The following is a 57,463-nucleotide window of genomic DNA, read 5'->3' as shown; positions in this document are numbered from 1 at the left end:
AGACAGAGTCCAATCCGATCGACCTCGGCACCAGGGCGGCCGATTTCCTGTTGCCCGACGCGCAAGGCGTGCTGCACCGCCTCGCCGATTTCGACGCCAAGCCGGCCCTGCTCGTCGCCTTCATTTCCAACCGTTGCCCGTTCGTCGTGCTGATCCGCGAGCAGCTTGCCGCTTTCGCCAGGGATTATGCGGGCAAGGGGCTGCAAGTGGTGGCGATCAACGCCAACGACCACGAAGCGCATCCGGAAGAAACGCTTGCCCGTATCGGCGAAGAGGCCGAAAAATTTGGCTATTCCTTCCCCTATCTCAAGGATGCGTCGCAGCAGACGGCGAAAGCCTATGGCGCGGCCTGCACGCCCGACTTCTTCCTGTTTGATACCGACCGGCGGCTCGCCTATCACGGCCAGTTCGACGAGGCGCGGCCGGGCAACGGCAAGCCGGTGACGGGTGCCGATCTGCGAGCGGCGGTCGACACGGTGTTGGAGGGCGGCAGGCCCATTGCCAGCCAAGTGCCGTCGATCGGCTGCAACATCAAATGGAGTGCCGGCAACGAGCCGGTCTGGTCTTCCAGCGCGGCGCGCGCGGCCTAGCGCCGGCCTCGACGCATTCGCCAGGTGTCAATGCACAAGCCGCAAAAATCCGCTTCCGACAGCTTGCTGCTCCAGGCAGACGTGCTGGTGCTGGGCGGCGGCCCGTCGGCCGCCTGGGCGGCAGTCGCGGCGGCCGAGGGCGGCGCCAAGGTGGTGCTGGCCGACAAGGGCTATCTCGGCACCAGCGGCGCCACCGCGCCGTCCAACACCGGCACCTGGTGCGTGCCGCCGGGTGACAACAGGCACGCCGTGGTCGAACGACGCTGGCAGCGCACCGGCGAACTCGCCGACCCGCGCTGGATGCTGCGCTGCGTCGACACCGCCTACCGCAACCTGCTCAGGCTGTCCGAATGGGGCTATCCCTTTCCGAGCGAGGATGACGGACGGCTCTACATCGCCAATCTGCGCGGCCCGGACTACATGCGCTTCATGCGCCGCCGGGTGCTTTTGGCCGGCGTCACCGTGCTCGACCATCATCCGGCGCTCGAACTTCTGTCCGACGGCGATGCCATTGTCGGCGCCGCCGGTGTTGCGAGACAGATCGGCCAGGACTGGCGCGTCGACGCCAACGCCGTGGTGCTGGCGACCGGCGGCTGCGCCTTTCGCGAACGCATCCTCGGCGCCACCGGGCTGACTGGCGACGGCTATCTGATGGCGGCCGAAGCCGGCGCCAGCCTGTCGGGCATGGAGTTCACCGGCAAATACACGCTGGCGCCCTATGGCTCATCGCTGAACAAGGGCCTGCCGTTCCGCTGGGCCTCGTTCCATCGCGAAGATGGCTCGCCGATCGTCGGACCGACCGGCGAGCCGTTGCGTAACGGCATCGGCGACCGCGAGGAGGAAGTGGCGCGCGCGCTGATCGACGGCCCGGTCTATGCGCGGCTCGATCAGGCCGAACCGGCGCTGCAAGGCTGGCTGCGCCAGGGCCAGCCGAATTGCTTCGTGCCCTATGGCCGCGTCGGCATCGACCCGTTCAGCGAGTTGTTCCGCATCACCTTGCGCGCCGAAGGCACGGTGCGCGGCACCGGCGGCATCGACATCGTCTCCGACGATTGCGCCACCGGCGTGCCCGGCCTCTACGTCGCCGGTGATGCCGCCAGCCGCGAGATGATGACCGGGGCCGTGTCGGGCGGCGGCGCCGTCAATTCATCCTGGGCGCTGGCCAGCGGCTGGTGGGCCGGCAAGGGCGCCTCGACCCATGCCAAGCGCCGCACCGGCAAGGCGTTCCGCAGTGCGGTGCAGTCGCTCGGCCAAGCCGGGTTGCGTCCGGCATCGTCGGCGAGTGCCGACATCTCGGCGAGCGAAGTTATCGAGGTGGTGCGTAGCGAAGTGACGCCGCTCGGCAAGAATTTCTTCCGCACCGGCGAGGGCCTGGAGAAAAGCGGCGAGCGGCTGGAGAGTGTCTGGCGCGACGTGCGCGACCATCTGCAAGGCGAGGGGCTGGATCGGGTCCGCACGCGCGAGGCGGCATCGATCGCCGCTGCCGGGCGCTGGTCCGTGGCCGCAGCGCTGCACCGCACCGAGAGCCGCGGCATGCATCGCCGCACCGACCTACCGGGCAAGAGCCCGGCCTTCGCGCACCGGCTGGTCATCACCGGTGTGGATGAGTTCCGCATCGCAGGTGCGCCTGAGCGGCTGGCGGAGCTGGCGTCATGATCGAGATCGTCTCGGCCACGCGCTGCGTCGAATGCGACATCTGCGTCAAGGTGTGCCCGGCCAACGTCTTCGACGCGACCGACAATGGCGTGCCGGTGATCGCTCGCCAGGAGGACTGCCAGACCTGCTTTCTCTGCGAGATCTACTGCCCGACCGACGCGCTTTATGTGGCCGAGTTCGCCGAAGGGCCGACCGGCATCACGGAAGCTCAGGCCGACGCCCGACGGCTGTTCGGCTCCTATGCCCGCGCGCTTGGCTGGAAGCGCGGCAAGGCGGGCGGCTCGGAATTCGACCCGACGCACCGCATCCGCGTGGCGCAGTGAACCGATCGGAGACAGATATGGATCGCCCGAACATGGACCGGATCGTCGTCAGCGACATCAGCAAGACGTTCCAGCTCAAGCCGGGGCAGTTCGTCACCGTCGATGGCGAGGCGACCGACCGCGTCACCGTGCTCGACGGCGTTGATCTCTCGATCCGCAAAGGCGAGTTCATCACGCTGGTCGGCCCGAGCGGCTCGGGCAAGTCGGTGCTGCTCGATATCATTGGCGGGCTGACGCAGGCGACCGGCGGCAATGTCCAGCTCGACGGCAGGCGCATCACCAGGCCCGATCCAAAGACCGGCTATGTCTTCCAGCAATATGCGTTGTTTCCCTGGCGCACGGCGCTCGCCAACATCGAATATGCGCTGGAAGTGCGCGGCGTGGCCAAGGCCGAGCGTACCGCCACAGCCCGCCATCTGTTGGCGCTGTTCGGCCTTGCTGGTTTCGAGGACCGTTTTCCCAACCAGCTGTCCGGCGGCATGCAGCAGCGTGTGGCAATCGCGCGTGCGCTGGCCAGCAACCCGGAAGTGCTGCTGATGGATGAGCCGTTCGCGGCGCTCGACCAGCAGACGCGTGAACTGCTGCAAGGCGAGCTGCTGCGGATCTGGGGCAAGATCAACACGACTGTCATTTTCGTCACCCACTCGATCGACGAGGCGATCTTCCTCGCCGATCGCGTGGTGGTGATGACGGCGCGGCCGGGCGCGGTGAAGGAGATCATCGATATCGACCTGCCACGGCCGCGCGACGGCGACATCCGCGCCAGCGCCGAATTCAACGCCTATCGCGCCCGCGTCTGGGACGTGCTGCGCGACGAGGTCAACAAGGCGCAGAAGGACTGGACCCTGTCACCAGCCTTCAGTCACTGAGGAGCTGGACCAATGGCCTATCTGACCGAGAAGTTTGGCTCCGCTGGAGCGCTCCACCTGTTTGCCGGCGCTGGCGAAACGGTCGCCGTCGCTAGGGTCCCGGCCATCAAGGCCAGCGCCAAGAACCGGAGCAAGAAAGCGAGCCACGGCACGTTCCTCTATGGCTTGCCGCTGCTCGGCCTGTTCTTCCTGCTGTGGGAGATCGCGCCCCGGCTCGGCTGGCTGAACCGGATCTTCTTTCCGCCGCTAAGCGAGGTGCTGGTCGCCTGGTGGGCGCTGCTCGCCTCGGGCGTGCTGATCGAGCATATCGGCATAAGCCTGCAGCGCGCTGCGATCGGCTTCGCACTCGGCGTGGTGGTGGCCATCCCGCTCGGTCTGTTGATGGGGCGCTATTGGCTGTTCGAGAAGGTTTCCGACCTTCTGGTGCAGACGCTGCGCAACACATCGCAATTCGCACTGCTGCCGGTGTTCATCCTTTTGCTCGGCATTGGTGAGGAATCGAAGGTGGCGATCACCTTCTACTCCTCGGTTTTCTTTCTCCTCGTCAACACGATCAGCGGCGTCAAGTCGGTGGATCCGCTGCTGATCAAGGCGGCGCGCTCGATGGGCACGTCCGACTTCGATCTGTTCCGGAAAGTCATCCTGCCGGCCAGCATTCCCTCGATCGTCGCCGGCGCGCGGCTGGCGGTGAAATCCTCGCTGTTCGCGGTCATCGGCGCCGAGATGCTGGCGGCCAAATCCGGCCTCGGTTTTCTCATCCAGAACTCACAGCTGATGATGGAAACGGCCGACATGTATGCCGGCATCCTGACGCTGACCGTCATCGGCCTGACCGTCAATTACCTGCTCGTCTGGTTCGAGCGCTGGGCGACAGCCTGGAAAGGCCAGTCCGAGACCTCGCTCATCTGAGCCGTCCATTCATTCCAATCAGGAAGGATTTTTCCCATGCCCAGCATTCCATTCGATGCACATCGCCGACTGCTGCTGAAGGGCGCCATTGCCGTCGTCATCGGCCTTGGCGGCATGCCTGCCTTCGCCCAGGACAAGCCGGAAATCATCCGCATCGGCAGTACCGCGCCGGGGCATCTCAAATTCATCCTCGCCCAGAAGGACGGCTGGTGGGAGAAGGAGTTCGCCAAGGACGGCATCAAGGTCGAACTGGTGACTTTCAATGGGGGTTCGGAGGCGACGACAGCGTTGGCCACCGGTGCGATCGAATTCACCTATACCGGCAACAATCCAGCGCTGCGGGTTGCTGCGTCCGGCGCCGACGTCAAGCTGATCGGCCTGTCGAGCTATGTGAAGGCCGGCGGTTCCTACATCGTCGTCAAGACCGACTCGCCGCTGAGGACACTGCAGGATCTCAAGGGTAAGAAGGTCGCCTATTTGACCGGCACGGTGCGGCATTCGAATTTCAGCAAGGCGCTGAACAGCGTCGGCCTGACCACCAATGATGTCGAAGGTCTGAACCTCCCTTTCGAGGCATCCGGCCCGGCGCTGCTGCGCGGCGACATCGACGCCATTGTCGAAACCGATTCGACGGCGGCCAAGCTGGTCGACACCGGCGAGGCGCGCGTCCTGTTCGACACCAGCACCCATCCGGAATGGAACGTACCGAACGTCATCTCGGTCAATGGGGCCTTCGCGGCGAAGTACCCCGACCTCGTCAAGCGGCTGCTGAAGGTCGACATCAAGATTTCGCGTTGGGCCGACGCCCATCCGGACGAGACGATCAAGACTTTTGTCGAGGCGACCAAGACGTCGGAAAAATCCGTCCGCAAGACCTATGCCGACGGGGTGTTCCATCAGGATCCGAAACTCACCGACGAGGCGATCGCCGCCTTGCGGGGCGAGGAGAAATTCATGGCCAGCGCCGGGCTGCTGAAGGGCTCGATCGACTACGGCAAATGGGTCGACAAGAGCTTTGTCGATGGCGCCGCGGCTGAAGTCGCCGCCGTCCAATAGACTAGAAGTATCGAGCGGGGCGGGCGCTTTACCGCTGCCCCGTTCGTCTGGTCCGTCAAATCTCCGGGATGTTCTCCTTGAAAATCACCTGCAGCCTTGGCTGGTGCAGTTCATAGGGCAGTCCCCGGACCGCATGGATCAGGGTGTTGAGCGCTTCGCGGGCCTCGACGCGCGGGTTCTGGTCGATGACCGCGTCGACCGTGCCGTCGAGCAGAAGGTCCTTGGTGCCGTCCGTCACTTCGTGGCCGAGGAAGACCATGGATTGCGCGCGGCCGCGCTCCTTGAGCGCGCGGGCGATGCCGGTGTTGCCGGCGCCGACATTGTAGATCGCGGCAAGGTCGGGGTGCCGCTCCAGCAGGGCCGATGCCTCCGAATAGGCCTTCTCGCGGTCGTCGAGCATTTCGCGCATCTCGACGATCTGCAGATTGGGTGATTCCTCGGTCAATACGTGGCGGAACCCCATCTCGCGTTCCTCGTGGCCGCGATAAGACAGCGAGCCGGCGAACAGCGCCACCTTGCCCGGACGCCCCGATCCCATGAAGCGGTTGAGCAGATAGCCGGCCAGCCGCCCGGCGGCGCGGTTGTCGATGCCGATATAGGCGACCCTGGGTACATGCAGGATGTCGGAGGCGATGGTCACCACCTTGATGTCGTTGGCCGACAGGGAGCGGATTGCTTCGCGCACCGTCGGATGGTCGAGCGCGATGACGCCGACGCCTTGCGTCTGTCCGCGCAGATCCTGCAACAGGCGAGCGAGCCGGTCAGGATTGAAGCCCTCTATGGTGGCGATACGAACATCGAGGTCGGGCCGCGCCAGAGCCTGTGCCTCGATCTGGCGGTGCAGCATCTTGATGAAGGAATTGGTGCCGGCCGGCAGGGCGAAGTCGAGCCGGATGACGTCGCCGCGCAAATGCCGCGGCGGCGCCCCGTTCGGGCTTTCGGCGATGTAGCCGAGCCGCTGCGCCATTTCGAGCACGATTTCCCGCGTGCGCGCCCGCACGCCGGGTCGGTTGTTGAGCACTCGGTCGACGGTGGCGGCCGAGACGCCGGCTTCCCGGGCTATGTCAGTCAGGGTGGAACGCACCGTCTTTCATCTCCTGCATGCGTCGGATCGGCTGGTGACGGCTTCCCCGCCATCCGCGATTCTGATGGGAAATGATGTATCCGCCCTTGGCCGATGTGCAAGCCGCCGCGCTAAATCAAATGGTCCGGCAGGGCTGCGCGGGGCAGGGAAGGGCCGGGCGCCCTCAAAATGAGGCATCCTGCGTGACGTATGGGTCCCGTTTTTGTGCATTTCCTTGCCCTGTTGCAATATTATGAGGTGTTTTGATTATTTATGATGTTGACAGCCTTGCCATGCTGCCGTCAATATCCCTCATAAGGGTCGTGGAGGAAACGTGGCCCTGAGGGAGGAGTTTCAATGTCTGACTTGATCCGCATCTCGCGGCGCCGGCTGCTGGCATCCGGAGGAAAGGCGGCTGTGATCATGACCGCCGCTGGTATCGCACCCCAATTCATTCGTCCCGGTCGCGCCTATGCGGCCGACGCGCTGGCGCCCGGCATGATCGGCGGCCCGACGGGCTTCGAAGGGGCCGAGCGCTACCAGTATGGCGCCGATACGCCGGAAGGCCGCGCCATCGAAGCGGCCAAGGCGCTGAAGGGCGCCGGCAAGGCGCCGGCCAAGATCGTGCTCGGCCTGTCCGACGGCTCGATCGGCCAGCTCACGCAGCCGTTCCCGGCCGGTGCGCCGTCTATCAAGGAGCTGTGGGAAAAGGAAACCGGCATCGCGATCGAAATCGTCGGTCTGCCGAACGGCCAGGAATTCACCAAGACGATGCAGGACATCTCCACCAAGGGTGGGGCCTACGACATCTACTCGACCGAATGGAACCGTCTTGGCGACCTCGCCGAAACCGGCGGCATCGCCAAGCTCGACGACTTTGTCGCGCAGCATAAGCCTGAGTGGGACGATCCGGTCAGCGGCTATGTCAACGGCGCCAAGGGCGTGTCGCTGCTCAACAAATACCGCGGCTCGAACTATGGCGTGTCGCTGGACGGCGACTTCCAGACCTGGGTCTACCGCGCCGACCTGTTCGGCGACGAAGCCGAGAAGAAGGCCTTCAAGGACAAATACGGCTACGATCTGGCGCCGCCGAAGACCTGGAAGCAGCATGGCGACATAGCCGCCTTCTTCCAGCGACCGGACAAGGGCCTGTTCGGCTCGACCGACCTGCGTAACCAGGGCTGGGGCTACACGAACTGGTACCAGCGCTATGTCTCGATGGCTTCGCCCAACCAGTTCCTGTTTGGCGATGACGGCAAGCCGATGATCAATTCCGAGCAAGGTATTGCCGCCACCAACGAATATGTCGCTTCGCTCGCGCATCATTCGCCGGATGCGATCTCCTGGGGTTGGCCGGAGCAATACGGCAACTTCGCCAAGGGTGGTGCGGCGATGACCTGCGCCTTCTCCAACTTGCCGAAATTCCTCGACAATGCCGGCAACAAGGATTCAGCCGTCACCGGCAAGATCGGCTCGATGCTGCCGCCCGGCCGCGAGATCGGCGGCAAGCTGATCAGCCGTTCCGTGCTGTGGTTCTCGCTGACCGGCATGGTCTCGTCGCAGTCGAAAAACCAGGAGGTCGCCTATCTCCTGCTGCAATGGCTGGGCTCGGCCCGTATCTACGCATGGATGAGCGCCAACCCCGGCGGTTATCTGGACCCGTTCCGGCTTTCGGACTTCTCCGATCCGCTGGTGCGCCAGACCTATCATGCCTACCACATGGACGTCGTGCGCGAGACGGTCGCCCGCACCGTGCCAACCATCAACTATCCCGGCGCGACAGCCTTCCACAATGCGCTCGACGAGAATCTGATGGCGGCGCTGACCAAGGCCAAGACATCGGAGCAGGCGATGGCCGATACCGAGGCAGAGTGGAAAAAGATCGCCCGGCGCACCGGCGAGGACAAACTGCTCGAAGCCATCAAGACCAACAAGGAGGCCTGGCCGACAGTTCTCGATCCAATCGTCTGATCCTTCTCCCTGGATCATATCGAAGGAGGGGAGGAGCTTGCTTCTCCCCTCCGCCCACAACGCCACCAGCAAAGCCGCCAGATGAAGCGTTCCTTTCCTTTCCTGATATTCCGCTATGCCGCGATCTTCGCGGCCATGGCGGTGACGCTGGTGCCGATCCTGTGGATGGTATCGATGGCCTTCAAGCCGATCGCCGAATGGTCGGCGACCGGCGCCGACCTGACCTGGTGGCCGAAGAACCCGACGCTCAGCAATTTCCGTTTCGTCTTCGGCGAGTCGACCAACAATTTGATCGTCGCGCTCGACCGTAACGCGCTGAAGCCGATCCTCGCATCGCTGCTGTCGGCGGTTTTCGGCACGGTGATCGCCATGTCGGCGGGCACTGCCGCGGCTTATGGGCTGTCGCGTTTCGGCTCCGGCCAGAACCTGCCGCTGGCGCTGATCCAGCTCCGGATCTTTCCGCCGATGGCGGTCATGATCCCGGTGATGATCATGTGGGCTTTCCTCAACTTCACCGATAGCTGGTGGGGCCTGGCGCTGATCTACGGCATCGTCACCTTGCCGTTCGCCTTCTGGCTGATGAAGACCTTCTTCGACGACATGCCGCGCGAGATCGAGGAGGCGGCGCTTGTCGAAGGCTGTTCGCGGCTGCGCGTCTTCACGCGCATCACGCTGCCGATGATGCGCGCGCCGCTCGCCAGTGCGGCGCTCTTCGTCTTCATCCTCAACTGGTCGGACTATTTGATCGCGCTGCTTCTGACGACGCGCGAATGGGTGACCATCCCGGTCTACATGGCCTCTCTGTCCTCCTCGATGACCGGGCAGCTCTATGGCGCCAAGGCGGCGCTTGGCCTGATCGCGGCCGTGCCGCCGGTCATCATGGGCATCGCCATCCAACGCCATCTGGTGCGCGGGTTGACGTTCGGGGCGCTCAAGCAATGAGCGCGGTGACTGTCATGACTTCCAAGGATGAGATGAAAGCCGTCGGAGCAAAGCCGGTTTCGCGCGATGAGGGCGCAAGGCTGGGTTTCCGGCTGACATTGCCTGCGCAGATCCTCGTGCTGTTCATCTCGGCCTTCCCGCTGTTGATGCAGCTCTACATCAGCGTCACCGACTGGTCGCCCCTGTCGGGCACCGGCTGGTGGAACGCCTGGTCGATGTGGAACAGCTTTGCCAACTACACCGATCTCGCCGTCGACACGCGCTTCTGGAGCGCGCTGAAGCGTACGGCCATCGTCATGATCGTCTGCGTGCCGGCGGAGTTCCTGCTCGGGCTGGCGCTGGCGACGCTGTTTGCCGACGATTTCCCGGGCAAGCGCGTCTTCTATTCGATCCTGCTGATGCCGATGATGGTGGTGCCTGCGGTGGCCGGCTACATGTTCTTCATGCTGTTCCAGTCGGGCGGCCCGGTGAACGACATCTTGTCGTCGCTGACCGGTTCGCCTGTCACCATCGCCTGGCTGTCGGACCCGACGCTGGCGCTGATCGCGGTGATGGTCGCCGACATCTGGCAATGGACGCCGCTGATGTTCCTCATCCTGCTCGCCGGCCTGGTCGGCGTGCCGGAGGACCAGATCAAGGCGGCGACGCTGCTCGGCGCCAATCCCTGGCAGCGCTTCGTCACCATCGTGCTGCCGAAGATGAAGACGATCATCATCATCGCGCTGGCGATCCGGGTGATCGAGAACTTCAAGATCTTCGACACGCTCTACATCATGACCGGCGGCGGTCCAGGCGTCGCCACCGAAACCATCTCGGTCTACATCTACAAGCTCACCACGCAGGACCTGATCTGGGGCTATGTGGCGGCGATCGCGCTGGCCATTTTGGTCGTGCTGTCGATCGTCGCGGTGTTCGCCATGAAGCGCATGGCGCGGGCACGCGAGGTGGCGGCATGAGCGCCATTCACCTGCAAAACCTGATCAAGAAATTCGGCGACTTCACCGCGCTGAAAACGATGGATTTGGCAATTGCCGATGGCGAGTTCATGGCGCTGCTCGGCCCGTCGGGCTGCGGCAAGTCGACGACGATGAACATGATCGCCGGCATGGAAGAGCCGACCGGCGGCAAGATCCTGTTCGGCGAGCGCGACATGGCCGGCGTACCGATGGGCCGGCGCGGCGTCGGCTTCGTGTTCCAGAACTACGCCATCTTCACGCATATGACGGTGCGCCAGAACCTTGCCTATGGACCAAAAATGCGAGGGGCTGCCAAAGCCGAGATCGATCGCCGTGTCGGCGCCATCGCCGAGATGCTGCAACTGACGCCGCTGCTCGACCGCAAGGCCGACAGGCTGTCGGTCAACATATTGCAGCGGGTGGCGATCGGCCGCTCGGCGATCATGGAGCCGGCGATCTTCCTGCTCGACGAGCCGCTGTCCAATGTCGACGCGGCTTTCCGGGCCGTCATGCGCACCGAACTGAAGCAGCTGCAGCGGCAGTTCCGCCAGACCATGGTCTACGTCACCCACGACCAGCTCGAGGCGATGACCATGGCCGACCGCATCGCGGTCATGGATCATGGCGTGCTGCAGCAGGTCGGCACGCCGCTCGAGGTCTACAACGATCCAGCCAATGTCTTCGTCGCCCGCTTCATCGGCGCGCCGGGCATGAACCTGCTCAAGGGCAGGCCGGCGGAGAGCGATCGCGGGCTGGTCGTCGATCTCGGACCGTTGGGCGTCACGCCGCCGCTGCCGGGCGAACTCGCAGCGGCCATGCGCGGTGCGCGCGGCGAGGTGCTTTACGGATTCCGGCCGGAACAGGCGACGTTGGTGCAGAATGGGCAGGGCCTCGCAATGCCGGTGACCTTTGTCGAACGGATCGGTGCGCGCACCATCGTTCATCTCGGCCAGGGCGAGGGAGCTGTGAAAACGGTGTTCGACAATGATGTCGGACTGGCTATCGGCGACACCGCTGTCATCGCTCCCACTACGTCGTCGGTGCGCGTCTTCGACGCCGCTACCGGCCTTGCGACGAAGGCAGGTTGAGATGGCCGATATCGTCTTCCGTAATGTGACCAAACGCTACGGCAATACACTCGCCGTCGACGACGCCTCGTTCACCGTCAACGACAATGAGTTCTTCTGCTTCTTCGGACCGCCGCTGTCGGGCAAGTCGACCATCCTGCGCCTGGTGCTTGGGCTGGAGACACCTGACTTCGGAGAAATCCTGATCGGCGGCAGGCCGGTCAACGCGATGTCGCCGGCCGAGCGCAACGTGGCGATGGTGTTCCAGAACCTGGCGCTGTTTCCGCATATGAGCGCGCTCGAAAATGTCCGCTTTCCCCTGGTCGAACGCCGGGTGGCCGAGGCCGAGATCAAGCGGCGGGTCACGGACGTCGCGGCGAAGCTGCATATCGGCCATATCCTGCACAAGCCGCCGGGACAGCTTTCGGGCGGCGAGCGGCAGCGCGTGGCGATCGCGCGGGCCCTGGTGCGCGATCCCAATGCCTATCTGATGGACGATCCGATCTCGGCGCTCGACGCCAGGCTGCGCGAAGAAACGCGCGTCGAGCTGAAGCGCATCCAGCGCGAACTCGGCAAGACCCTGATCTACGTCACACATGACCAGGAAGAGGCGATGTCGGTCGCCGACCGCATCGCCATCCTGGAAGACGGCAAGATCAGGCAGATCGGCACGCCGGCAGAGATCTACGACCGCCCGGCCAGCACCTATGTGGCAAGGCTGCTTGGCTCGCCGATGATGAACATCCTCAGATCGGCGCGCAGCGAGGGTGGTGTCGAAGCGGCTGAAGGGACGATCCGCATCGAAGACAAGACAGCGCCCGCCGACGCCGTGGAGATCGGCCTGAGGCCGGAAGACATCAAGGTTAGACCGTGGGCGGATGGGGGCCCGGGCCGCCCGGCGCGAGTGTTCGAGGTCGAGCCGCTTGGCGGCTATACCGTGGTGACGCTCGCTGCCGGGCAGGCGCGGCTGAAGGCATTGCTGCGCGGCCAGCCCGACGTCCGGCCGGATGCCATGGTGGTGATATCCTGCGAGCCGGCCAGAGTGCATTATTTCGAACAGAGCGGCGGAGCGTTGGCACGATGACGGCCGCCGCAAGGAAAGAGTTTCGGGAGGAAGAGATGGCAAGCAAGGGCTTCGAGCCGGACGTGAAGGTCCGCACGAAGGAATACAGGATCGGCTGCGTCGGTGCCGGCATGATCATGGCCGAGTGCCATCTAGCCGCCTACAAGGAAGCTGGATTCCCGGTGGTCGCGATCGCCTCGCGCACCAGGGCCAGCGCCGAGAAGGTGGCGACGCGCTGGAGCATCCCCACAGTCCACGACACGCCGGAAAAACTGATCGAGGACGAGAATGTCGAGATCATCGATCTTGCTTTCCCGCCCGACCTGCAGCCGGCGCTGATCCGTCACGCGCTGAAGCAGAAGCACATCAAGGCAATCTTGGCGCAGAAGCCGTTGGCCTTGTCGGTCGATGAAGCGGTCAAGCTGCGTGACGAGGCGGCCAAGGCCGGCAAGATCCTCTCGGTCAATCAGAACATGCGCTACGACCAGTCGATGCGCGTCTTGAAGCAGATCATCGACAGCGGCGCGCTGGGCGACATCGTCTTCGCGCAGATCGACATGCACGCCATACCGCACTGGCAGAGCTTCCTCGAGGACTATGACCGGCTGACGCTCGCCAATATGAGCGTGCATCATCTCGACGTGCTGCGCTTCCTGTTCGGCGACCCCGACGAGATCACCACGCTGACACGCAAGGACCCGCGCACCACATTCGACCACTCGGACGGCATCACGGTGTCGACGCTGCGCTTCCCGTCCGGCGTGCTCGCCGTGTCGCTGGAGGATGTCTGGTCCGGTCCGCGCCAGGATGGCTACAAGGACGACCAGCACATCAACTGGCGCGTCGACGGCACCAAGGGCGTCGCGAAGGGCACCATCGGCTGGCCGACGGGCGCGGCCTCGACGCTGACCTATGCCTCGACCGAGACGACCGGCGGCGAATGGGTCAGCCCGAGCTGGGAAACGATGTGGTTCCCGCATGCCTTTATCGGCGTGATGGAGCAGCTGCAGCATGCGGTGAAGACCGGCACGCCGCCGGCGCTGTCGGTCGCCGACAACGTCAAGACCATGGCGCTGGTCGAGGCGGGCTATCGCTCGATCGACGAGGGCCGCACGGTCAAGCTTTCCGAAATCGCTATCTGATCACCGCAACTGAAACACCAGACAACTGAATCGCTTACAGGGAGGAATTTCACACCATGATGCAGGCAGGTATTTTCACGGGCTATTTCCCGTACGGCCTCGAAGAGACGGCGAAGAAGATCCGCGGGCTCGATTTCAACACGGTGCAGCTCGACCTGCATTTCAAGGACGTCGACCTGTCGGCGGGGCAGATCACCAAGGACAAGGCCAAGAAGGTGCGCGACGTCTTCCGCGATCATCACCTGCCGGTGTGCTGCATTTCCGGCTACACAAACATCATCCATCCCGACAAGGCCGAGCGCGACAAGCGTGTCGGCTACCTCAAGGAGATCATCCGCAACGCCCGCCATTTCGGCAGCCCGTATGTGATCTCGGAAACCGGTACCTACAACACCGAATCCGACTGGGTGCATCACCCCAAGAACAAGACCGAGGAAGGGTTCGAGGAGTGCCGCAAGGTGGTCGCCGAGCTCGCCCAGACGGCCTATGACCACGGCGCGGTCTTCCTGCTCGAAACCTACGTCAACAACGTCGTCGGCTCGGTCGAGGAGACGGTGAAGATGTTCGCGCAGGTCGACCATCCGGGCCTTGGTCTGCTGATGGACCCGACCAATTATTTCGAGACGCATAACATCGACAGGATGGACCAGATCCTGAACCAGGTGTTCGACACGCTGACCGACAAGATCAGAATAGCTCACGCCAAGGACGTTAAGCGTTCGGGCGGCGACAAGTCCGAGAAGCACGCCGATATCGGCGACGAGGACGCGCTGGAGAGCCACACCTTCCGTGGCGTCGGCGAGATCGAGCTGCCGGCACCGGGCCTCGGTTCGCTGAACTACGATCTCTACCTCCAGCGGCTGGCGGAAAAGCATCCGAACATTCCTGTGATCATCGAGCATCTCTCGGAAGACGACGTGCCGCGCGCCAAGAAATTCCTCGACGGGAAGTTCCGCGCCAACGGCCTGTGACGGTCACTGCGCGCCGTCGGTTCGCGGCGGCGCGGCCCAAAGCAAGGGAGGAAAGAATGTTGAAATTCGCATTGAAACTGGCGGCTGCCGCAACGCTGCTCGCCGGTGTTTCTATGGGCGCGCCGGCAATGGCGCAGGATGGCCAGAAGACGTTCTACCTGCTGTCGCATGGCGGTCCCTCGGATGCGTTCTGGCTCGACTGGAATGCCGGCGCGACCAAAGCCTGCGACCAGCTCAAGGTGACCTGCAAGATCTCCTTCAGCGGCGGCGACATGGCGGCGCAGAAGGAGGCCTTCAATTCCGCGCTTGCGGCCAAGCCCGACGGCATCGCCACCACCTCGGCCCAGCCGGGCCTGTGGACCGAGGAAGTGAAGGCTGCCAAGGCGGCCGGGATCCCGATCGTGTTCTTCAACACAGACGATCCGGCGACCGGACGGCAGGCCTATGTCGGCGCCGATCTCAAGGAGGCGGGCGTCATCTGGGCCAAGTATCTCGTCGACCACAAGATGGTGAAGCAGGGCGACAAGGTGTTCCTGCCGGTGGAAGTGCCTGGCGCCAGCTATCAGCAGCTGGAGACCGAAGGCATCGCCAGCGTCTTCGATCCGTTGGGGATCAAATATGATGTGGTCGATTGCGGCACCGACCCGGCCGGCATCATTGCCAAGATGACCGACTATATGGTGGCCAACAATCCGCCGGCGATCATCGCGCTTGGCGATTCCGTCGCGGCCAGCGTCAAGCGGGTGTTCGACGGCGCAGGTGTGCCGGCCGGCAAGATCTCGGTCGTCGGCTGGGGCAATTCGAAGGAAACCGCGGAAGCCGTGAAGTCCGGCTTCGTCAACGCGGCCGCCTGGCAGTTCCCGTCTGCGCAAGGCTTCATGCCGGTGGCATTGCTCGGGCTCGCCGCGTCGGGCGAACCGATCGGCTACGACATCCATACTTTCAGCCTTTACGACGCCTCAAGCGTCGAACCGATCCTGAAACTCTACGACACGAAGTGAAAACCGGTCCCCGCGGCGCAGGCCGCGGGCACCACTTCAAAGCATGGTTCAAGCAGTCATGATGATCGCCGCAGAAGACGAAATGCCTGTCGGGAAACGCAGATCGAGCCTTATGAGCTCGCCGCAATTCTCCTCGCTCGTCATCCTCATTGTCCTCCTTGCGGTGTTCGCCATCGCCGATGCCAATTTCCTGTCGCCGCTCAACATCTCCAACATGATGGCGTTCCTGCCTGAGCTCGGCATCATCGCGCTCGGCATGACGCTGCTTCTGACGGCGGGCGAATTCGACCTGTCGGTTGGTGCCGTGTTCGGGCTGGCGCCGGTCGTCGTCATGCTTCTGGTGCAGAACGGAGGCGTCGATATCGGCATCGCGCTTCTGGCCGGGCTTCTGCTGTGCGTCGCCATCGGCGCGATCAACGGGTTGATCGTCACCAAGATCGGCATTTCGTCCTTCCTGGTCACGCTGTCCATGCTGCTCGTGGTGCGCGGGGCGGCACTCTACATCACACAGGGCTTTCCGCTGAAATCCTGGGACCAGCCAGGCTTTTTCGTCACGCTGCTGGCCGGCAGCTTCAATGTCGGTTCGTTCCGGTTCTACACCTCGCTGTGGTGGTTCATCGGCCTATCGCTGCTGGCGATCTACATCCTGCGCTATGCCAAGCTCGGCAACTGGATCAGCGCCATCGGCTCCAATCGGAACGCGGCGGTGGCGCGCGGCGTGCCGGCGGACGCCGTCAAGGTGTGGCTGTTCATCCTGACTTCGGTCCTGGCGGGGCTGGCCGGCATGATCAGCGCCTTCCGCATCTCGGCCGCCTCACCGGTGGCCGGCACCGGCTACGAGCTCGAAGTGATCGCCATGGTGGTGGTCGGTGGCACGGCGCTGACCGGCGGACGCGGCACGATCCTCGGCACCATCGTCGGCGCGCTGATGCTGCGCGCGATCCGCAACGGCATCGTGCTGATCGGCGTGCCGGGCCTCGCCTACAACATCTTCGTCGGCCTCATCATCCTCGCCATGCTCATCCTGCACGCTTTGCTGCAGAAGAACGCTGCAAGGGGCTGACGATGGAAGTTCTCCGGCTGCAAAATCTGCAAAAATCCTTCGGCAGCGTTCGGGCGCTGAAGAATGCGTCCTTTGCCCTCAAGGAGGGCGAGGTGGTGGCCTTGCTCGGAGACAATGGCGCCGGCAAATCGACGCTGATCAAGGCGATCTCGGGCGTGTTTCCAGCCGACCGCGGAGACATATATGTGCGCGGCGAGAAGGCATCGATCCGCTCGACGCGCGATGCAATGGATCTCGGCATCGAGACCATCCACCAGGACACGTCGCTGGCGCCGGATCTCAGCATCGCGCGCAATCTTTTCCTTGGGCGCGAGCCGGTCAAGCTGAAATGGCTGGGCGTGTTCGCGCCGCTCGATTTCGCCAAATTGCGCGACGCGGCGTCGGCGCTGTTGAAGCGCGTCGGCATCTCGAAAAAACTCGACGCCGATGCGCTGGTCTCTACGCTGTCGGGTGGCGAGCGGCAGTCGATCGCGATTTCTCGCGCCATGCAGTTCGCCGCCAAGGTCATCATCCTCGACGAACCGACCAACAATCTCGGCGTCGAGGAAACCCACGGCGTGCTGCGCTTCGTCAAGGAGGTGCGTGAGGCCGGTCATTCCGTGCTTTTGATCACCCACAACATCCACCACGTGTTCCAGGTTGCCGACCGCATCATCGTCATGCGCCGCGGCGAGATCGTCGCCGAGCAGACGGTTGCCGATACCGATCTTCTGACCGTGGAAAGCATCATCACCGGCGCCGACATGTCGGCCCTGCTGAAAGAGACGAGAGCGAAGTGAAGAAGTTGGCCGTCACATGGTAGAACTCTATGGCAAGACGCTTTCGCGCCGGCAGGTATCGGAACGTTCGGGCATGCTGTCGCAATTTGCCGGCGTGCGGCTGATGACGCTTGCCGACGGGGTGGAACGCGGCATTCGCATGCTGGAGTTCCGCACCGGCTCGGGCATGCGTTTCACGGCGCTGGTCGACCGGGCGCTCGACATCGCCGATTGCGACTTCAAGGGACAGGCGATCGGCTGGCATTCGCCGAGCGGCTTTCGCAGCCCCGGCCTGCACGACTATGAGGGGGAGGGCGGGCTCGCCTGGGCACGCTCGTTTTCTGGGCTGCTTGTCACCTGCGGCCTCGACCACATATTGGGTCGGGAAGAAGTGCCGGCCGATAGCTACAACTACCCGGGAAAGAAGACCGTGATCCATTCGCTGCATGGCCGCGTCGGTACCATTCCGGCGCGGTTGACCGGTTATGGCGAGATTTGGGATGGCGACCGCTGCGTGCTTTGGGCCGAAGGCGTCGTTCAGCAATCGGCGGTGTTCGGCGAGGATCTGCACCTGCTGCGGCGCATCGAGGCCGATGTCGGCGGCAACGAGATCCGGCTGTCGGACCGCGTCGTCAATCACGGCTTCAACCGCACGCCGCATATGTATTTCTACCACGTCAACGTCAGCCATCCCTTGCTCGATGAGGGCTCGCGCTATCTGGCGCCGATCCGCGATGTCGTCTGGGCTGGCCATGCAGGCGAACGCTACGAAGCGCAGACGGTCGGTTACCGCACCGTGCCGGCGCCGCGACTGGGCTTCAGCGAGCAGGTCTGGCAGCACGAGATGGCGGCGGACGCCAATGGCGAGGTGCCGGTGGCGGTGGTCAATGACGGCATAGGGCTTGGCCTGGAAGTGATCACGCGCAAGGATCAGCTGCCTTGCGCCTACCAATGGCAGAATTTCCAGGCAGGGCAGTATGCGCTGGGCATAGAGCCCTCGACACACCATGTCTTGGGCAATCTCGCGGCGCGCGAGCGAGGCGAGATGATCTGGCTGGAGCATGGCGAAGGCCGTTCTTACGACGCGGTGTTCCGGGTGCTCGACGGCGCCGGCGCGATCGCCGCGGCCGAAGCGAAGATCGCGTCGATCGCCAGGCAGCCGCAACAGGATTATCCTGTGCCGTCGGGCAATTTTCCGGGATTGGCGGACAGGGCATGATGCGAAACGAATGCTCCGGCTGGCGGGCTGGAAATCGGAGGTCGATGTGATGGAGAAAAAGCGCGACTATAGCCTGGTCGGGGAAAGCACGCGCACCGCGATCGAGACCGGGCTGGCCTCGGCCGAGTGGTATCACACCGATGTGCCGCGCAAGGCAATCAAAGAGCTGATGCAACGCTCGGACGGGCCGGCGATCCGCGACACGATCATCTGGATCGTTGCCATATTGGGCTCTGCCGCCGGGATCGCCTGGTTCTGGGGCACGTGGTGGGTGGTGCCGTTCCTGCTCGTCTATGGCGTGCTCTACGGCTCGTCCAGCGACTCGCGCTGGCACGAGTGCGGCCACGGCACCGCTTTCCGCACGCGCTGGATGAACGATGCCGTCTACCAGATCGCCAGCTTCATGCTGATGCGCAACCCGGTGACCTGGCGCTGGAGTCATGCCCGCCATCACACCGACACGATCATCGTCGGCCGCGACGCCGAGATCGCGGTGATGCGTCCGCCGGACCTGCTGCGCGCCGCACTCGCCTTCACCGGCATTCTCGATTTCCGCTATTCGCTGCCGACGCTGGTGCGCAATGCGTTCGGCAGCATCTCGCCCGACGAGAAAAGCTTTATCCCCGAGATGGAGCTTCACAAGGTGGTCACCGCCGCGCGCTGGCATGTCGCCATCTATGTCGCGGCGATCGTGCTGGCGCTCTATCTGTGGTCGTTCCTGCCGCTGGTGCTGATCGGCCTGCCGCGCCTCTACGGCAGCTGGCACATGGTGCTGACCGGCCTGCTGCAGCATATCGGCCTGGCCGATAATGTCACCGACCACCGGCTGAACACGCGCACCGTCTACATGAACCCGATCAGCCGCTTCATCTACTGGAACATGAACTACCATGTCGAACATCACATGTTCCCGATGGTGCCGTATCACGCGCTGCCGAGGCTGCATGAATTGATCAAGCATGATCTGCCCGCGCCGAACCCTTCGATGTGGCATGCCTATCGCGAGGTCTGGCCGGTGCTGCTGAAGCAGCTTCAGTACGAGGACTATTTCCTCAAGCGTGAATTGCCGCCGACGGCCAGGCCGTACCGGGACGAGTTCCATGCGCTGACCGTTCCGGCGGCGGCGGAATAGGGGAGAAGCAGATGGCCGACTGGGTTGAAGCGTGTGGCGTCGACGATGTCGAGGAAGAGGATGTCATCCGCTTCGATCATGGCGGCCGTACCTTCGCCATCTATCGCAGTCCCGATGACGAGTACTTCGCAACCGACGGGTACTGCACGCATGAGAAGGCGCATCTGGCCGATGGGCTGGTGATGGACGACATCATCGAATGCCCCAAGCACAATGGCCGCTTCAACTACAAGACGGGTGTGGCCCGAGGCGCACCGGTATGCGTCAATCTCGCCACCTATCCGGTGAAGGTCGAGGCTGGCAAAGTGATGATCCAGATCGGCTGACCTGCCGCCGAATGCAACTGAGGGAACCCATTTGATGAGCCGAAAAAGACCAACGGTGGCGGATTTGCGCGCCATGAAGGGCAAGCGACAGCTGACCATGCTGCGCGTGCTGACGATGGACGAGGCCGAGGCCGCCGAGCGCGCGGGGGTCGACATCGTCTCGGTGCCGCCCGAACTGGTGCTCAACCCGCAATACCGGGACGCCGCACCCAGCCTGTTCACCATGCCGGGCGACAATTTCTACGAGATCGGCACGGCGGACGATTTCGTGCGCTGGGCTTTCCTGCTCTACAAGGCCGGCGCCGACGCGGTCTATTGCAGCGCCGGTTACGCCACGATCAAGCGGATGGCCGATGACAATATCCCGGTGATCGGCCATGTCGGGCTGATCCCGTCACGGGCCACCTGGACCGGCGGCTTCAAGGCGGTCGGCAAGACCGCCGACACCGCCATGGAGGTCTTCGCGGCGGTGAAGCAGCTGGAAACTGTCGGCGCCATCGGCGCCGAGATCGAGGTCGTACCGGTCGAGGTGGCCAAGGCGATCTCTGAACGGACATCGTTGATCATGCTGTCGATGGGAGCGGGCACCGGTTGCGATGCGCAATATCTGTTCGCTGACGACATCCTCGGCCAGAACCGTGGCCACATGCCCCGTCACTCCAAGGTCTACCGCAACTTCGCCGCCGAGTATGATCGTTTGCAGGCCGAGCGTATCGCCGCGTTCTCGGAATATGTTGCCGATGTCAACAGTCTTGCCTATCCCGAAGACAAGCATGTGGTGCATATGGATCCGGCTGAGCTCAGCCTGTTCATGAAAAGGGTCGACAGGGCGTGAAATCTCAAGGCAATGATGCGACGGACGACGCCGCGCCGGTTCATATTCTTACGCTTTCTTGCGAGGACCAGCCGGGGATCGTCGCCGCGGTCACGGCGGAGCTTGCCGCGAACGGCGCCAACATCGCCGAAAGCAGCCAGTTCTGGGACCGGCAGACCAATCGCTTTTTCATGCGGATCGCCTTCATCAGCCCGCCAGGCTCGACCAGGGACAGTCTGGAACGGGCCTTGAAATCAAGTGTCGACCGGTTCGGCATGAAGACCGCGCTCGTCGATCAGGGGCGCCGCCCGAAGATCATCGTCATGGTCTCCAGGTTCGACCACGCGCTTCTGCATCTGCTGTACCAGATCAGGGTCGGCTGGCTGAACGCGGAGGTTGCCGCCGTCGTCTCCAACCACGAGGATGCCCGCCGCTTCGCCGAGCTGGAGGGCATTCCCTACCACCATTGGCCGACCACCAGGGAGAACAAGGCCGAGCAGGAACAGAAGCTGCTGGACCTGGTGCAGCAAACAGGGGCCGAACTGGTCATCCTGGCGCGCTACATGCAGGTGTTCTCGAAAAGCCTGTCGGACCGGCTGTTCGGACGGGCGATCAACATCCACCATTCCTTCCTGCCGAGCTTCAAGGGCGCCAAGCCTTATCACCAGGCCTTCGACCGCGGCGTCAAGCTGATCGGTGCGACGGCGCATTACGTCACGTCCGACCTCGACGAGGGCCCGATCATCGATCAGGAGACCGAACGCGTCACCCATGCGATGAGCGCCGAGGATTTCGTTGCCGTCGGGCGCGACATCGAAAGCCGGGTGCTGGCGCGCGCGGTCAAGCTGCATCTCGAAGCCCGCGTCATGCTCAACGGCCACAAGACCGTCGTTTTCTGAGCGAAGCCGCGTCAGGCCGGCCAGCTTCCGCCGGCGAGCGCAGCGTAAAGTGCCTCGGCGTCGATACCGAGCGGCCGGTCCTCTTTCAGCATGGGGACGAGAGCGCGTATCGCCGCGTGAAGTGCGGCGGTGCCTGGCGCCAATGTGAAGCCGTCGCGCAGGTCTATGGCCTGTGCGGCGGCCATCAGTTCGAAGGCGATCAGCCGCCGCCACAGCTCGATCATCCCGGCGCATTTCGCAACCGCCAGAGGCGTCTGCGTGGCGTGATCCTCGACGCCTTCCGACACGGCCAGGAAGTCGAGCATCACCGGATTAGCCTTGTGGCGGATGGCGGCCAGGATCGAGGTCACTGTCTTCTGCAGCGGCACGAAGCCGGCCGAGGCGCCGCCGACCGGCGACAGATATTTCGGCAGGCCATTGCGGCCCGAGCCAGTGAGCTGGATAAAGCGGGCGGCACTGGCCGCGGCACATTGGGCGATCGCCAGGCCGAGCGTCTCGAAGGCGAGCGCCAGTGCGGCGGTGTGGAAATTGCCGGTCGACAGCACCAACTCATCATCGCCCAGCACCAGCGGATTGTCGGCGGCGGCGTTGAGTTCGATCTCGACAGCCTGTCTCGCCTGACCGATCGCCTCGATCAGCGCGCCATGGATCGACGGCATGCAGCGGATCGACAGCGGGTCCTGCAAGGTGGTCGGCACCAGCGCCTCGTCGCGGACGAGCAGATCGTGCAGCACCTTGGCTGCTTCCTGCTGGCCGGCCGCCGGGCGCGCCATGTGCAAGCGCGGATCGAGGATGGTGCGGTTGGCACCAAAACCTTCCATGGTCAGCGCCCCGGTCTGCTGTTGCTGGGCAAGAGCCGACAGCGCATCCGTCACCGCAAGCGCGCCGCTGCCGGCGGACACCGCCGAGGCATTGATCAGCGACAGCCCATCCTTGGGCGCCAGGCTGATGGGGGCGAGGCGCGCCATCATCAGTGCCTTGGCCGCCGGCATGCGACGGCCCTGATAGTCTGCTTCGCCTTCGCCGGTGAGCATGCGGGCGAGTGCCGTCATCAGCACCAGATCGCCGGCGCCGATCGAGCCGAGTGACGGCATGACGGGATGGACGCCGGCGTTGAGCGCGTCGACCAAAGCGACGAAGACGGAGGGCGAAAGGCCGGAGCCGCCAACCGACAGCATCGCGGCGCGGGCAAGCATAGTAGCGCGCACGGCTTCAACCGGCAGCACCTCGCCGACGGCGCCGCTGCGTCCTTCAAGCAATTGGCGCTGGAAGGCGCCGGCGTCGCCGTCGACAGCAGTGCCGAGATTGGCGCCGAGTCCGGTGTTCAGGCCATAGATCTGCTGGCCGGATGCGGCGGCCTGGTCGAGCACTTTTCGCGCCTTCTGCAGCCTGCCGATGACATCGGGTCCGATCTCCACCTTGCGACCATCGCGGGCCACGGCGGCGACATCGCCAATGCCGACGCCGGCTCCGGAGAGGACGAGCACGGTCATGCGAAGCGCAGCCGCTGGCCAATGCCTTGCACTTGCGCCTTGGCCAGCATCGCCTTGCCCAGCGCAATGTCGGACAGCGACAGGCCACGATGCCAGAATAGGATCGTTTCGTCGTCGCTTTCGCGCCCGACTTTCAGACCGGCGGCGATCTGGCCAAGCTCGGCGTGCAGCGTCTTCTCGCTCAGCCGCCCGGTCTCGACATGGGCGCGCAGCGAGCCGAACTTGCCGCCCTTGCACTGGCCCCAATCGTCGACGACCATTTTCTGCATGATCTCGGTCAGCGACAGTTCGACCGCGCTCATCGTGCCATAGGGCACGACCAGCGCGCCGGGCTTGATCCATTCGGTCTTCAGCAATGGCTGCGGCTCCGGCAGCCGCGAGGCTTCGACGACGATGTCGGCGCCCTCGATGCAGCTCTTCCAGTCGGCCACCGCAGTGACCGTCTTGCCGAGATCGGCGGAGAGTTTGGCGGCAAAACCGTCGCGGCTTTCCGGCCGGCGCGAATGGACGCGGATCTCGTCGAAGTCGAAGAGATGGTCGAGCAGGCGCACGTTCCAGTAGGCGGTGCCGCGCGCGCCGATATGGGCCAGTACCTTGGAATTCTTGCGCGCCAGATGTTTGGCGCCGATGGCGGTGACAGCGCCTGTGCGCATGTCGGTGATGACGGTGGCGTCGAGGATGGCGCGCGGCGTGCCGGTTCGCGGATCGAACAGATTGAGGATGCCGAATTCGGAAGGCAGGCCATGCAGGTAATTGTCGACATAGTCGCCGACGATTTTCACGCCCGCCGTGTCGAGCGGCGCGACGTAGCCACGCAAGACATTGAAATGACCGTGGAAGGACGGGTCCGGTTCGAGATGGACGCGCGGCTCGATCACCGTCTGGCCGTTGCCTTGCGCCACCAGGCCAGCCTCGACGGCGGCAATGATTTCACCATCGGTCATGGCAAGGGCATCGATGTCGAGGGCATTGAGGTAGTCGATATAGATGGGCTTCATTTTACGCAGACACTTTCCTCGGCCACCCCGTCCATCCCATAGCAGGCCATGGCGCGACCCGAAAGTTTCGCGACACGAAAGTTTGTTGCGCTATCTCTGGACGCGGCCGGCCAAATGCTGTTCAAACCGGTTCCGTCATGACTGCCATTCCCGATACCGAAATCTTACCCGAAACGGCCACCAATGCGCGGCGCGTGGCGCTGATCGTCGCCATCGCCTTCTTCATGCAGTTGCTGGATTCGACGATCATCTCGACCTCGCTGCCGCAGATGGGCGCGTCCTTCGGCGTGTCGCCGGTGGCAATGAGCATCGGCATCACCGTCTACATGCTGACCATGGCGGTGTTCGTGCCGCTGTCGGGCTGGCTCGCCGACCGGTTCGGGGCGCGCAACATCTTCCTGCTGGCGATCGTCCTGTTCACCCTGGCCTCGCTCGCCTGCGGCCTCTCGCAAACCCTGACCCAGTTCGTCGCCGCCCGTGTCGTGCAAGGGCTCGGCAGCGCGCTGATGACGCCGGTCGGGCGGATTCTCGTCCTGCGCAATGCGTCGAAATCCGAATTGCTCAACGCCACGGCGCTGATCACCTGGCCGGCACTGTTTGCGCCGGTGGTCGGGCCGGTACTCGGCGGCTTCATCACCACCTATCTGTCCTGGCACTGGAATTTCTTCATCAACATCCCGCTCGGCGTGATCGGGCTGGCGCTGGTCGCGCGCTTCATTCCGGGCGACCGTGTGGCTGACCCCAAGCCGCTCGACTGGCCGGGTTTTTTCCTGACATCGGCCGGACTTGCCCTGCTGCTCTATGGCCTTGAACGCATTGCTCATCCGGAGGACGGCGTGCTGCCGACAGCGCTGCTGATCGTTGCCGGCATCGTCATAGGCTGGCTGGCGGTACGGCATCTCCGGCGGGCGCCGCATCCGCTGCTCGATCTCTCCTCGTTCAATGTGCTGACCTTTGCCATCTCGACATTGGCCGCCGGTACCATTTTCAGGGTGGCGATCAATGCCACGCCGTTCCTGCTGCCACTGCTGTTCCAGGTCGGCTTTGGCCTCTCGCCCGTCGATGCCGGCTTGATGATCCTGGCCTATTTCCTCGGCAATCTCGGCATGAAGACGGTGACGACGCCAACGCTGCGGCGTTTCGGTTTCCGCTCGGTGATGGTCGTCAACGGCATCATCGCCTCGGCCTCGATCATGGCTTGCGGGGCGATCTCGCCGCAGACGCCACAGGCGCTGGTGGTGGCGCTGATGCTGATTGCCGGCCTGACGCGCTCGATGCAGTTCACCGCGCTCAACACACTGGCCTTCGCCGACATCGATGCGGCGCAACGAAGCTCGGCGGCGACCCTGTCCTCGATGCTGCAGCAGGTGGCGATGCTGTTCGGCGTCGCGGTGGCGGCGGCGATCCTCAATTTGTCGCAGATCGTCAGGGATCGCCCCGCTCTCGACCTTGTGGATTTTCGAATCGCCTTCCTGGCGATCGGCGCCATCGGGCTGGTGGCGGCGTTGCGTTTTCTCGTGCTGCCGCCAAGTGCGGGCGCGGAGGTTTCCGGCCACTCGCCGGGAAATTGAGATCGATTTTTCCGCCTGATGCGGAGATAAATTCCGTCTCGTCCTTTCGCCGTAGTGCAGCGCTTTCGCGAGCGGCCGCAATGGCGCAACCAATTGCCAAAGTGCAGGCTTTTCCATGCATTGCGCCAGCTTCGGCAATCGACGCGTCCACTCGGTAAATATCGCTGCCGGCCTGGGTTCCGAGCGCGGATTCATTTGACGAACCGGCGTTGGGCCGATTAGCGTTCTTTCCCAGGGATGGCAGCGCTGCCATCGGGGCAAACGCAGACATGAACACGATCGGCTGGCCGAATTACAGGAGCCTGAATCAGGAAGGCATTGTCTTTGCCATAGCGGTGGTGCTGTTCGTTGCAGCGGCCATAGGCCTGCCGGGCTTCATCGACCCCAACAACCTTGTCGCCATTGTCCGCTCGGTGTCGGTGCTCGGCATTCTGGCCCTTGGCATGGCTGTCGTCATCATCGGCCGCGGCATCGACCTCTCCGCCGTCGCGATCATGGCGATGTCTGTCGCCTGGTATCTGCAACTTCTGAATTCGGGGACGCCGGACGGGCTGGCCTTCGCCTATGTGCTGGCCGGTGTGCTGGCCATCGGCCTGCTCAATGGCTTTCTCGTCGCCTATGCCGACGTGCCGGCGATCTTCGTGACGCTGGCGACAGGCTCCTTCGTCTTCGGCTATGTGCGCTCGCAACTGATCACGCAGGATGCCGTGCCGGTGCCGCAGGGCCATTGGGTCGAGCTGCTCGGCGGCCTGCGCTTCCTCGATGTTCCCATCGAGGTGTTCGTCTTCGCCGGCCTGGCATTCCTGTTCTTCCTGTTCCTGCGCTACACCAAATGGGGACGCTACATCTATTTCGCCGGCGACAATCCGGTGGCGGCGCGCAACATCGGCATTCCGGTGCGGCCGATGCTGGTGCTGCGCTATGTGCTTTCCGCCCTGGTCGCACTGGTCGCCGGCCTGCTGACGGCGGCGAGCCTGCATTCGATCAACACCCGGGTCGTCAACTCAACGCTGCTCTACGATATCGTGCTGGTGGCGGTGATCGGCGGCATCGGCCTGTCCGGCGGGCGCGGCGGGGTGCGCAACGTGCTGGTCGGTGCGGCACTGATCGGCATCCTGCTCAACGCCATGACCATCATCGACATTCCGCTGCTCTACCAGAACCTGATCAAGGCAGCGATCCTGCTCGGCGCCATCATCGTCGACGGCATCATCAATCCACGTGACGAGCAGACCGCCCAGCAAGGCGATATCTAAACCTACCGCGGACGGTTGGGGCCGGCCGTGAACAGCAACAGCAAAAACAGAGGATCTGACATGAAACTGATCAAGACACTTATGGCCGCCGCCACGGCGCTTGCCGTTACCACTTTCGTGGCGCCAACCTTTGCCGCCGATGATCCCGGCCCGGCCGCCTATGCGCAGGCGCTCAAGGGCAAGCGCGTCATGCTGGTGCCGCTGGCGATGGGCTTCGACCTGGCGCAGGGTTGGTCGCATTACCTGAAGACAGAAGTCGAGGCCTGGGGCGGCGTATTCGAGACGCGTGACCCGAACTGGGTCGTCGATGCCGGCGCGCAGGCGATCACCGACGCCATCTCGTCGGACACCAGGCCGGACGTGCTGATCATCCATGCGCCGGACCTCAACTCCTATTCCAAGCTGATGAAGAAGGCGCAGGCCGCGGGCACCTACGTGATACTGGTCGACAATCCGGCGAACTTCCCGGCTGATGCCTTTGTCGGCAGCGACTGGGACCGGCTCGGCCAGCTCGAGGCCGAAGCGGCGATCAAGGGCTGCGGCCCGAACTCGTCAAAGAAGATCGGCCTTGTGCAGGGTGACCAGGCCAACTCCTCCAGCCTCTATCAGTATGCCGGCATCATGAAGGTGCTGGACAAGAATCCCGACTTCAAGGTGGTGGCAAAGCCCGATTCAAACTGGGATGCGACGACCTCGCGCAACGTGACGACGACGATGCTGCAGCAGAACCCGGACATCTGCGCCATCATCGATTTCTGGGATGGTGACGCCACCGGCGCGGCCGCCGCGATCCGCGACGCCAAGCTCGACGGCAAGGTGTTCCTGGTCACCACGGGCGGTGGCGAGAAGGCGGCCGATTGCGACAAGCTGCAGGACGGCACCTATGGCGCCGTGGTGATGACCGATCTTGCTCGCCAGTCGGGCGACATGAACGCGATCATCAAGTTCCTGCTGCAGAGCGGCCAGCCGGCCGGCACCTCGCACACCTACATCTACACGCTGGAAAAGGCGACGACCAAGGCCGACCTGAAGCCCGACAGCTGCTGGGACCTGAAGGCGCTGCAGGCGCAAGCGGCTGCGAAATAAGCCGATCCTTGCCAACACCGATCAACGAGGTGGCCGGATTGCCCGGCCACCTCTTTCTCATGGAATAGCAGCTGCCGATGTCCTTTCGCGAACGCCTCCAGTCCTGGCGCTACAATCTCGTGCCCGACCATGTCGTCGGCGAGATCCTGACCAAACGCTGGACCGACAACGCCATTCCGTTCCTGGCGCTGGTGGCGACGCTGGCAACCTTCGGTTCGATCATTCCCGGCTTCTTCAAGCTGACGGCGCTGCAGGAATCGACCCGCCAGCTTGGCGAGTTCTCGATGGTCGTCACCGGCATGACGGTGGTGATGCTGGGTGGCGGCATCGACCTGTCGGTCGGCTCGATCTTCGCGCTGTCCTGCTTTTCCGCCGTCTATGTTTTCTTCATCCTCGAACAGTCGATCTGGCTGGCGCTGGCTGCGTCGCTGGCCACCGGTCTCATCTTCGGCGCCATCAACGGCTACCTCGTCGGCTATCTCAGGCTGCGCGCCTTTCTGACCACGCTGGTCACCTTCATCTTCGGCCGGGCGCTGTTCGACATCCTGGTCACCACCTATGCCGCCGACGTACAGCTCTCGACCGCCACATCGGATGTGCTCGACTTCATCGGCGACAGCACCTTCTGGGGGCTGTCCGTCTCGGTGTGGCTGGCAATCATCCTGGCGATCGTCACCCACATCGCGCTGACCCGTTCGCGGCCGGGCTGGCATGTGCTGGCGGTCGGCGGTTCCAGGCGCTCGGCGCACAATGCCGGCATCCGCGTGCGCCGCACCGTGTTCATGACCTACGTCTTCTCCGGCTTCTGCGCCTCGATCGGCGGCTTCCTCATCGCCTGCCGGCTGAGCGGGGCAGGGCCGGGCACGGGCCTCAACCTCGAGATCATGGCGCTGACGGCGGCGGTGGTCGGCGGCGTCAGCCTCGGCGGCGGGCGCGGCTCGGTGATCAAGGGCCTGATGGGCGCCATCATCGTGCTGACCATGACCAACGGCCTGATCCGGCTGGGCTACGGCACCGGCACCAACCAGATGGTGCTGGGCATCATGCTGGCGGTGGCGGTGACCATTGACATTCGCTGGCTGAAGAACCGCCACAAGGTGCTCAACGAGGTCTATGTCGCGCCTGTCTATCTCAGAATGGGCGAAACGCAGTCGGCCGCACCCGGCTCGGGCACGCCCTACGAGCTTGATAACAGGCTGTCGGCAGCCGACCATATCGGGCTTGGCGAACTGGAGGGGCCAGAAGACGTCATCCTCGACCGCGACGACAATCTCTATTGCGGCACGCGCCATGGCGAGATCGTCCGCTTCTTCGCGCCGGACTATGTCAAATCGGAAGTGTTTGCCCATATCGGCGGCTTTCCGCTCGGCCTCGCCTTCGACAAATCGGGCAATCTGATCAGCTGCGTCGGCGCCATGGGGCTTTACTCCGTCTCGCCGGATCGGGAGGTCAAACGCCTGTCGGCCGAAACGTCGCGCTCCTGGACCTCGATCGTCGACGATGCGCGGCTGCGTGACCCCAACGACTGCGACATCGCACCCGACGGCCGCATCTATTTCACCGACTCGACCAAGCGCTACGACGCCCATGACTGGGCGCTGGACTCGATCGAGAACCGCGCCACCGGCCGGCTGCTGGTCTATGAGCCGAAGGACGGTTCGACGAAGACGCTGCTCGACGGCTATCGCTACACCAATGGTGTGTGCATGGCGCACGACGGCAAGTCGCTGTTCTTCGCCGAAAGCTGGGCCTGCCGCGTGCACCGCTACTGGCTGGAGGGGCCGAAGGCCGGTACCGCCGAGTGTGTCATCCGCGACATGCCGGGCTACCCCGACAACATCAACCGCGCCTCCGACGGCAATTACTGGATGGCGTGGCTTGGCATGCGCACGCCGAGCTTCGACCTGTCGCTGCGCCACCCCGATATGCGCAAGCGCATGACGCGCCGCTTGCCGCAGGACGAATGGCTGTTCCCCAACATCAACACCGGCGGCGTGGTGAAATTCAACGAAAAGGGCGGCATCGTCGAGGCGATGGGCGATCTCACGGGTGGCGCGCACCCGATGGTCACCTCGATGCGCGAGCACAAGGGATATCTGTTCGTCGGCGGCATCCTCAACAACCGCATCGGCCGCTACAAGATTTCAGGCGCAGACCCGAACTGGACCAGCCCCGCTTCCTATTGGGGAGCAAAGCCATGATCCTCGATCCTGTGCTGGACCTGTTTCGCGGCAAGGCGGTGACCATCCCGCCGCTCGATGGCGCTTTCCGACCCAACACATTGCTGGATGACGCGCTGGCTTTTACTGAGCTGACCGAGCCGGACAATCTGCTGGTTGCCGATGGCAGGCTGCTGGCCTCCAGCGGCAACGCAATCTATTCGATTGCTGCCGGAACCGAGCCCAGGGTTGTCGAAACCTTTCCGTCTCCGGTCACGGCGCTGGCGCTGTCGCGATCCGGCGAACTGACGGTCGGGCTGGAGAGCGGCAAGCTGCTGGTATCAGGCGAGGAGGTTTCGCTGCCGGCTGACCTCAGCTGCATCACCGCACTTGCCTATGCGGATGACGGCACGCTGTGGCTGGCCAACGGCTCGGCCGAGCATGCGCCGTCGCAATGGGCCGCCGATCTGATGAGGAAGGGCGCGTCCGGTTCGCTTTGGAAGCGAGACGCCGCGGGCGGTGATTTCCGCAAACTCGCCGGCGACATTGCCTTTCCCTATGGCCTGCACCCCGTCGGCAGGGATGTGCTGGTCAGCGAGAGCTGGCGCCATCAGTTGGTGCGCTTCAGCGCAGACGGCAATCGCGCCACGGCGCTGACGCATCTGCCCGGCTATCCCGCGCGGCTATCGCCGTCCGCCGATGGTGGCGCCTGGCTGACCTTGTTTGCGCCGCGCAACCGGCTGATCGAATTCGTGCTGCAGGAAACGCATTACCGTCAGGACATGCTGAGCCAGGTGCCGCCCGCCTACTGGATCGCGCCGGCGCTGGCCTCCAGCCGCAGCTTCCTCGAGCCGCTGCAATGCGGCGGCATCCGCACCATGGGCATCCACAAGCCATGGTCGCCGAGCCGCTCCTACGGGCTGGTGGTCAGGCTCGACCAGAAGATGCAGCCGCAATTCAGCCTGCACAGCCGCGCCAACGGCACGCGCCACGGCATCTGCAGTGTTGCGGAAAAAGACGGCCTTCTGTTCGTCGCCTCCAAAGGGGGCGACTGCATCCTTTCCGTCGCCACGGGAGGTTTCTGATGGAACCGATCGTCCGTCTGGAGAATGTCACCAAGAACTACCGCGGCGTGCCCGCGGTGAAGAATGTCAGCTTCGACCTGCGCAAGGGTGAGATCCATGCGCTGCTCGGCGAAAATGGCGCGGGAAAATCGACGCTGACCAAGATCATCGCCGGCGTGGTCGATGCCACCTCAGGCAAGATGTTCCACAAGGGCCGGGAGATCGCCTACGCTTCGCCGCATGCGGCCCTCGAGGCCGGCATCGCAATGGTGTTCCAGGAGACCAGCCTGGTCCCATCGATGACGGTCGCGCAGAACCTCTATCTCGGCACCGAAAAGTTCCTCAACCGGCTGCGCGGCACCTACATCTCCGCGCAGCAGTTCCTGCAATCGCTGAATTTTCCAGTCGACCCGAACGCGATGGTGGCGACGCTGGGTGCTGCCAAGCGGCAGATGGTCGAGATCGCGCGCGCGGTGCACCACAATGCCGAGATCATCATCTTCGACGAGCCGACGGCGACGCTGACGCCAGAAGAAAAGCGGCACTTCTTCGCGTTGATCCGGCGGCTGAAGGCGAGCGGCGTGTCGATCGTCTTCATCAGCCACGCGCTGGAAGAGGCGCTCGAGATTGCCGACCGCATCACCATTCTGCGCGACGGCGAGCTGGTCATCACCGACGACACGTCCGCCTTCGACCGCGACAGGATCGTTTCCGCCATGGTCGGGCGCACTTTATCGGGGGAGATCTACCGCCAGCGCGACGAAGCAAAACTGCGCAAGGCCGGCAAGAAAGTGCTGTCGGTGCAGGACATTTCGATGAGCAATGTCGTGCGCAACACGTCCTTCTCGATCTTCGAGGGCCAGATCACCGGCGTGTTCGGGCTGATCGGCTCGGGCCGCACCGAGACCTTCAAGATCGTCTCCGGCATCTACAAGCGCGATTTTCTGCGCGGCGGCGCCATCGAGCTGGACGACAAGCCCGTGCGCTATCTCGTGCCGAGCGAAGCGGTGGCCGACGGCATCGTCTATGTCACCGAGGACCGCAAGAGCGAGGGTATTTTCGAGACGATGGGCATTGCCGAGAACCTGTTCGGCGGACTGCTGGCGGCGGGCCGCGAAAAGGCCTGGGTGATCAACGCGCAGGAGATGCGCGCACTGTCAGCCGAATGGACGAAGACGCTGAACATCAAGGCGATCAACGACAATGCGCGGGTGGTCGAACTGTCCGGCGGCAACCAGCAGAAGGTGGTGATCGGCAAGGGGTTGGTGCAGCAGCCGCGCATCGTCATCTTCGACGAGCCGACGCGCGGCGTCGATGTCGGCGCGATCGCCGAGATCCACCAGATCATCAACCGGCTGGCCGACGAGGGCCTGGCCGTCGTCGTCATCTCGTCCTACCTGCCGGAGATCATGAATTTGTCGGACCGGATTTTGGTTTGCCGGCAAGGGCGTATCGTCGAGGAATTTTCGCCGGCGGAGGCTACGGAGGAGAAGATCATGTATGCGGCCGTGCATTAGGTTTTTGGCTGGTGCCTACGTTGATAATTGGCCAGGACATCCATCCCTTCGTCATCCACGGGCGGAGCAAGGCGCGCAGCGACGCGGCGCAGACCCGAGGATCCATGCCGCGACTCGGAAGCGCCGCGACCGTGCAGAATTCTGCTCCGTTGCACTCCGCGGCTGACGTCACTGCATGGATCCTAGGGTCTCCGCGACGGCGCTTCGCGCCTGCTTCGCCCTAGGATGACGAAGTTTAGGTGCCTCGGCTAATCTTCAACGCTATTGCGGGCCAAAAACTGAGTCAAAGAAGCTGGTTAGCCGCCTTTGCTCGAAACTTGATTCAACGAGCCAGTTCGTCGGTCAAAACGAAAGGAAACACCATGGCCACCACAAGACTCCTCAGCGATGCCGAGGTGGAGAAAATCCCGGCCGTGAAGGCCGTCTTCGACGACATCCGCGCGACGCGCAAATCCGATTTCGTCAACAATTTCTGGCGCGGGTTAGCCAACGATCCGCCGGCGCTGAAGCGGATCTGGGAACAGCTGAAGGTGGTGATGGTCGCTGACAGCGCCGTCGATCCGCTGACCAAGGAGATGATCTACATCGCGGTGTCGACCGCCAATGGCTGCTCCTACTGCGTTCATTCGCACACGGCCGCCGCCCGCGCCAAGGGCATGACCGACGCGCAGCATGGCGAGTTGGTTTCGATCATAGGGTTGGCTGGACAGACCAACCATCTCGTGACGGCGATGCAGATCCCGGTCGATCCACAGTTCGAGGTGAAGTGAGGATTAGTGGCGAGCCAGTGCTCGTTCTGCGACGTTTCTAACGTGAGGAATTGGCAGCGACGCACCTAAGTCCAGCCAATGAACGCTGTTGTAAAAGCGATGCTCGGCCCTATCAACATAGCGGTCCAATAGCTTTGTCACCCGAGATTTCGGCAGCGCCAGAACGCACCTTAGAGCGAACACAACCCTGTATTCGTCATCCTTCCGATCAAGCTCGCGCAATAACACTTCATCTCTCAAATCAATAAAGACCTTCCTAGGTAATTTCTTCGCGAGCGATATCCTGATTTCGTTATCAAGATCGAGCGCCAGCAGATCAGCAACGCGACCCTTTCCTAAGGTAAGGATAGCCGCAGCCTTTTGGGACGGCAATTTTGTTTGGTAGAATTCGAGCAATCCTCTTCGACGACCAGTAGGGTAGTCGCCCAATTTCCTGATGCGCTCGATGTCGGACCAGTCTCCGAAACGGGCGAGATATTTCAAGATACCCTTTGTGGCATCAATCTCCGTATCCCTAATCACGTCCCGTACCAAGTCGAGGTCTTGGACCTTCGCCAGTCCGCAAAGAGCCGCTAGGGCGTCATTACAAAACCTTTTCAACATGAAGTTTTCAAGATTTCTTATTTTAGGTTCCTGGCAGGCGACGATGGTCCCTGCGCTCCTTTCTTCATCAATCTTCCTGTCGAAATAGCCTTTGAAGCGGTCCCTCAAATTCTGCCTAATTTCGTCGCTAAATTTGGATGCGAACCGCGAATATAGAACGGACAATTCCCTTTCGCTGAATACGCCAGCGCTATTCGCTCTGGACCGCAGTGTTGAGAAATCAAGTTCAAGTAACCGGTTCATACGATAGATCTCGTAGTAGGTGTCATCCGTTTCACGGCCTGCAAACAAGCCAATCAAACTGTTGGATGGTTTGGTAATACATAGCGCCTGTTTTGCGACGTCGTCGTCAAGCTTGACGCCGTTTTTCTTTAAGGTCTCCGCAGCCAGTAGCCGGATTTCATGGTTGCTGTCGGTTAGAAGCGTTTCCGCCGCCTCCAACGCAATCTCGCTACGCGCATACAGAAGTTGAACCGCGTGAAGCCTAATAGACTCGGATTTGGCCGCTAAACATGAAAGCACCGTTTCTGTCGCTAGTGATTGCGAATTGCTGAAAAGCACATCCGCCAATTTCTGACCGACCTTATCAACTTCCTTTTCAACAACACGCTTGAGCGCGCCGTCCAGGTTGGTCCGCGACAAGATGCTGACGATCGCTTCCTCCACTTTCGTCCGGCGCTGTGGCGAACATTGCGCCGCTGCTTCTTCGATAAGAGGTAGGTCATCGTCGGTCGCATTTGAGCCCAAGAATGATAGGGCTGCGTCAAAGACTTGGCTAGAAGTTGCATCAGATAACCATGACGCAAGAACACGCTTCTGATCGAAGTACTCGTGAAGCGAAGGGATTGATTGAGACCCAAGGTCCAAAATCTCAATGGCGTACCGCTGCTCGCTTTCACTCCCGACTGCAGCGAGTACTTCGACACGGCTCCAGATGCCGCCCTCATCTTCGTACCTAGCAAGCCAGCGCCACAGGGGGACATTCTGATATTGAAATCCCACAACACCGCTGTCTACTAACGCTCGGACCTCTTGCTTCGAAAGTGCAGCATTTCTAAACTTTTGAAAAATCAAGTTCGCATCGTGATTGCCAACGTAGAACTCATCATTCCCCGACCGGCTAACAGAGGTTCCTATCAACCGTAGACGGGCTACTTCGTGCGCCGAAGTGCTTTCCCAATTCGGTGGTCTCTGCATCAGGCCATGAAGAAAATCTCGTGCCCCTTGATCGATCAACCAAGAATCAGAGGTAGGCGGATCGCTCGACTTGTCCTGAATCGAAGGAGCATCCTTGGGTTGACTAGATTGCGGGTCTTCTACAGTAAATATTTCGGTTTCACGCCAGCCTATCTCCTCTAATTTATCCCGAATAGTGTCTCGGAAAACCTGATGATCAGAGAAATCTTTGAAAAAGATTTTGTTCTCGTCGATGCATTTTTGCCGAAATTTTAACACCTTTCCGAGACCTTCGCCCGGCTTCATGTTAGGTGGAACTTCGACCATTTTGAAATAGATGGCCATGTCTTTCATGAGGCCATTTTCAATGCGGGCTTTAGATCTGAAATATTCTTCTTCGAAACCAGACGAATAATCCGGACCTGTCTTTGAACCCCAATTGTCGCAGAGTACCCCGATAAAGTAATCGCACTTGTCGAGGTCGTCATTAATTTTGCTTTGGGCGCGGACGTAACCTGGGACTGCGTCTTCCCATCCCAACAGCTTAAACTGAAGCCTCCAGCGATCAGAATGGCTGCGGTTTACACTGTTAACAACGTCATGCGCTGCTCGCCGTTCGTCTTTCAAGCCGCCAGGTGAGCCAATAAAAATACGAACTATTTTCTGTTTATCCGACACAGTTTTGCCCGTCCGCCCGCAGTGCATTGGCCCGTTGAGTCCCTGTTGGAGAGCGTAACGTGACGGTTGAAACCCGTCTAGACGGCTGATCGGACTAGCCGGCCTGCGGCTGCAGTGATCTGCGAGTGAGCCGTTGGTGGACGGTATTGCTCATAATCAACAAAGCAGTTTGCGGAAGAGGTTGGCGCTAGCAATTTTCGAAGACTTTTTCATGTGGTTGAAAGCATAGCACATCAAACGAGTGGATCTCGCCGTGTTGACGGAAAATGAACAAGCTCTTCGCTTTTGGCAGGGACAAGGCTTCGAGCCGATGCGGACGGCGGGGCCAGTCAGTATCGGCGCCAAACGGCATATGGCCCAGGTTTTGGGCCGGCGGTTGTAAGCAGCTACACCGGCCGGTAAACCTTCTCCGCCGTGTTCCAGAAAATATCCGCCTCCGCCGCCGCGCCATGGTTGGCCACCGCATTGCGGTGCGCCTTGATCAGCTCCGCGTGGCTGGTCCATAGCTTCTCGATCGGGAAGTTCGAGCCGAACATCAAATGGTCGGCACCCAGGATCTCGATCGTGTTGTCGACGATGTAGGCGATCAGCGCCGGGTCGTTGCGGTGGACGAAGGTGCCGAGGCCGGACAGCTTGGCGTAGAAATTGGGCGCCGCCGACAGCGTGCGCAGGCCTTCTTTCCAGGCTTCGGTGGTGTCCGGTTCCATGCCGGTCAGCATGCCGGCATGGGTGAGGATGAAATTCGTTTCGGGGTTCTCGCCGACCAGCGTCAGCCCGTCCTTCATCTGGGCGGGGAAAAGCTGCAGGTCGAAGGACAGGCCATAGTCCTTGAGCCGCGCCACATTGGCGCGCACCTTCGGGTCGATCACCTGGTCGGCCGAGGCGGCGAAACGGAAGGCCGGTGTCTCGTGCCAATGCAGCTGCATGCGCACGCCGCGCAGCAGCGGATATTTCTTCAAGCGATCGATCTGGGGCCTGATATCGTCGACGGTCATGTCGGTGTAGCCGACGATGGCATGCGGCCAGCCGGTTTCGTCGGATGTCTTCTGCAGGAAGGCGACTTCCTTCTCGAAATCCTCCTTGGCCCAGTTGGTCTGGACATAGAGGGCCTTCTCGACGCCCGACCCCTTCTGGTCTTCGAGAAACTCCTCGATCGGATAGTCGCGGCGGATCGGCTCGTAGGGACCAAAAATACGCGGCACCATCGGCCCGACCAGCCAGGGCTGGTCCTTTTGGCGCCAGATGTGGAAATGCGCGTCGATGGCTTTCTGCATCACGAAACCCTCTTCCAGATTGTCGCCGCCGCTGAAGCAGGGCGGGCGAGCGACAGGATGAAATCGGTGAGGCTTTTCACCGACGAGCCGTCGACGAGGTCGTCCAGTACCGGCAGGATGGCACGAAGTGCAGCCGTTGCCGGCCGGAAGCGCGGGTCGCCGGCTAGCGGTGTGGCCAGCGACAGCCGGAAAGCGCGGGCGCTCAGCCGTCGCATAGCTGTCTCCAACTCGCCATGATCGCCGCGCTCCAGCGCGTCGGACAGGATCACGATCGTGGCACCGCGTGCAAACGACGAGAAGCGCGGCACCGATAGGAAGGCGAGCAGCGTCGGTCCCATGCGGGTGCCGCCGTCCCAATCGTCGACCTGGGCCGCGGCGCGCGCCAGCGCCTGGCCGCGGTCGCGGATGCGCAATGCCCCGGTGACGCGGGTCAGCCGCGTGCCGAAGGTGAAGATTTCGGCGCGGTCGGCACCTTGCACGGCCGCATGTGCCAGCTTGAGGTAATCCGACGTGTGCAGCTTCATCGAGCCGGACACGTCGATCAGCAGCAGCAGCTTTCGGGGGACGGTCTGGCGGCGGCGCAGCAGCGGCGAGGGCACGTCGCCATCGGCGCTGACGATTTCCCGCAGCGACCGGCGCAGATCGAGCTTGCCGCGCGAATGCGTGCGTACGGTGCGGAAGGAGCGGCGGGCGGGCAAGGCTGAAGCGAGTTTGCGGCGGAAAGCGGCAAGGCGGTCATCGTCACGCTGGAAGTCGCGGCTGCTCAACTGCTCCAGTGCCGAGGACAGCTCGCCGCCCTCTTGGGTTTGTTCGGCTTCGATCCGTTCGTCGTCGGCGCCGCCATCATCCTTGATGCGGGTTTCCTCGTCGGCGTCGCCTTCCACCACGGCGGATGTGTTGCCATAAAAGTGGCTCTGGAAATGCGCTTCGAATTCGTCGTGGCGGTCGGGCGGCGGCGCCAGCGTCGCGAGCGCCGCCTCGCGGATGTCTGCCATCGAGCGCGGCCCGAGCAATGTCACGGCCTGCATGAAGCTGGAGACCTGCTCGGGCGCTATGGCGAAGCCGTAGCGGCGCAGCAACCGGGCGAAGCTGAGCAAGGGCGCTGCCGCGCGGGGTAAGCTTGTTTCCCGCATCATTGCGTGGCGCCCCCCTCTGTCCTGCCGGACATCTCCCCCGCAAGGGGGGAGATCAGCAGCTTCGATGCTTCGCTCCGTTCTGCGACGCTGGAGATTGTCGAAAGCCGGAATGACAGCCAATCTCCCCCCTTGAGGGGGAGATGTCCGGCAGGACAGAGGGGGGTGCTGTCCCGCCAGCGTTGCGGAATGAACGGGGAGAACGTGCCGTTGAGGTCTCGGCTCACGCCAGCGCCTCCTCGACAATCCGGCCAAGCTCGGGCGCGATGTAGGAGAGATCTTCCTCGTCCTTGATGAGCACGCCGATGGCGCGGCGGAAGGCTTCCGGCCACGGGCTGCCGCCTTTTTCCAGGATAGTGGCGGCGTTGGCCCATTCGACCGCTTCGGCGATCCCCGGCGGCTTGGCCAGCGGCCGGGCGCGAATAGTCTGCACGGCTGCCGCCACGGCGCGTGCCGTCGTCTCGGCCACATTGCCGGCGCGCAGCATGATGATGGCGGCCTCGCGCTCGGCGTCGGGATAGCCGATCCAGTGGTAGACGCAGCGCCGGCGCAGTGCTTCGGCCAGTTCCCGGGTGCGGTTCGAGGTCAGGATGACGATCGGCTGTGCCGCGGCGCGGATGGTGCCGCGCTCGGGAATGCTGATCTGGAAGTCGGAGAGGAATTCCAAAAGCAGCGCTTCGAATTCGTGGTCCGAGCGGTCGATCTCGTCGACCAGCAGCACGCGCTGCTCGGGCGCCTTCAGCACCTGCAGCAGCGGCCGGGCGATCAGGAAACGGTCGTCGTAGATGTCGATCTCATGCTCGCCGGCATGGCGGATGGCGAGCAGTTGGCGCTGGTAGTTCCATTCGTAGAGCGCATGCGCGGCATCGATGCCTTCATAGCATTGCAGCCGCACCAGATCACGGCCGAGCAGCGCGGCGATCGCCTTCGCCGCCTCCGTCTTGCCTACGCCCGGCGCGCCTTCGAGCAGCAGCGGCTTGCCCAGCCGGATTGCCAGGAAGATCGCGGTCGAAAGGCTCTCGTCGGCAAGGTAGCGCGAGGCGGCCAGATGCTGCGCCACCGCCTCCGGCGAGGTCGCGACAGTCTCGGCGCTTGTCCCGGTCATTCCAGCCCTCAGTTCGCCGCTTGCGCCTTCAGCGCGCGCAGGATGCGCTCCGGCGTGATCGGCAGCGTGTCGATGCGCACGCCGACAGCGTCGAAGACGGCATTGGCGACGGCGGGGATTTGCGGGTTGGCGCACATTTCGCCCGGCCCCTTGGCGCCGTATGGCCCGTCGGCGGAAGGACGCTCCAGCACGATGATTTCGGTTTCGGCGAGGTCGCCGGGGCCGGGCATGAGATATTGGTTGAAGTCGGTGCCGCCATGATCGCGGTTGGGATAGTAGGGTTCGGTCGTCTCATAGAGCGCGTGGCTGATGCCCATCCACGAGCCGCCGACCAACTGCTGCTCGACCATCTTCGGGTTCAGCGCTCTGCCGATCTCGAAGACGTTCTTCACCGTCACCACGGTAACCTCGCCGGTCTCGTCGTCGACCTCGACCTCGGCCACCGTGCAGGCATGGGCATAACAGGTCGACGGCTTCATCGCGCCGGTTTCCTTCTCGGGATAGGAGCGCGGGATCAGGAACATGCCGCGGCCGGAGATCGAGCGGCCACGCTTGAAATGCGCCGACAGCGCGACATCGAAGATCGAGATCGACTTTTGCGGTGCGCCTTTGACCAGGATGTTGCCCTGTCCATCGGTCTCGAGGTCGGAGGCGTTGACCTCCAACTCCTCGGCGGCCACTTCCAGCATCACCTGGCGCGCTTCCCTTGCCGCCTGGATGACGGCGTTGCCGGCGCGGTGGGTGCCGCGCGAGGCGAATGTGCCCATGCAGTGCGGGCCGGTGTCGGTGTCGGCGGTGTCGACGACGACACGGTCGGTCGGCACGCCGATCGTCTCGGCGCAGATCTGCGCCATGATCTGCTTCATGCCCTGACCGAGATCGACGCTGGAAAGCGTCACCATGAAATTGCCGGTCGGCGTCGAATGCACCAGCGCCTGCGTCGGGTCGCCGCCGAGGTTCATGCCGGTGGGATAGTTGATCGCGGCAACGCCGCGTCCACGCCTGATCGCCATCTCAAGCTCCCTTCACGTAAGACGACATGGCCATGTATTTCTCCGCCACCGGCCAGTTGGCTGCGCGCGAGGCTTCCTGCATGCATTCGATCAGCGCCGCGCCCTCGGTCGGCTGGCGATGCGCTTTCATGTCGCCGTCGCGATAGGCGTTGATGAAGCGGAATTCGAGCGGATCCATGCCGATCAGCCGCGCCAGTTTGTCCATCTGCACCTCCAGCGCGAAGTCGCCGATGGTGACGCCGAAGCCGCGCATGGCGGAGGAGGGCGTGCGGTTGGTGTAGACGCAGTAGGTGTCGATCCAGACGTTTGGGATGGTGTAGGGGCCGGGATAGTGCCCCGCGCCCTTCTGCGCGCCATAGGGCGAGTGGCGCGAATAGGCGCCGGCGTCGGTATAGCCGGTGACCTTGCGCGCGACGATGCGGCCGTCCTTCATGACGCCGTCCTTGATGACGACCTTTTCGGCCGCTCGCGGCGACGAGATCTGCATCTCCTCCTCGCGGCTGTAGATAAAACAGACTGGTCGTCCTGTTAATTTTGCGCCGAGGATGGCGATGGGCTCGACGATGACGTCGACCTTGCCGCCAAAACCGCCGCCGACGGTGCCGCCGACGAAATGCAGTTTGCTGCCCGGCATCTGCAGGATGATCGAGGTGTTGTCGAGCGTGAAGAACATCGCCTGCGTGTTGGTGTAGCAGGTGAAGCGGTCATTGCCCTCGGGTGCCACCACGCAGCCGGTGGTCTCGGTCGGCGCGTGCTCGATCGGCGAGGACTGGTAGCTCTCCTCCAGGATGTGGTCGGCGCCGGCGAAGCCCGCCTCGACATCGCCGAAGCGCACCTTGCGGCACTCGCCGCTGTCATAGAGGTAATAATTCTGGCCGTGATATTCGTTGACCAGGGGTGCGCCGGGCTTCAGCGCCTCTTCCATGTCGAAGACGGCCGGCAGCACCTCATAGTCGACCTTGACCTTGGCTGCGGCCTCTTGCGCGGCACGCTCGGTTTCGGCCAGCACGGCCACCACGGCCTCGCCCTTCCAGCGCACCTTGCCGTCGGCAAGCACCGTCTCGTCCTCCGGCCCGACCTGGATCAGGATCAGGATGGTGTAGACATTGTGCGGCACGTCCTTGGCGGTCAGAATCTTCACCACGCCCGGATGCTTTTCCGCTTCCGAGGTGTCGATCGAGCGGATGCGGGCATGGTGATGCGGGCTGCGCACCATCTTCAGGTGCAGCATGCCAGGGAAATTGCGGTCGGCGAAAAAGGCGGTCTTGCCGGTGACATGGCCTGGCGAATCCGAGCGCGGCCGGGGCTGGCCGATCTCGTTCAGATCGTCCTTGCGGATATCAGCGAAGTAGTTCTTGCGCAGTTCCATTGCTTTGGACCCCTCAGGCCGCGTTCTGCGAATTGGCGCGGGCGGCGGTCAGCACCGCCTGGATGATCGGCTCGTAGCCGGTGCAGCGGCAGATGTTGCCCGACAGCGCCTCGACCACCTCGTCGCGGCTGGGGTTGGGCGTATGGTCGAGCAACACCTTTGCCGCCATGATCATGCCCGGCGTGCAGAAGCCGCATTGCGTGGCGAACGTGTCGAGGAAGGCGCGCTGCAGCGGGTGCAGCACGCCAGCTTCCGAAAGTCCCGATGTCGTGCTGATGACGGCGCCATCGCAGGTCTCGGCCAAGGTCAGGCAGGAGAGCCTGAGTTCGCCGTCTATGATGACCGAACAGGCGCCGCAGGTCCCTTGATGGCAGCCGCCTTTCGGTGAGGTGTCGCCGATCTTGTCGCGCAGGGCCTGAAGCAGCGTCGTGCCGCTGTCGATGAATTCGGCCTTTTCCGAGCCGTTGAGCGTGAATTGAACCGGAACCTTTGCCATGTTTTCCTCCCAGCGCGCCTGCCCGAACCGGCGGACAGACGCGCGCCCCCGAACGAAATATTATGCGAGCAGCAACCGGCCGAGATGAACCGGCAAGACTTCGGCGCGATACCAGGCGCTGGCGATCGGGTCGGTGATGGGCGAGGTGCCATCACCGGCCGCGGCCAAGGCCGGCGCGATGCCGTCAGCGGTCAGCTTTCGGCCGATCAGCGCTTTTTCCGCCGCCCTGGCGCGCATTGGCCGATCCGCCATGCAGCCGAGCGCGATCCGCGCCGAGGTCACGGTGCCATCCGACGACAGTTCCAGAGCACCGGCTATGCTGAGCACCGAGACGCCCTTGGGCTTGACCCTCGACACTTTCAGGAAGCGGAAACTGTCGGCCTTCGGAAGCGTGAAGCTCACGGAAGTGACGACGGCACGGCTGCCGTCCCGATTGGCCAGAAAAGTCTCGATAGGCGTTTCGCCGCCATCGGTGCCGACCATGGCATCGAGCGCCAGCAGGGCAACAGCGAAATCGCCATAGGGGGCCGGGGCAAAAAGATTGCCGCCGACGGTCGCCATGTTGCGGATGGCCGGGCCACCGACGGCGCGGGCGGCCTTGGCGAGCGTGCCGAGCTCCGGATGGCCGGCGATCGCCGCCATCGTCACCGAAGCGCCGACACGGGCTTTTCCACCGGCAACGGCGATGGTGGACAAAGACGGCTCGGTCGACCTGACAAGGCCGGAAACCGAGACATCGCCCTCATTGGCCGCGCGGACGACCAGCGTGCCGCCGCCGAGATAGCGTGTGCCCTGGGCTTTCAGTGCCGCGTTCGCGTCTTTCACCGTTGCAAAGGTCTGCAGTGCCAGCGCCATGGTTTGGCTCCTGTCAGCTCTGGCCGGCGAAATGGCTTTTCAGAGCGTTGAAGCCGCCCTGAAAGACATTGGCGCCCATGCCCTCGGCCAGCTTGTCTGCCTCCTCGGGCGCGGCGTCGAAGCTGGCGGTCCATTCGGCGTAGGTGCGGTCGCCATCGGTCACGCGCCGCAACTGCAGCGTCGCCTTGTGATTGGTCAGCGGCTGCGGCGTCTCCAGGATGGAGTAGCTGACGAGGAAATTCTGATCGGAAAAATCGAGCAGCTTTTCGCGCAGGCGGGGGCCGCTGGCGAGCTGGAAATTGCGCACGCAGCCGATCGTGGTGGCATCCTTGCCGTCTTCAATGTGGCTTTCCACCATGCGCGGATGCCAGCCCGGCAGCCCGTTGAAGTCGCGTATGCGCGCCCAGACCTTTTCGACCGGCGCGTCGATGACGCTGGATATGGTGACTTTGGCCATTCAAATGTTCCCTTGCAAAAGCGATCCGGTGCAAGGGTAGGGCGGCCATTTCAGCGACGCTTATCAATGCGTCTTGAGCGTGTATCAAGGAGTCTGAAAAACAGTCGACCTTGACTAAACGAGGACAGGTTCAGGCAATCGCCCGCGCGGCCTCGCGGTAGAGCGTCGGCGGCACGCCGACATGGTCGCGGAAAAAGCGCGAGAAATTGCCCTGCGTGGTGAAGCCGAGATTGCAGGCGACCGAGATCAGCGGCTCCCGCGACCATTGCAGCTGCCGCACCGCTTCCTCCATGCGCAGCGTATTCCAGTAGACATTGGGCGTCAGATTGGTCTGTTCCTTGAACAAAGCGAAGAAATGCGGTCGCGACAGGCCGACGCTGCGCGCCACGTCGTCGAAGCAGATGCGCTCGCAGACATTGGCCTTCATCAGCTGGATTGCCTTGCGGACACGGAAATCCTGCATGGTGTTGATGCGGACACGGGCCTCCTGCGGCGCCGAGGCGTCGGCGGCGTCGAGCACGCTATCGATGAAACGCTCGATCTCGTAATTGGCGATATCGTCGACGCTCTCATTGTCGCTGAGGTGGTCGAGCAGATTGGCGGCGGCCTGATGCAGCCACGGTTCCAGCGTGATCGCGGCTTGTGAGAACAGCGGCGCAGACGAAGGCAGGTCGCGGCGGCGCCGCGCCCAGTCGGGATCGATGTAGAAGGCGAGAAACAGACCGGGCGTCCCGTTTTGCGACAGAACATGGCTGTGCGGCTGGAAGGAGTTGATGCCGGCGGCCGTTCCAGGTCCAAGCCGGACGGTCTCGCGGCCGATGGTCATTTCGCCGGCCGTACCTTCCAGCCAGATGATCAGATGGGCCTCGACATGGGCATGAGTGACGAAGTCGCTTGCGACATTCAGGATAGAAACATGTCCGAACCGGCCCCAGTAGAGCCTGATCGCTTCCGTCATGGGTATATCCTCCCGCAGACGACTGGCCTCCCTTCGCCTGCAACAGGGATTGTGCGGCGGAGTTCGGGGCCGCGTCAAGACGCGCGGGGGCGGCGAGGGCCAATGACGGCCGATGCGGCCGGATTTTCAGACTGAGCGATAGGTTTCCTCTTCTCCCACAAGGGAAGAACGCCCTTCAAACCGAAGCCGTCATGCCGCCATCGACATACAGCGTATGGCCGTTGACGAAAGACGATGCGTCGGAGGCAAGGAACACGGCGGCGCCGATCAACTCGTCGACATTGCCCCAGCGCCCGGCGGGCGTGCGCTTTTCCAGCCAGGCGGAAAATTCCGGATTGTCGACCAGCGCCTGGTTCATCTCGGTGCGGAAATAGCCGGGTGCGATCGCATTGATCTGCAGGCCGTATCTCGCCCAGTCGGCGCACATACCCCTTGTCAGGTTGCGGATCGCGCCTTTGGTCGCGGTGTATGGTGCGATGTTCGGCCTTGCCAGCTCGCTCTGCACCGAGCCGATGTTGATGATCTTGCCCTTGCCGCGCGGGATCATGTGGCGGGCGACCGCCTTGCCGACATGGAAGGCGCCCGACACATTGGTCTTGAACAGGCGCTCCCACTGCTCCTCGGGAAAGTCCTCGAGCGGAGCGCGGAACTGCACGCCGGCATTGTTGATGAGGATGTCGATGGCGCCGATCTCGGCCTCGATGCGGGCAATGTCCGCGTTGACCGCCTGAAAATCGGTGACGTCGAATACCGAGGCGTGCGCCTTGAAGCCGACATCGCGCAGCTTTTCGACGGCGCTGTCGATCCTGGCGGTGTCGCGACCGTTCAGCACTATGCTTGCACCGTGTCCGGCGAGGCCCCGAGCCAGCGCAAAGCCGATGCCTTGACCGGAGCCAGTCACCAGCGCCACCCGCCCCTCGAGGCTGAACAGGGAGTTGGCCATCAAACCGTCTTTTGTTTGACCATGATCTTGCCCGAAAACCGGTTTCCACTTTTCGGGATCATGGTTCTAGTCGCTGCGGCGGAAATTGCGGATGCGGTCGAACAGCACCGCCAGCAGGATGGCGCCGCCGATGAACACACCTTGCCAGAAGGCATTGATGCCGAGCAGACCGAGACTGTTGCGGATCACCTCGATCAGGGCCGCACCGACGATGGCGCCAAAGGCGGTGCCGACGCCGCCAGCCAGATTGGCGCCGCCAATGACGGTTGCGGCGATCACCTGCAGCTCCATGCCGGTGCCGAGATTGGTGGTGACGGCACCCAGCCAGCCGGTCTGGATGATGCCGGCAATGCCGGCCGACAGCGCCGAGATCATGTAGACGGCAACCTTGATCTGGCGCACCGGAACGCCGGTCAGCGTTGCCGCGTGCTCGTTGCCGCCAATGGCGAAGATGTGGCGGCCGAACTTCGTCCAACGCAGGATAAAGCCGGTGATCAGCGCCAGAAGGATCATGTAAAGCACCGGATTGGCGATGCCGAACACCCAGGCGCCGCCGCCCAATGACAGAAGCTTGGCGTGGTCCGGCCCGAACTGGAAGACGACCGTGTTGTTGGAGGCGACCATGGCTAGGCTGCGGGCGATCGACAGCATGCCGAGCGTCACCACAAAGGGTGGAAAGCCGAGATAGGCGATCAGCACGCCGTTGAAGGCGCCAATGGCGAGCGCGGTGGCGATCGAGGCCAGGATGCCGACCTCGATCGAGTAGCCGGCATGCATCGTGACGGCCAAAATCATCGACGACAGGCACAGCACCGAGCCGACCGAGAGGTCGATGCCGCCGGTGATGATGACGAAGGTCATGCCGAGCGCGATAATGGCGACGAAGGTGATGTTGCGGGTGATGTTGTAGAGGTTCTTCGACGTGGCAAACGCGTCGGTGGCAAACGACAGGAACACGCAGGCGAGGATAACGGCGATCACCACCCAGAAGGTCTGGCTGGCAAACACTCTTGCCGGCAGGGATTGCTGCTTGTGTTCGATCGGCTGGTCAATTGTCAGTGCCATCGTCGACCTTCATCTGCTGTGCGTGGTGAAATTCGCTGAAATCAAACCTGTTCGATGGCGCCGGTGATCAGCCCGGTGACTTCCTCGGGCGAGCTCGACGCAATCGTCTTGTCGGCGACCTTGCGGCCGCGCCGCATGACTATGACGCGGTCGGCGACGGTGAAGACGTCAGGCATTCGGTGACTGATCAGCACGACGGCAATGCCTTGATCGCGCAAATGGCGGATCAGGTTCAGCACTTCGGCGACCTGGCGCACCGAGATAGCGGCCGTCGGTTCGTCCATCAGCACGATCTTGGCCTGCGACAGCATGGTGCGGGCGATCGCCACCGCTTGGCGCTGGCCACCCGACATCTGCTTGACGAGATCGCGCGGACGGGTCTCGGACTTCAATTCGGCGAAGAGCTGGCCGGCACGCTTGTACATCGAGGCATAGTCGAGGATGCGGAACGGCCCGACGCCGCGCCGCAACTCGCGGCCGAGATAGACGTTGGCGGCGGCGGTCAGATTGTTGCAGAGCGCAAGGTCCTGGTGGACGATCTCGATGCCGTGCTGGCGGGCTTCCGCCGGCTTGTGCAGGATCAATTCCTTGCCGTCCATGTGCATGGTGCCATGGCTCGGGCGGAAATTGCCGGCGATCATCTTGACCAGCGTCGACTTGCCGGCGCCGTTGTCGCCCATGAGGCCGACCACCTGTCCGGGCTCGATCGACAGCGACACGTCGTTGACGGCCTGGATGGCGCCGAAATGCCTTGAGATGTTGGTGAGTTCGAGAACCGCCACCAGCCTTTGCCTCCCCGTGATTTGCGACCTGCTGCTGTTCCCGGCGTGGATGCCGACGCTGCTTTGGCCTCGCTCTCCCCGGCTCCTCCCGAAGACGGCGTTAGCGTTCTTTTACGCAAAAGCCGGCGCACGTCAATCAATTGTCGGACGAATTGGGCCAGGACTATTTTAAAAATCCGTTTTGTAGGACAAATAGCATTGACGTTGGCGCCAAGCCGATATTAGCTAAGCGTCGGAGGAGATTATGCCGATCTCCGCTGGCGGTTCGCCGGCCGGAATCGGCGGAGGTTTGACGGCCCAAGATCCAGCGGCACCTGTGTGTGAGTTGATCTGAAGCCGAATCTGGAAATGCTTATCGATCTGTCCTGGCGACACGAGCGCTCGCGAAACGACCCTCGGTCATCACGCATCCGGTCGATCTGTATGGCGGGCACGCCGTGTCCGTTTGTTTCAAGGGAGGACTGACATGAGGAAAACACTTTTGCTCGCCGCCGTCGCCGCAATGGCGTTGGGTGCCGGGCCGGCTTTGGCCAAGAAACAGCTCGTCATTGTCGTGAAAGGTCTCGACAATCCGTTCTTCGAGGCCATCCACCAGGGCTGCGAGAAATGGAACAAGGAAAACGCCAGCTCGGAGTATGAATGCTTCTACACCGGTCCGGCGTCGACTTCGGACGAGGCCGGCGAGGCGCAGATCGTCCAGGACATGCTGAGCAAGGCCGACACGGTCGCGATGGCGATCTCGCCGTCCAACGCGCCGCTGATCGCGCAGACGATCAAGAGCGCCAATCCGACGATCCCGATCATGACGGTCGATGCCGATCTCAGCAAGGAAGACGCAGGTCTTCGCAAGACCTATCTCGGTACCGACAATTACCTGATGGGCAAGAAGATCGGCGAGTACATCAAGAAGGGCAAGCCGAATGGTGGCACGATCTGCACCATCGAAGGCAACCCGGCAGCCGACAACATCCTGCGCCGTGCGCAAGGCATGCGTGACGCACTGTCGGGCAAGGAAGGCCTTGCCGCACTTGCGGGTGAAGGTGGTTGGACCGAAGTTCCCGGCTGCCCGGTGTTCACCAATGACGATGGCGCCAAGGGCGTGCAGGCGATGACCGACATCCTCGCCGCCAACCCCAAGCTGGACGCCTTCGGCATCATGGGCGGCTGGCCGCTGTTCGGCGCGCCGCAGCCCTACCGCGATCTGTTCGGGCCGCTCAAGGACCGGATCGCCAGCAACGACTTCGTCATCGGCGCCGCCGACACGATCGGCGACGAAGTGGCGATCGCTCGTGACGGCCTTGTAACGGCTCTGGTCGGCCAGCGGCCGTTCGAAATGGGCTACAAGGCACCGTCGGTGATGATCGACCTGATCGAAGGCAAGGCGGTCGCCGATCCGGTGTTCACCGGCCTCGACGAGTGCACCAAGGATACGGTCGACACCTGCATCCAGAAGTAGGTTCTCGATCTCGGGGCGCCCGGTTGCGGGCGCCCCGTCATTCCTGAACGGAAGCGGTAATTCCCGAACGGACGCAATAGTTGGGGCAATCGGCTCCGGCTTTGCCGCGCCCGTGATCTGGATTTTTCGGCAACGAGATCGGCGCCCGTACGGTTCGGACCAGTCCGGACGACAGACGGTCGACGCATTGGAACGTGGATGCCGGACGAGAAGTCAAGCAAGCGAACCGACCTAACCAAGGCACAAGCGAGCCACGGTCCGGCTGTCATGCGGAAGGCTGGTGCCGCGCATTTTGCGGGGGCGAGCGTCCATGTCTCGTTGGCCGGCGAGATTGGCCTGCGGATCGTGCGTGGCGACTATCCGCCCGGCACCATCCTGCCCAACGAGTCCAAATGGGCCGAGATCTTCAATGTCAGCCGTTCGGCGGTGCGCGAAGCCATCAAGATGCTGATGGCGAAAAGCCTGTTGGCCTCACGCCCCAAGATCGGCAGTTGGGTCGAGCCGAAGGAGCGCTGGAACCTGCTCGACCGCGACGTTCTGGCCTGGTACGCGACGGCGCCCGACCGCGAGGCGTTCCTGCGAACCGTGCAGGAGTTTCGTCATATCATCGAGCCGGAAGCGTCGGCCTTTGCCGCCATGCGGCGCAGCGACGAGCAAATGGCGGAAATCAGCCAAGCCTGCCGCGACATGGGCGAGGCCTTGAGCCTGCAGGAGCGTATCCGCGCCGATACGCGCTTTCATCTGGCCATCCTGCGCGCTTCCGGCAACGACCTTCTGGTGCCGCTCGGCGTGCTGATCGAATCGGCGCTCGACCATCTCTTCGCATTCACGACACAGCAGGTCGCCGATCAGCGCCAGGCGCAGAAGCTGCATGAGGCGATCGAAAAGAACATCCGCCTGCAGCGCCCAGCCGCTGCGCGCAACGCCGTGCACAAGCTGCTTGCAGATACCGACGATGGGATAGGGCGGTGGCGGCGGTGATCGGCGCCGGCGTTGGGCAATCGGTTAAATGGTCTGTTTCTTGCCATCCTTCATCGGCATCAGGTCGACACCGTTCACCCCAGCGATATGCGTCGCCAGCATCGGTACGAATTGCTCGGCCGGGCCGGTTGCATGGGCACCGGCGAAGGAGTTCTTGGTGGCGTTGCCGAGCGGGTTGGCAATGCCGGCCGCACCCGCCATCGATTCCAGATAGGTCAGGTCCTTGAAGGCATTGGCGATGGTGAATTTGTGCGCATCGCGGTCACCTTCCAGCGTCCAGCGCATGAAGGTCTGGTAGAAGCCGCAATCCATGCGGCCATTGCGAATGACGCTGTCGAAGCGCGGCGGCGAGATGCCGACCTTCTCAGCCAGTGCCAGTGCCTCGGAATAGATCGCTGCGTAGCCGAGCGAGATGAAATTGTTGAGCAGCTTCATGCGATGGCCGTCGCCGGTGTCGCCGATATGGACGATGCGGCCGGCCCAGGTTTCGATCACCGGCTTCACCCTGGCAAAGAGGGCGTCCGGCGCGCCGACCATGGCGTCGAGCGTGCCTTCCCAGGCTTCCTTCGGCGTGCGGCTGAGCGGTGCGTCGACAAAATCGATGCCGAGCGCCTTGAGCTCAGCGGCAAGCGCAATGGTCGAGACCGGATCGGAGGTCGAGCAGTCGACGACGACCGAACCTTTCTTCAAACCCTCCTTGAGGCCGCCCGGGCCGCGAATGATGGCTTCAACCTCGCGCGAACCGGTGACGCAGATGAAGACGATTGTCGATGCCGCCGCCACATCGCGCGAGGTTGATGCTTCCTTCGCACCTCGACCGAGCAGATCCTCCGCCGGCTTGCGGTTCTTGCGGCCGAGGAACGTCAGGCTGTAGCCCTTGTCGACGATGTTCTTGGCGATCCCGTGCCCCATCAGACCAAGGCCGATGAAGCCGATCTTTTCGCTCGCGGCAGTCGTGTTCATATCTTCAAGTCCTGTTGCAATGATTGATGTCAGGCGCTGCCGTTTTGCAGGCGAGGATGGTTGCGGATGGCGGTATTGTCTGACAATACACATAAATCCCAGAGGATGTGGAGAGCAAAATGACGAAGCGGATCATGTTCACCGGCGGCAGCGGCAAGGCCGGACGCCATGTCGTGCAGTATCTGGTCGAGCAAGGCTGCCAGGTGCTCAACATCGACACCAGGCCGCTCGACAATCCCAAGGTGCGCACGCTGATCACCGACATCACCGACAGCGGGCAGGTGTTCAACGCACTGTCGAGCTATATGGGCCTGCATGAATTCGACCCGTCGCTGCGCCCGCAGCCGGTCGATGCGGTGGTGCATTTCGCCGCCATCCCGCGCATCATGATCACCACCGACAACGAGGTGTTCCGCATCAACGCGCTCGGCACCTACAATGTCATCGAGGCGGCGGTAAAGCTCGGTATCCGCAAAATTATCATCGCCTCCAGCGAGACGACCTATGGTCTCGTCTTCGCCAACGAGCCGCGCGATCCCAAATATTTCCCGCTCGACGAGGAGTATGACGTCGACCCGATGGACAGCTACGCTTTGTCCAAGGTCGTCAACGAGAAGACGGCGCGCGCATTTGCGCAGCGCAACGGCACCGACATCTATGCCTTGCGCATCGGCAACGTCATCGAGCCGCACGAATATTCGCTGTTTCCGAAATGGTTCGCCGATCCGGGTTTCCGCAAGCGCATCGCCTGGAGCTATGTCGACGCGCGCGACCTTGGCCAGATCACGCTGCGCGCCATCGAGAAGGACGGCCTCGGCTATCAGGTGTTCAACGCCGCCAATGACGACACCTCGTCCGACCTGCCGACCGCCGAACTCCTGAAGCGGTTCTACCCCGGCGTGCCGGTGAAGGCCGAGCTCGGCGAATACGAGACGCTGCTGTCGAACCGCAAGGCGCGCGACGTGCTCGGCTTCCGCCCGGAGCATAGCTGGCGCAAATACGTCAAGCAGGACTGATCCGCGAAGCAAGCGAGGCTGATCTGTGCACAGCGGGCGGCTTTGCGGTGCAAGCCGCTTGCCGCGCTTGACAGCCTGCTTAATACGGACTTTCTGGAACCCATGCGGGACGCGAAGCCGAACAAGGAAAAATCGTTGGGGAAAGCGGCCTCCGGGGACCGTCCGGGCGGCGTTCGCCGGGCGGACGCCGCGCGTATTCCAGGCTCCAGCGTCCACGCCTCGCTGGCCAGCGAAATCGGCCTCAGGATCGTGCGCGGCGACTATCCGCCCGGCACCATCCTGCCCAATGAGGCGAAATGGTCAGAGACCTTCAGCGTCAGCCGCTCGGCGGTGCGCGAAGCGATCAAGATGCTGATGGCCAAGAGCCTTTTGGCCTCACGTCCCAAGATCGGCAGTTGGGTCGAGCCGAAGGAACGCTGGAACCTGCTCGATCGCGATGTGCTGGCCTGGTACGCGACGTCGCCGGATCGCGAGGTGTTCCTAAAGACGGTGCAGGAATTCCGCCACATCATCGAGCCGGAAGCGACCGCGTTTGCCGCCATGCGGCGCACCGACGAGCAGATGGCCGAGATCAGCCAGGCTTGCCGGGAGATGGGAGAGGCGACGAGCCTGCAGGAGCGGACCCGCGCCGATACGCGCTTCCATCTTGCCATCCTGCGAGCTTCGGGCAACGACCTGCTGGTGCCGCTCGGCGTACTGATCGAATCCGCCTTCGATCATCTCTTTGCCTATACGACGCGGGAGATCGACGATCTCAACCACGCGCAGAAGCTGCACGAGGCAATCGAGAAGAACATCCGCCTGCAGCGGCCGGACGCGGCGCGCAATGCTGTGCGCAAACTGCTCGCCAACACAGACGGCGTCATCCGCGCCCGGTAGGGCCTACTTAGTCGCTTCTAATCCTCTTTCTCACGCCCGAAGGCGCTGCGCAGTTCGTCCTTGGCGTCCTCAAGCACTTTTTTGCGCGCGGCAGGCAAGTTCTTGCCGGCGCGGTTGATGTAGAAGTTCAGCATCGACATGGCCGACTGGAACGGCTCGGCCTTGCGCCGGTGGCTGTGTTCGGCGGATCGCTTGAGCGAGGCGGCGATCTTCCTGGCGTCGTCGGATTCGAAGACGTGATCCTCGAGATCCATCGCGTCGCTGTGCTCGGTTACCTCGGCCGACCATTTTTTCCTGGTGGCGGTCATCGCAGGACTCCTCTGCAGGGTGGGTTGCCGGGAAACTCCGCACATCGGCATCGGTTCCGCCCTGGCTCTGGAGCCACGGATTTGCCCGCTGTGGCGCTGCTGCGACCCGAGAATGCGCCGATAGTGGCGCAAACGGCAGCCGATCTCCGAGACCGCCGACAGGAAACGCCTTGACCCGAACCGACAGCATCCAGCCCGGCCCCGGCATCGACAGCTCCTATGCCTGGATGCGGCTTGCCATCTCGATGCTGCTGGCGACGATCGGCGCCGTCGGCATGTGGGCAGTCGTCGTCGTGCTGCCCGCGGTGCAGGCCGAGTTCGGCGTCGACCGCGCCGCGGCGTCCATGCCTTACACTGCGACCATGGTCGGTTTCGCCGCCGGCAACGTGCTGGTCGGCCGCGCCATCGACCGGATGGGTTACTGGATCCCGGCGCTGCTCTCTTCGATCGCGCTTTCCGCCGGCCTGCTTCTCGCGGCGCTGTCGACCTCGATCCTGCAATTCACGCTTGCCCAAGGAGTGCTGATCGGTATCGGCACGTCGGTGATCTTCGGGCCGCTGATCGCCGATATCTCGCACTGGTTCAACCGCCGTCGCGGTGTCGCGGTCACGGCGGCGGCCGCCGGAAACTATCTCGCCGGAGCGATCTGGCCGACCATCATGCCGACACTGATAAAGGCGGAAGGCTGGCGCTTCACCTATGCGGCAATCGGCATCTTCTGCCTGGTGACAATGGTGCCGCTGGTGCTGATGCTGCGGCGTGGTGCCCCAGTTGCGGCTGCCGCCGGTTCGCCCGGAAGCCGGCCGGTGCAGTCGATGCCGCTGTCGCCGGCGGCGTTGCAGGTGCTGCTGGTAGTCGCCGGCCTCGGCTGCTGCGTGGCGATGTCGATGCCGCAAGTGCATATCGTCGCCTATTGCATGGACCTTGGCTACGGCGTCGCACATGGCGCCGACATGCTGTCGATCATGATGGCAGGCGGCGTCGTCAGTCGGCTGGCATCGGGCTTTCTCGCCGACCGCATCGGCGCGGTGTGGACACTGATGATCGGCTCGGTGCTGCAATGCCTGTCGCTGCTGTTCTACATCCCATTCGACGGGCTTGCCTCGCTCTATGTGGTGTCGCTGGTGTTCGGCCTGTCGCAGGGCGGTATCGTGCCTTGCTACGCGATCATCGTGCGCGACTACATGCCGGCCAAAGAGGCTGGCCAGCGTATCGGCATCGTCTTGATGGCGACGATCTTCGGCATGGCGATCGGCGGCTGGATGTCGGGCTGGATCTACGATTTGACCGGCTCCTATGCGGCTGCGTTCCTCAACGGCATCGCCTGGAATTTGCTGAACATACTGGCGATCGGGCTGCTGTTGTGGAAGGCACGGCGCAGCACAGCCGTGATGGCCTGAGCTCACCCTGCCCAATGGTCCGGGAGCTGCGCGGCTTGACAACCACCCAAGGCTGCGCGACGCCGGAAGGCGGATGGGTGCGGCAACAGGCCGATTTGGCATGACGACGGTGGCAAAGACCCTGAATATGGTTCTAAAGGCGCTTGGCTGCACAAGCCCGTCGCCAGGAGTGCGCCCTTGACCAAGCCGCGCTCGCGCCGGGGCGGCGGCCGCCCTACCATCGCGGATGTCGCGCGCAAGGCCGGCGTTGGTGCGATCACCGTGTCGCGCGCCCTGCGCGAGCCGGAGCGTGTGTCCGAAGAGCTGCGCCGCCAGATCCAGGCCGCCGTCGACGAACTGGGCTATGTGCCGGACCCGAATGCCCGGGCCCTGGCCTCGGCGCGCGCGGAGGTGTTCGGCGTGCTGGTGCCGTCGCTTACCAACAACGTCTTCGCCGAGGTGGTGCGCGGCATCTATGACAGCCTGTCGGCCAGCCCCTTCCGCATCCAGCTTGGCAACACCCACTATTCCGGCCTCGAGGAAGAGCGGCTGCTGCAGGTGTTCGGTTCGCAACGGCCAGCCGCGCTGATCGTCGCCGGCATCGATCAGACACCGGCTTCGCGAAAGCTGCTGGAAAGTGCCGGCTGCCCTGTGGTGCAAGTCATGGAAACGGGTCCCGATCCGGTCGACATGATGGTCGGCTTCTCGCATCTCGATGGCGGCAGGGCGGCGACCGAGCATCTGATCGAGGCCGGCTATCGCCGCATCGGCTTCATCGGCGCGCGCATGGATCCGCGTTCGCAGCGGCGCCTTGCCGGCTATCGCGCGGCGATGGAGGCCGCGGGCCTGTTCGATCCGCGCCTCGTCACCACTACGCCGGTGCTGTCCAGCGTGTCGCTCGGCCGCGAGATGTTCCGCGATGCGCTGGCCAAGGTGCCGACACTCGACGGTGTCTTCTGCAACAATGACGATATCGCGCTCGGCGTCTTGTTCGAATGCCATCGCGCCTCGATCGCGGTGCCGAAGACGATCGGCATCGTCGGTTTCAACGATCTCGACATGATGCAGGTGGCGTTTCCTTCGGTCACCAGCATCCGCACCCATCGTTATGAGATCGGCCGGCGTGCCGTTGCCATGGCGCTTGCGGCGATCGCCGGCAACAGACCGGAGCAACGGATCGTCGACCTCGGTTTCGAGCTCAAGCGCCGCGAGAGCACGGCGCGTTGAAACGCACAGAAGCGACTGTGCGAATGCCGGTTTACACGCCAATTTGGTAGCGCTACCACTTCCTGCAGGCAGGTGCATAAACGACAGGGCGTACCTGTTTATTATACATAAGCGACAACTAATACTTGTTTATTATGGATAATATGATAGTTTTCGTACCGCTGGCGGCGACAAGGGAGGAACCGGGTCGGCCACCACGGGCGGCCAAGGACGCGCATGGCGAGGCGGGAGGTGCCGGTCCATCGCGCGAAAATTCGCATTGCGAAACGAACAATCTGAACTGCAATCGGGAGGATTATCGATGATCAAGTCACTGGTTGGTGGCGTCGTTGCCGCCACTGCATTCGTCATGCTCAATTCGGCCGCCATGGCCGCCGGACCCGAAATCGTGTCGGGTCCCGCCGCTCAGGCGGATTGTTTCGCGCCGTGGGACGCGGAGACCAAATTCTTCAAATATCCCAAGAAGGAAGGGCCGTTCCGCATCGCCTTCGCCAATGGCTACATCGCCAACACCTGGCGCATCCAGATGGTGCAGACGGCCAAGGCCTACGCCGCACAACCTGAAGTCAAAGCCAAGATCAAGGAGTTCAAGGTCGTCTCGACGGGCGAGGACGTGCCGGCGCAGATCTCGGCGATCAACAATTTCATCGATTCCGGCTATGACGCCATCGTCACCGACGCCCAGAACCCGACGGCCTTCGGTCCAGTCATCAAGCGCGCCAAGGAAGCCGGCATCGTGCTGGTCGCCTTCGACAACATCCTCGACACCAAGGACGCCATCAACGTCAATGTCGATCAGAAGGGCCTTGGCGAATTGTGGGCCAAGTGGCTGGTCGCCAAGATACCGAACGGCGGCAAGATCCTGGAAGTGCGCGGCGTCGCCGGCACCTCCGTCGACACCGATCGTCACAACGGCATCCACGAGGTCTTCGACGCGTCCGGCAAGAAGTGGGACGTGACCGAAGTCGCCGGCAAATGGGATGACGGAGTGGCACAGAAAGTGACCGCGGATGCGATCGCCACCAACGGTCCGTTCGACGGCATCACCGGGCAGGGCGGCGACACCGGCATCGTGCAGGCGATGATCGACGCCAAGCATCCGTTCGTGCCGTTTGGCGGCGAGACCGAGAACGGCTTCCGCAAGTTCTGCGCAGCGCATTCGGCCGACGGGCTGAAGTGCTCGTCCGCAGGCTCGGGTCCGGCTCAGGTCGCCGTCGCCATCAAGACCGCGATCGCCGCACTCGAAGGCGAGGTGGTGCCACAAGAGGTGAAGCTGCCGCTGGCGATCGCCGAAGACCCGAACTTGAAGGAAGGCACGGATTATTTCCCCAAGGAATCCGATAATTTCTTCGTCGGCAACTCCTTCCCGACCTGCGGCATCAATTTCAGCGCCCAGGAAATCATGGGTCAGACCAAGGAAAACCAGTAAATCATCGCTGGCTGTCACCTGGCGGCGCCGGGGGGGGCGCCGGGCCGGGGGGGGAAACCCCAAAAACCCGGGGGGGGGGGGGGGGGGGTGGGGGGGCGCGGGGGCCGGGGGGGGGGCGGGGGGGGGCGGGCGGGGCTGGGGGGGAGGTGTGGGGAGCAAGAGGCAGAGGGTGGGGAGGGAGGGCTAAAAGAGGGAAGATGATAGGAGGAAGTAA

53 protein-coding genes (1 of these 53 cut by a window edge) are annotated in these 57,463 nt (G+C 63.0%); 35 read left to right on the top strand and 18 right to left on the bottom strand.

Annotation, left to right across the window (positions count from 1 at the left end; translation table 11 throughout):
* The 6 genes in view from NKI69_RS15885 to NKI69_RS15860 are tightly spaced (at most 36 nt apart) and all read left to right on the top strand, a layout consistent with a single transcriptional unit that may run on beyond the window.
* Positions 1-590: the 3' portion of a thioredoxin family protein gene (locus NKI69_RS15885; protein ID WP_023814046.1), read on the top strand. The gene continues 7 nt to the left of window position 1, outside the view; the window shows 590 of its 597 coding nt (coding positions 8-597); its start codon lies beyond the left edge, outside the window; the stop codon is at positions 588-590.
* 30 nt (positions 591-620) lie between these two features.
* Entirely contained in the window at positions 621-2,246 is a 1,626-nt protein-coding gene (locus NKI69_RS15880; protein ID WP_352721962.1) for an FAD-binding protein, read from the top strand.
* Entirely contained in the window at positions 2,243-2,569 is a 327-nt protein-coding gene (locus NKI69_RS15875; protein ID WP_023814043.1) for a 4Fe-4S dicluster domain-containing protein, read from the top strand. The genes NKI69_RS15880 and NKI69_RS15875 overlap by 4 nt, the downstream gene beginning before the upstream one ends.
* A gap of 32 nt (positions 2,570-2,601) precedes the next feature.
* A complete protein-coding gene (locus tag NKI69_RS15870) occupies positions 2,602-3,438 on the top strand; it encodes an ABC transporter ATP-binding protein (protein WP_031213850.1) in 837 nt (278 codons plus the stop codon).
* 12 nt (positions 3,439-3,450) lie between these two features.
* Positions 3,451-4,347 (top strand): ABC transporter permease, encoded by an 897-nt coding sequence (locus NKI69_RS15865; RefSeq protein ID WP_352554749.1) that lies wholly within the window; start codon positions 3,451-3,453, stop codon positions 4,345-4,347.
* 36 nt (positions 4,348-4,383) lie between these two features.
* A complete protein-coding gene (locus NKI69_RS15860) occupies positions 4,384-5,403 on the top strand; it encodes an aliphatic sulfonate ABC transporter substrate-binding protein (RefSeq protein WP_352721960.1) in 1,020 nt (339 codons plus the stop codon).
* Positions 5,404-5,458: 55 nt separating this feature from the next.
* On the opposite strand, the gene NKI69_RS15855 is transcribed toward NKI69_RS15860, so the two are convergent.
* The gene (locus NKI69_RS15855; protein ID WP_352721958.1) at positions 5,459-6,487 is read right to left on the bottom strand and encodes a LacI family DNA-binding transcriptional regulator; all 1,029 of its coding nucleotides are present in this window, start codon (positions 6,485-6,487) and stop codon (positions 5,459-5,461) included.
* Between the two features lie 336 nt (positions 6,488-6,823).
* Here NKI69_RS15855 and NKI69_RS15850 point away from each other — a divergent pair, with 336 nt between their 5' ends.
* The 15 genes from NKI69_RS15850 (at position 6,824) to purU (ending at position 21,790) form a co-directional block, all read left to right on the top strand.
* Positions 6,824-8,437, top strand: coding sequence for an extracellular solute-binding protein (locus tag NKI69_RS15850; RefSeq protein WP_352721956.1), 1,614 nt, complete (start codon positions 6,824-6,826; stop codon positions 8,435-8,437).
* Between the two features lie 81 nt (positions 8,438-8,518).
* On the top strand, positions 8,519-9,379 hold the full coding sequence (locus NKI69_RS15845) for a carbohydrate ABC transporter permease (protein ID WP_023814037.1): 861 nt from the start codon (positions 8,519-8,521) through the stop codon (positions 9,377-9,379).
* The gene (locus NKI69_RS15840) at positions 9,376-10,335 is read left to right on the top strand and encodes a carbohydrate ABC transporter permease (RefSeq protein WP_352721954.1); all 960 of its coding nucleotides are present in this window, start codon (positions 9,376-9,378) and stop codon (positions 10,333-10,335) included. The genes NKI69_RS15845 and NKI69_RS15840 overlap by 4 nt, the downstream gene beginning before the upstream one ends.
* Complete coding sequence (locus NKI69_RS15835; RefSeq protein ID WP_352721952.1) at positions 10,332-11,423, top strand: ABC transporter ATP-binding protein; 1,092 nt, start codon at positions 10,332-10,334, stop codon at positions 11,421-11,423. The genes NKI69_RS15840 and NKI69_RS15835 overlap by 4 nt, the downstream gene beginning before the upstream one ends.
* Position 11,424: 1 nt before the next feature.
* Positions 11,425-12,486 (top strand): ABC transporter ATP-binding protein, encoded by a 1,062-nt coding sequence (locus tag NKI69_RS15830; protein ID WP_352721950.1) that lies wholly within the window; start codon positions 11,425-11,427, stop codon positions 12,484-12,486.
* Positions 12,487-12,521: 35 nt separating this feature from the next.
* Positions 12,522-13,607 carry a Gfo/Idh/MocA family protein gene (locus NKI69_RS15825; RefSeq protein WP_352721948.1) on the top strand — a complete coding sequence of 362 codons (1,086 nt, stop codon included), beginning with the start codon at positions 12,522-12,524 and terminating at the stop codon, positions 13,605-13,607.
* Positions 13,608-13,663: 56 nt separating this feature from the next.
* Positions 13,664-14,578, top strand: coding sequence for a sugar phosphate isomerase/epimerase family protein (locus NKI69_RS15820; protein WP_023814032.1), 915 nt, complete (start codon positions 13,664-13,666; stop codon positions 14,576-14,578).
* 56 nt (positions 14,579-14,634) lie between these two features.
* Positions 14,635-15,579 (top strand): sugar ABC transporter substrate-binding protein, encoded by a 945-nt coding sequence (locus NKI69_RS15815; RefSeq protein ID WP_352721946.1) that lies wholly within the window; start codon positions 14,635-14,637, stop codon positions 15,577-15,579.
* Between the two features lie 61 nt (positions 15,580-15,640).
* The gene (locus NKI69_RS15810; protein WP_352722100.1) at positions 15,641-16,642 is read left to right on the top strand and encodes an ABC transporter permease; all 1,002 of its coding nucleotides are present in this window, start codon (positions 15,641-15,643) and stop codon (positions 16,640-16,642) included.
* On the top strand, positions 16,639-17,421 hold the full coding sequence (locus NKI69_RS15805; RefSeq protein WP_502900180.1) for an ATP-binding cassette domain-containing protein: 783 nt from the start codon (positions 16,639-16,641) through the stop codon (positions 17,419-17,421). The genes NKI69_RS15810 and NKI69_RS15805 overlap by 4 nt, the downstream gene beginning before the upstream one ends.
* 16 nt (positions 17,422-17,437) lie before the next feature.
* Complete coding sequence (locus tag NKI69_RS15800) at positions 17,438-18,619, top strand: aldose 1-epimerase family protein (RefSeq protein WP_352721943.1); 1,182 nt, start codon at positions 17,438-17,440, stop codon at positions 18,617-18,619.
* A 10-nt stretch (positions 18,620-18,629) separates the two neighbouring features.
* On the top strand, positions 18,630-19,751 hold the full coding sequence (locus tag NKI69_RS15795) for a fatty acid desaturase family protein (protein WP_352721941.1): 1,122 nt from the start codon (positions 18,630-18,632) through the stop codon (positions 19,749-19,751).
* A gap of 11 nt (positions 19,752-19,762) precedes the next feature.
* Entirely contained in the window at positions 19,763-20,077 is a 315-nt protein-coding gene (locus NKI69_RS15790; RefSeq protein ID WP_013530832.1) for a MocE family 2Fe-2S type ferredoxin, read from the top strand.
* 34 nt (positions 20,078-20,111) lie between these two features.
* Positions 20,112-20,912: a 3-methyl-2-oxobutanoate hydroxymethyltransferase gene (locus NKI69_RS15785; protein WP_031213845.1), complete on the top strand. Its 801-nt coding sequence runs from the start codon at positions 20,112-20,114 to the stop codon at positions 20,910-20,912.
* Positions 20,909-21,790 carry a formyltetrahydrofolate deformylase gene (gene purU / locus NKI69_RS15780; protein WP_023814025.1) on the top strand — a complete coding sequence of 294 codons (882 nt, stop codon included), beginning with the start codon at positions 20,909-20,911 and terminating at the stop codon, positions 21,788-21,790. Before NKI69_RS15785 ends, purU begins: the two co-directional genes overlap by 4 nt.
* An 11-nt stretch (positions 21,791-21,801) precedes the next feature.
* On the opposite strand, the gene NKI69_RS15775 is transcribed toward purU, so the two are convergent.
* Both NKI69_RS15775 and NKI69_RS15770 read right to left on the bottom strand, forming a co-directional pair.
* Positions 21,802-23,283, bottom strand: a complete 1,482-nt coding sequence (locus NKI69_RS15775; RefSeq protein WP_023814024.1) for an HAL/PAL/TAL family ammonia-lyase — start codon at positions 23,281-23,283, stop codon at positions 21,802-21,804.
* The gene (locus NKI69_RS15770) at positions 23,280-24,281 is read right to left on the bottom strand and encodes an ornithine cyclodeaminase family protein (RefSeq protein ID WP_023814023.1); all 1,002 of its coding nucleotides are present in this window, start codon (positions 24,279-24,281) and stop codon (positions 23,280-23,282) included. Before NKI69_RS15770 ends, NKI69_RS15775 begins: the two co-directional genes overlap by 4 nt.
* 137 nt (positions 24,282-24,418) lie before the next feature.
* On the opposite strand from NKI69_RS15770, the gene NKI69_RS15765 reads away from it, so the two are divergent.
* The 7 genes from NKI69_RS15765 to NKI69_RS15735 all read left to right on the top strand — a co-directional run bounded on the left by NKI69_RS15765 (position 24,419) and on the right by NKI69_RS15735 (position 33,704).
* Positions 24,419-25,852, top strand: a complete 1,434-nt coding sequence (locus NKI69_RS15765; protein ID WP_023814022.1) for a DHA2 family efflux MFS transporter permease subunit — start codon at positions 24,419-24,421, stop codon at positions 25,850-25,852.
* A 269-nt stretch (positions 25,853-26,121) separates the two neighbouring features.
* Positions 26,122-27,108, top strand: a complete 987-nt coding sequence (locus NKI69_RS15760) for an ABC transporter permease (RefSeq protein ID WP_023814021.1) — start codon at positions 26,122-26,124, stop codon at positions 27,106-27,108.
* A 60-nt stretch (positions 27,109-27,168) separates the two neighbouring features.
* Positions 27,169-28,194, top strand: coding sequence for a sugar ABC transporter substrate-binding protein (locus tag NKI69_RS15755; protein ID WP_023814020.1), 1,026 nt, complete (start codon positions 27,169-27,171; stop codon positions 28,192-28,194).
* 77 nt (positions 28,195-28,271) lie between these two features.
* A complete protein-coding gene (locus NKI69_RS15750) occupies positions 28,272-30,395 on the top strand; it encodes an ABC transporter permease (protein ID WP_023814019.1) in 2,124 nt (707 codons plus the stop codon).
* Positions 30,392-31,438, top strand: a complete 1,047-nt coding sequence (locus tag NKI69_RS15745; protein WP_023814018.1) for an SMP-30/gluconolactonase/LRE family protein — start codon at positions 30,392-30,394, stop codon at positions 31,436-31,438. The genes NKI69_RS15750 and NKI69_RS15745 overlap by 4 nt, the downstream gene beginning before the upstream one ends.
* Complete coding sequence (locus NKI69_RS15740) at positions 31,438-32,934, top strand: sugar ABC transporter ATP-binding protein (RefSeq protein ID WP_352721936.1); 1,497 nt, start codon at positions 31,438-31,440, stop codon at positions 32,932-32,934. The genes NKI69_RS15745 and NKI69_RS15740 overlap by 1 nt, the downstream gene beginning before the upstream one ends.
* Positions 32,935-33,296: 362 nt before the next feature.
* A complete protein-coding gene (locus tag NKI69_RS15735; RefSeq protein WP_023814016.1) occupies positions 33,297-33,704 on the top strand; it encodes a carboxymuconolactone decarboxylase family protein in 408 nt (135 codons plus the stop codon).
* A gap of 3 nt (positions 33,705-33,707) precedes the next feature.
* Here NKI69_RS15735 and NKI69_RS15730 read toward each other — a convergent pair whose 3' ends face one another.
* The 13 genes from NKI69_RS15730 to NKI69_RS15670 all read right to left on the bottom strand — a co-directional run bounded on the left by NKI69_RS15730 (position 33,708) and on the right by NKI69_RS15670 (position 47,611).
* Entirely contained in the window at positions 33,708-36,161 is a 2,454-nt protein-coding gene (locus tag NKI69_RS15730; protein ID WP_352721934.1) for a DUF4062 domain-containing protein, read from the bottom strand.
* Positions 36,162-36,547: 386 nt separating this feature from the next.
* Entirely contained in the window at positions 36,548-37,435 is an 888-nt protein-coding gene (locus NKI69_RS15725; protein ID WP_352721932.1) for an amidohydrolase family protein, read from the bottom strand.
* A complete protein-coding gene (locus NKI69_RS15720; protein WP_352721930.1) occupies positions 37,435-38,571 on the bottom strand; it encodes a vWA domain-containing protein in 1,137 nt (378 codons plus the stop codon). Before NKI69_RS15720 ends, NKI69_RS15725 begins: the two co-directional genes overlap by 1 nt.
* Before the next feature lie 220 nt (positions 38,572-38,791).
* Positions 38,792-39,673 carry an AAA family ATPase gene (locus NKI69_RS15715; RefSeq protein ID WP_352721928.1) on the bottom strand — a complete coding sequence of 294 codons (882 nt, stop codon included), beginning with the start codon at positions 39,671-39,673 and terminating at the stop codon, positions 38,792-38,794.
* Positions 39,674-39,681: 8 nt separating this feature from the next.
* Positions 39,682-40,686 (bottom strand): xanthine dehydrogenase family protein molybdopterin-binding subunit, encoded by a 1,005-nt coding sequence (locus tag NKI69_RS15710; protein ID WP_023813252.1) that lies wholly within the window; start codon positions 40,684-40,686, stop codon positions 39,682-39,684.
* 1 nt (position 40,687) lies between these two features.
* Positions 40,688-42,055 (bottom strand): xanthine dehydrogenase family protein molybdopterin-binding subunit, encoded by a 1,368-nt coding sequence (locus tag NKI69_RS15705; protein ID WP_128303425.1) that lies wholly within the window; start codon positions 42,053-42,055, stop codon positions 40,688-40,690.
* 13 nt (positions 42,056-42,068) lie between these two features.
* Complete coding sequence (locus NKI69_RS15700) at positions 42,069-42,551, bottom strand: (2Fe-2S)-binding protein (RefSeq protein WP_127295454.1); 483 nt, start codon at positions 42,549-42,551, stop codon at positions 42,069-42,071.
* 60 nt (positions 42,552-42,611) lie between these two features.
* Positions 42,612-43,406 carry an FAD binding domain-containing protein gene (locus NKI69_RS15695; RefSeq protein ID WP_127295456.1) on the bottom strand — a complete coding sequence of 265 codons (795 nt, stop codon included), beginning with the start codon at positions 43,404-43,406 and terminating at the stop codon, positions 42,612-42,614.
* Between the two features lie 13 nt (positions 43,407-43,419).
* Positions 43,420-43,863, bottom strand: a complete 444-nt coding sequence (locus NKI69_RS15690) for an SRPBCC family protein (RefSeq protein WP_127295458.1) — start codon at positions 43,861-43,863, stop codon at positions 43,420-43,422.
* A gap of 130 nt (positions 43,864-43,993) precedes the next feature.
* Complete coding sequence (locus NKI69_RS15685) at positions 43,994-44,821, bottom strand: AraC family transcriptional regulator (RefSeq protein WP_127266791.1); 828 nt, start codon at positions 44,819-44,821, stop codon at positions 43,994-43,996.
* A 175-nt stretch (positions 44,822-44,996) separates the two neighbouring features.
* Positions 44,997-45,764 carry an SDR family oxidoreductase gene (locus tag NKI69_RS15680; RefSeq protein WP_023813246.1) on the bottom strand — a complete coding sequence of 256 codons (768 nt, stop codon included), beginning with the start codon at positions 45,762-45,764 and terminating at the stop codon, positions 44,997-44,999.
* A gap of 66 nt (positions 45,765-45,830) precedes the next feature.
* Positions 45,831-46,829: an ABC transporter permease gene (locus NKI69_RS15675; protein WP_023813245.1), complete on the bottom strand. Its 999-nt coding sequence runs from the start codon at positions 46,827-46,829 to the stop codon at positions 45,831-45,833.
* 41 nt (positions 46,830-46,870) lie between these two features.
* Positions 46,871-47,611, bottom strand: coding sequence for an ATP-binding cassette domain-containing protein (locus tag NKI69_RS15670; RefSeq protein WP_013530854.1), 741 nt, complete (start codon positions 47,609-47,611; stop codon positions 46,871-46,873).
* Positions 47,612-48,077: 466 nt separating this feature from the next.
* Between NKI69_RS15670 and NKI69_RS15665 the strand changes: the two genes are divergently transcribed.
* Both NKI69_RS15665 and NKI69_RS15660 read left to right on the top strand, forming a co-directional pair.
* Positions 48,078-49,067, top strand: a complete 990-nt coding sequence (locus NKI69_RS15665) for a sugar-binding protein (RefSeq protein ID WP_023813244.1) — start codon at positions 48,078-48,080, stop codon at positions 49,065-49,067.
* A gap of 198 nt (positions 49,068-49,265) precedes the next feature.
* Entirely contained in the window at positions 49,266-50,048 is a 783-nt protein-coding gene (locus tag NKI69_RS15660; protein WP_023813243.1) for a FadR/GntR family transcriptional regulator, read from the top strand.
* 24 nt (positions 50,049-50,072) lie between these two features.
* On the opposite strand, the gene NKI69_RS15655 is transcribed toward NKI69_RS15660, so the two are convergent.
* Positions 50,073-51,011, bottom strand: coding sequence for an NAD(P)-dependent oxidoreductase (locus NKI69_RS15655; protein ID WP_352721924.1), 939 nt, complete (start codon positions 51,009-51,011; stop codon positions 50,073-50,075).
* Between the two features lie 119 nt (positions 51,012-51,130).
* Between NKI69_RS15655 and NKI69_RS15650 the strand changes: the two genes are divergently transcribed.
* Entirely contained in the window at positions 51,131-52,027 is an 897-nt protein-coding gene (locus tag NKI69_RS15650) for an NAD-dependent epimerase/dehydratase family protein (RefSeq protein WP_352721922.1), read from the top strand.
* Positions 52,028-52,129: 102 nt separating this feature from the next.
* A complete protein-coding gene (locus tag NKI69_RS15645) occupies positions 52,130-52,906 on the top strand; it encodes a FadR/GntR family transcriptional regulator (protein ID WP_352721920.1) in 777 nt (258 codons plus the stop codon).
* Between the two features lie 17 nt (positions 52,907-52,923).
* Here the strand turns inward: NKI69_RS15645 and NKI69_RS15640 are convergent, their stop codons facing one another.
* Positions 52,924-53,214, bottom strand: coding sequence for a DUF3175 domain-containing protein (locus NKI69_RS15640; RefSeq protein ID WP_352721918.1), 291 nt, complete (start codon positions 53,212-53,214; stop codon positions 52,924-52,926).
* A gap of 170 nt (positions 53,215-53,384) precedes the next feature.
* Here NKI69_RS15640 and NKI69_RS15635 point away from each other — a divergent pair, with 170 nt between their 5' ends.
* The 3 genes from NKI69_RS15635 to NKI69_RS15625 all read left to right on the top strand — a co-directional run bounded on the left by NKI69_RS15635 (position 53,385) and on the right by NKI69_RS15625 (position 57,249).
* Positions 53,385-54,614 carry an MFS transporter gene (locus NKI69_RS15635; protein ID WP_023813238.1) on the top strand — a complete coding sequence of 410 codons (1,230 nt, stop codon included), beginning with the start codon at positions 53,385-53,387 and terminating at the stop codon, positions 54,612-54,614.
* Between the two features lie 177 nt (positions 54,615-54,791).
* Positions 54,792-55,820 carry an HTH-type transcriptional regulator GntR gene (gene gntR, locus NKI69_RS15630; RefSeq protein ID WP_352611330.1) on the top strand — a complete coding sequence of 343 codons (1,029 nt, stop codon included), beginning with the start codon at positions 54,792-54,794 and terminating at the stop codon, positions 55,818-55,820.
* Between the two features lie 301 nt (positions 55,821-56,121).
* Positions 56,122-57,249, top strand: coding sequence for a sugar ABC transporter substrate-binding protein (locus tag NKI69_RS15625; protein ID WP_352441169.1), 1,128 nt, complete (start codon positions 56,122-56,124; stop codon positions 57,247-57,249).
* Positions 57,250-57,463 lie beyond the last annotated feature (214 nt).

Source organism: Mesorhizobium sp. M0491 (genome assembly GCF_040321265.1).
Classification (GTDB): Bacteria; Pseudomonadota; Alphaproteobacteria; order Rhizobiales; family Rhizobiaceae; genus Mesorhizobium.
The sequence above is the reverse complement of the archived record's forward strand: the minus strand, read 5'-3'. Positions and strand labels throughout refer to the sequence as shown.

Coding starts and splice junctions, on each gene's coding strand:
- NKI69_RS15880 (WP_352721962.1), top strand. CDS start 621: ATGCACAAGCCGCAAAAATCCGCTTCCGACAGCTTGCTGCTCCAGGCA.
- NKI69_RS15875 (WP_023814043.1), top strand. CDS start 2,243: ATGATCGAGATCGTCTCGGCCACGCGCTGCGTCGAATGCGACATCTGC.
- NKI69_RS15870 (WP_031213850.1), top strand. CDS start 2,602: ATGGACCGGATCGTCGTCAGCGACATCAGCAAGACGTTCCAGCTCAAG.
- NKI69_RS15865 (WP_352554749.1), top strand. CDS start 3,451: ATGGCCTATCTGACCGAGAAGTTTGGCTCCGCTGGAGCGCTCCACCTG.
- NKI69_RS15860 (WP_352721960.1), top strand. CDS start 4,384: ATGCCCAGCATTCCATTCGATGCACATCGCCGACTGCTGCTGAAGGGC.
- NKI69_RS15850 (WP_352721956.1), top strand. CDS start 6,824: ATGTCTGACTTGATCCGCATCTCGCGGCGCCGGCTGCTGGCATCCGGA.
- NKI69_RS15845 (WP_023814037.1), top strand. CDS start 8,519: ATGAAGCGTTCCTTTCCTTTCCTGATATTCCGCTATGCCGCGATCTTC.
- NKI69_RS15840 (WP_352721954.1), top strand. CDS start 9,376: ATGAGCGCGGTGACTGTCATGACTTCCAAGGATGAGATGAAAGCCGTC.
- NKI69_RS15835 (WP_352721952.1), top strand. CDS start 10,332: ATGAGCGCCATTCACCTGCAAAACCTGATCAAGAAATTCGGCGACTTC.
- NKI69_RS15830 (WP_352721950.1), top strand. CDS start 11,425: ATGGCCGATATCGTCTTCCGTAATGTGACCAAACGCTACGGCAATACA.
- NKI69_RS15825 (WP_352721948.1), top strand. CDS start 12,522: ATGGCAAGCAAGGGCTTCGAGCCGGACGTGAAGGTCCGCACGAAGGAA.
- NKI69_RS15820 (WP_023814032.1), top strand. CDS start 13,664: ATGATGCAGGCAGGTATTTTCACGGGCTATTTCCCGTACGGCCTCGAA.
- NKI69_RS15815 (WP_352721946.1), top strand. CDS start 14,635: ATGTTGAAATTCGCATTGAAACTGGCGGCTGCCGCAACGCTGCTCGCC.
- NKI69_RS15810 (WP_352722100.1), top strand. CDS start 15,641: ATGATCGCCGCAGAAGACGAAATGCCTGTCGGGAAACGCAGATCGAGC.
- NKI69_RS15800 (WP_352721943.1), top strand. CDS start 17,438: ATGGTAGAACTCTATGGCAAGACGCTTTCGCGCCGGCAGGTATCGGAA.
- NKI69_RS15795 (WP_352721941.1), top strand. CDS start 18,630: ATGCTCCGGCTGGCGGGCTGGAAATCGGAGGTCGATGTGATGGAGAAA.
- NKI69_RS15790 (WP_013530832.1), top strand. CDS start 19,763: ATGGCCGACTGGGTTGAAGCGTGTGGCGTCGACGATGTCGAGGAAGAG.
- NKI69_RS15785 (WP_031213845.1), top strand. CDS start 20,112: ATGAGCCGAAAAAGACCAACGGTGGCGGATTTGCGCGCCATGAAGGGC.
- NKI69_RS15775 (WP_023814024.1), bottom strand. CDS start 23,283: ATGACCGTGCTCGTCCTCTCCGGAGCCGGCGTCGGCATTGGCGATGTC.
- NKI69_RS15770 (WP_023814023.1), bottom strand. CDS start 24,281: ATGAAGCCCATCTATATCGACTACCTCAATGCCCTCGACATCGATGCC.
- NKI69_RS15765 (WP_023814022.1), top strand. CDS start 24,419: ATGACTGCCATTCCCGATACCGAAATCTTACCCGAAACGGCCACCAAT.
- NKI69_RS15760 (WP_023814021.1), top strand. CDS start 26,122: ATGAACACGATCGGCTGGCCGAATTACAGGAGCCTGAATCAGGAAGGC.
- NKI69_RS15755 (WP_023814020.1), top strand. CDS start 27,169: ATGAAACTGATCAAGACACTTATGGCCGCCGCCACGGCGCTTGCCGTT.
- NKI69_RS15750 (WP_023814019.1), top strand. CDS start 28,272: ATGTCCTTTCGCGAACGCCTCCAGTCCTGGCGCTACAATCTCGTGCCC.
- NKI69_RS15745 (WP_023814018.1), top strand. CDS start 30,392: ATGATCCTCGATCCTGTGCTGGACCTGTTTCGCGGCAAGGCGGTGACC.
- NKI69_RS15740 (WP_352721936.1), top strand. CDS start 31,438: ATGGAACCGATCGTCCGTCTGGAGAATGTCACCAAGAACTACCGCGGC.
- NKI69_RS15735 (WP_023814016.1), top strand. CDS start 33,297: ATGGCCACCACAAGACTCCTCAGCGATGCCGAGGTGGAGAAAATCCCG.
- NKI69_RS15725 (WP_352721932.1), bottom strand. CDS start 37,435: ATGCAGAAAGCCATCGACGCGCATTTCCACATCTGGCGCCAAAAGGAC.
- NKI69_RS15720 (WP_352721930.1), bottom strand. CDS start 38,571: ATGATGCGGGAAACAAGCTTACCCCGCGCGGCAGCGCCCTTGCTCAGC.
- NKI69_RS15715 (WP_352721928.1), bottom strand. CDS start 39,673: ATGACCGGGACAAGCGCCGAGACTGTCGCGACCTCGCCGGAGGCGGTG.
- NKI69_RS15710 (WP_023813252.1), bottom strand. CDS start 40,686: ATGGCGATCAGGCGTGGACGCGGCGTTGCCGCGATCAACTATCCCACC.
- NKI69_RS15705 (WP_128303425.1), bottom strand. CDS start 42,055: ATGGAACTGCGCAAGAACTACTTCGCTGATATCCGCAAGGACGATCTG.
- NKI69_RS15700 (WP_127295454.1), bottom strand. CDS start 42,551: ATGGCAAAGGTTCCGGTTCAATTCACGCTCAACGGCTCGGAAAAGGCC.
- NKI69_RS15695 (WP_127295456.1), bottom strand. CDS start 43,406: ATGGCGCTGGCACTGCAGACCTTTGCAACGGTGAAAGACGCGAACGCG.
- NKI69_RS15690 (WP_127295458.1), bottom strand. CDS start 43,863: ATGGCCAAAGTCACCATATCCAGCGTCATCGACGCGCCGGTCGAAAAG.
- NKI69_RS15685 (WP_127266791.1), bottom strand. CDS start 44,821: ATGACGGAAGCGATCAGGCTCTACTGGGGCCGGTTCGGACATGTTTCT.
- NKI69_RS15680 (WP_023813246.1), bottom strand. CDS start 45,764: ATGGCCAACTCCCTGTTCAGCCTCGAGGGGCGGGTGGCGCTGGTGACT.
- NKI69_RS15675 (WP_023813245.1), bottom strand. CDS start 46,829: ATGGCACTGACAATTGACCAGCCGATCGAACACAAGCAGCAATCCCTG.
- NKI69_RS15665 (WP_023813244.1), top strand. CDS start 48,078: ATGAGGAAAACACTTTTGCTCGCCGCCGTCGCCGCAATGGCGTTGGGT.
- NKI69_RS15660 (WP_023813243.1), top strand. CDS start 49,266: ATGCCGGACGAGAAGTCAAGCAAGCGAACCGACCTAACCAAGGCACAA.
- NKI69_RS15655 (WP_352721924.1), bottom strand. CDS start 51,011: ATGAACACGACTGCCGCGAGCGAAAAGATCGGCTTCATCGGCCTTGGT.
- NKI69_RS15650 (WP_352721922.1), top strand. CDS start 51,131: ATGACGAAGCGGATCATGTTCACCGGCGGCAGCGGCAAGGCCGGACGC.
- NKI69_RS15645 (WP_352721920.1), top strand. CDS start 52,130: ATGCGGGACGCGAAGCCGAACAAGGAAAAATCGTTGGGGAAAGCGGCC.
- NKI69_RS15640 (WP_352721918.1), bottom strand. CDS start 53,214: ATGACCGCCACCAGGAAAAAATGGTCGGCCGAGGTAACCGAGCACAGC.
- NKI69_RS15625 (WP_352441169.1), top strand. CDS start 56,122: ATGATCAAGTCACTGGTTGGTGGCGTCGTTGCCGCCACTGCATTCGTC.